Annotated in this window: 43 protein-coding genes and 3 pseudogenes (1 of these 46 running past the window's edge); 28 read left to right on the top strand and 18 right to left on the bottom strand. The window is 72.9% G+C overall.

All coding sequences use genetic code 11. The annotated features are described in order from the left end of the window. Positions 1–143: 143 nt before the first annotated feature. Positions 144–1,172 (top strand): WxL protein peptidoglycan domain-containing protein, encoded by a 1,029-nt coding sequence (locus tag ACZ597_RS23545; RefSeq protein WP_471333328.1) that lies wholly within the window; start codon positions 144–146, stop codon positions 1,170–1,172. 66 nt (positions 1,173–1,238) lie between these two features. Next, complete coding sequence (locus tag ACZ597_RS23540; protein WP_471333325.1) at positions 1,239–2,429, top strand: hypothetical protein; 1,191 nt, start codon at positions 1,239–1,241, stop codon at positions 2,427–2,429. A 107-nt stretch (positions 2,430–2,536) separates the two neighbouring features. On the opposite strand, the gene ACZ597_RS23535 is transcribed toward ACZ597_RS23540, so the two are convergent. Genes ACZ597_RS23535 through iolC form a run of 4 tightly spaced genes read right to left on the bottom strand, consistent with a single transcriptional unit; the run spans position 2,537 to position 7,837 of the window. Further along, complete coding sequence (locus ACZ597_RS23535) at positions 2,537–4,036, bottom strand: CoA-acylating methylmalonate-semialdehyde dehydrogenase (RefSeq protein ID WP_471333322.1); 1,500 nt, start codon at positions 4,034–4,036, stop codon at positions 2,537–2,539. Positions 4,037–4,048: 12 nt separating this feature from the next. Further along, positions 4,049–5,935: a 3D-(3,5/4)-trihydroxycyclohexane-1,2-dione acylhydrolase (decyclizing) gene (gene iolD, locus ACZ597_RS23530; protein WP_471333319.1), complete on the bottom strand. Its 1,887-nt coding sequence runs from the start codon at positions 5,933–5,935 to the stop codon at positions 4,049–4,051. After that, a complete protein-coding gene (gene iolB / locus ACZ597_RS23525; RefSeq protein WP_471333439.1) occupies positions 5,932–6,906 on the bottom strand; it encodes a 5-deoxy-glucuronate isomerase in 975 nt (324 codons plus the stop codon). The genes iolD and iolB overlap by 4 nt, the downstream gene beginning before the upstream one ends. Before the next feature lie 7 nt (positions 6,907–6,913). Beyond that, on the bottom strand, positions 6,914–7,837 hold the full coding sequence (iolC, locus tag ACZ597_RS23520; RefSeq protein WP_471333436.1) for a 5-dehydro-2-deoxygluconokinase: 924 nt from the start codon (positions 7,835–7,837) through the stop codon (positions 6,914–6,916). Between the two features lie 129 nt (positions 7,838–7,966). Here iolC and ACZ597_RS23515 point away from each other — a divergent pair, with 129 nt between their 5' ends. The 5 genes from ACZ597_RS23515 to ACZ597_RS23495 all read left to right on the top strand — a co-directional run bounded on the left by ACZ597_RS23515 (position 7,967) and on the right by ACZ597_RS23495 (position 13,261). Continuing rightward, complete coding sequence (locus ACZ597_RS23515; RefSeq protein WP_471333316.1) at positions 7,967–8,881, top strand: sugar phosphate isomerase/epimerase family protein; 915 nt, start codon at positions 7,967–7,969, stop codon at positions 8,879–8,881. 25 nt (positions 8,882–8,906) lie between these two features. Continuing rightward, on the top strand, positions 8,907–9,920 hold the full coding sequence (locus ACZ597_RS23510; RefSeq protein WP_471333313.1) for a Gfo/Idh/MocA family protein: 1,014 nt from the start codon (positions 8,907–8,909) through the stop codon (positions 9,918–9,920). Between the two features lie 238 nt (positions 9,921–10,158). Next, positions 10,159–10,359, top strand: coding sequence for a helix-turn-helix transcriptional regulator (locus tag ACZ597_RS23505; protein WP_042800909.1), 201 nt, complete (start codon positions 10,159–10,161; stop codon positions 10,357–10,359). Between the two features lie 291 nt (positions 10,360–10,650). Beyond that, the gene (locus ACZ597_RS23500) at positions 10,651–10,875 is read left to right on the top strand and encodes a heavy-metal-associated domain-containing protein (protein ID WP_470977867.1); all 225 of its coding nucleotides are present in this window, start codon (positions 10,651–10,653) and stop codon (positions 10,873–10,875) included. 94 nt (positions 10,876–10,969) lie between these two features. Continuing rightward, on the top strand, positions 10,970–13,261 hold the full coding sequence (locus ACZ597_RS23495; protein WP_471333309.1) for a heavy metal translocating P-type ATPase: 2,292 nt from the start codon (positions 10,970–10,972) through the stop codon (positions 13,259–13,261). Between the two features lie 356 nt (positions 13,262–13,617). On the opposite strand, the gene ACZ597_RS23490 is transcribed toward ACZ597_RS23495, so the two are convergent. Together ACZ597_RS23490 and recD2 are read right to left on the bottom strand one after the other, a co-directional pair. Beyond that, positions 13,618–14,907, bottom strand: a complete 1,290-nt coding sequence (locus ACZ597_RS23490; protein WP_136216460.1) for a citrate synthase — start codon at positions 14,905–14,907, stop codon at positions 13,618–13,620. A 183-nt stretch (positions 14,908–15,090) separates the two neighbouring features. Then, positions 15,091–17,337, bottom strand: a complete 2,247-nt coding sequence (gene recD2, locus ACZ597_RS23485; protein ID WP_471333306.1) for an SF1B family DNA helicase RecD2 — start codon at positions 17,335–17,337, stop codon at positions 15,091–15,093. Positions 17,338–17,645: 308 nt separating this feature from the next. Between recD2 and ACZ597_RS23480 the strand changes: the two genes are divergently transcribed. Beyond that, the gene (locus ACZ597_RS23480; RefSeq protein WP_471333304.1) at positions 17,646–18,158 is read left to right on the top strand and encodes a DUF937 domain-containing protein; all 513 of its coding nucleotides are present in this window, start codon (positions 17,646–17,648) and stop codon (positions 18,156–18,158) included. Positions 18,159–18,218: 60 nt separating this feature from the next. Beyond that, positions 18,219–18,716, top strand: a pseudogene (locus ACZ597_RS23475) (GNAT family N-acetyltransferase); the annotation flags it as partial. Here the strand turns inward: ACZ597_RS23475 and ACZ597_RS23470 are convergent. After that, positions 18,667–19,593 carry an EamA family transporter gene (locus tag ACZ597_RS23470; RefSeq protein ID WP_471333302.1) on the bottom strand — a complete coding sequence of 309 codons (927 nt, stop codon included), beginning with the start codon at positions 19,591–19,593 and terminating at the stop codon, positions 18,667–18,669. The pseudogene ACZ597_RS23475 and the gene ACZ597_RS23470 sit on opposite strands and share 50 nt — an antisense overlap. A gap of 82 nt (positions 19,594–19,675) precedes the next feature. On the opposite strand from ACZ597_RS23470, the gene ACZ597_RS23465 reads away from it, so the two are divergent. Together ACZ597_RS23465 and ACZ597_RS23460 are read left to right on the top strand one after the other, a co-directional pair. After that, positions 19,676–20,587, top strand: coding sequence for a LysR family transcriptional regulator (locus ACZ597_RS23465; RefSeq protein ID WP_471333300.1), 912 nt, complete (start codon positions 19,676–19,678; stop codon positions 20,585–20,587). A 66-nt stretch (positions 20,588–20,653) separates the two neighbouring features. Next, positions 20,654–22,474, top strand: a complete 1,821-nt coding sequence (locus tag ACZ597_RS23460; RefSeq protein ID WP_471333297.1) for a glycoside hydrolase family 3 protein — start codon at positions 20,654–20,656, stop codon at positions 22,472–22,474. Between the two features lie 38 nt (positions 22,475–22,512). Here the strand turns inward: ACZ597_RS23460 and ACZ597_RS23455 are convergent, their stop codons facing one another. Both ACZ597_RS23455 and ACZ597_RS23450 read right to left on the bottom strand, forming a co-directional pair. After that, entirely contained in the window at positions 22,513–23,988 is a 1,476-nt protein-coding gene (locus tag ACZ597_RS23455) for an aminopeptidase (RefSeq protein ID WP_471333295.1), read from the bottom strand. 85 nt (positions 23,989–24,073) lie between these two features. Then, entirely contained in the window at positions 24,074–24,439 is a 366-nt protein-coding gene (locus ACZ597_RS23450; protein WP_471333293.1) for a hypothetical protein, read from the bottom strand. Positions 24,440–24,593: 154 nt separating this feature from the next. On the opposite strand from ACZ597_RS23450, the gene ACZ597_RS23445 reads away from it, so the two are divergent. Beyond that, on the top strand, positions 24,594–25,148 hold the full coding sequence (locus tag ACZ597_RS23445) for an EF-hand domain-containing protein (RefSeq protein ID WP_362461690.1): 555 nt from the start codon (positions 24,594–24,596) through the stop codon (positions 25,146–25,148). Positions 25,149–25,190: 42 nt separating this feature from the next. Here ACZ597_RS23445 and ACZ597_RS23440 read toward each other — a convergent pair whose 3' ends face one another. Beyond that, the gene (locus ACZ597_RS23440) at positions 25,191–28,961 is read right to left on the bottom strand and encodes an ABC transporter ATP-binding protein (RefSeq protein WP_471333291.1); all 3,771 of its coding nucleotides are present in this window, start codon (positions 28,959–28,961) and stop codon (positions 25,191–25,193) included. 250 nt (positions 28,962–29,211) lie between these two features. On the opposite strand from ACZ597_RS23440, the gene ACZ597_RS23435 reads away from it, so the two are divergent. Beyond that, positions 29,212–30,312: an alpha/beta hydrolase gene (locus ACZ597_RS23435; protein ID WP_471333289.1), complete on the top strand. Its 1,101-nt coding sequence runs from the start codon at positions 29,212–29,214 to the stop codon at positions 30,310–30,312. 57 nt (positions 30,313–30,369) lie between these two features. On the opposite strand, the pseudogene ACZ597_RS23430 reads toward ACZ597_RS23435, so the two are convergent. The 3 genes and pseudogenes from ACZ597_RS23430 to speB all read right to left on the bottom strand — a co-directional run. Continuing rightward, positions 30,370–30,573 (bottom strand): annotated as a pseudogene (locus tag ACZ597_RS23430) (PIN domain-containing protein); the annotation flags it as partial. Between the two features lie 25 nt (positions 30,574–30,598). Further along, entirely contained in the window at positions 30,599–32,284 is a 1,686-nt protein-coding gene (locus ACZ597_RS23425) for a thiamine pyrophosphate-binding protein (protein WP_471333287.1), read from the bottom strand. A gap of 67 nt (positions 32,285–32,351) precedes the next feature. Next, positions 32,352–33,314: an agmatinase gene (gene speB / locus ACZ597_RS23420; protein ID WP_007264163.1), complete on the bottom strand. Its 963-nt coding sequence runs from the start codon at positions 33,312–33,314 to the stop codon at positions 32,352–32,354. A 116-nt stretch (positions 33,315–33,430) separates the two neighbouring features. On the opposite strand from speB, the gene ACZ597_RS23415 reads away from it, so the two are divergent. Next, positions 33,431–34,951: a PucR family transcriptional regulator gene (locus tag ACZ597_RS23415; protein WP_471333284.1), complete on the top strand. Its 1,521-nt coding sequence runs from the start codon at positions 33,431–33,433 to the stop codon at positions 34,949–34,951. A gap of 30 nt (positions 34,952–34,981) precedes the next feature. On the opposite strand, the pseudogene ACZ597_RS23410 reads toward ACZ597_RS23415, so the two are convergent. After that, positions 34,982–35,209: pseudogene (locus ACZ597_RS23410) on the bottom strand (serine hydrolase); the annotation flags it as partial. Positions 35,210–35,324: 115 nt separating this feature from the next. Here ACZ597_RS23410 and ACZ597_RS23405 point away from each other — a divergent pair. From ACZ597_RS23405 to ACZ597_RS23390, 4 genes are read left to right on the top strand one after another with little or no spacing between them, the layout of a single operon-like run. Next, positions 35,325–36,482 (top strand): acyl-CoA dehydrogenase family protein, encoded by a 1,158-nt coding sequence (locus ACZ597_RS23405; protein WP_471333434.1) that lies wholly within the window; start codon positions 35,325–35,327, stop codon positions 36,480–36,482. Between the two features lie 5 nt (positions 36,483–36,487). Continuing rightward, on the top strand, positions 36,488–37,378 hold the full coding sequence (gene tesB, locus ACZ597_RS23400) for an acyl-CoA thioesterase II (protein ID WP_471333281.1): 891 nt from the start codon (positions 36,488–36,490) through the stop codon (positions 37,376–37,378). A gap of 19 nt (positions 37,379–37,397) precedes the next feature. Continuing rightward, positions 37,398–38,399, top strand: coding sequence for a cation diffusion facilitator family transporter (locus ACZ597_RS23395; RefSeq protein WP_471333278.1), 1,002 nt, complete (start codon positions 37,398–37,400; stop codon positions 38,397–38,399). Between the two features lie 4 nt (positions 38,400–38,403). Then, complete coding sequence (locus ACZ597_RS23390) at positions 38,404–38,811, top strand: helix-turn-helix transcriptional regulator (RefSeq protein WP_471333274.1); 408 nt, start codon at positions 38,404–38,406, stop codon at positions 38,809–38,811. A 7-nt stretch (positions 38,812–38,818) separates the two neighbouring features. Here ACZ597_RS23390 and ACZ597_RS23385 read toward each other — a convergent pair whose 3' ends face one another. The 3 genes from ACZ597_RS23385 to ACZ597_RS23375 form a co-directional block, all read right to left on the bottom strand. Further along, positions 38,819–39,637 (bottom strand): DUF4253 domain-containing protein, encoded by an 819-nt coding sequence (locus ACZ597_RS23385; protein ID WP_471333271.1) that lies wholly within the window; start codon positions 39,635–39,637, stop codon positions 38,819–38,821. A gap of 82 nt (positions 39,638–39,719) precedes the next feature. Beyond that, the gene (locus ACZ597_RS23380) at positions 39,720–40,526 is read right to left on the bottom strand and encodes a phosphatase (protein WP_471333431.1); all 807 of its coding nucleotides are present in this window, start codon (positions 40,524–40,526) and stop codon (positions 39,720–39,722) included. Between the two features lie 56 nt (positions 40,527–40,582). Further along, positions 40,583–41,161: an SACE_7040 family transcriptional regulator gene (locus ACZ597_RS23375; RefSeq protein WP_471333268.1), complete on the bottom strand. Its 579-nt coding sequence runs from the start codon at positions 41,159–41,161 to the stop codon at positions 40,583–40,585. Between the two features lie 100 nt (positions 41,162–41,261). Between ACZ597_RS23375 and ACZ597_RS23370 the strand changes: the two genes are divergently transcribed. From ACZ597_RS23370 to ACZ597_RS23325, 10 genes are all read left to right on the top strand, one after another. After that, positions 41,262–42,878, top strand: a complete 1,617-nt coding sequence (locus ACZ597_RS23370; RefSeq protein ID WP_471333266.1) for a carboxyl transferase domain-containing protein — start codon at positions 41,262–41,264, stop codon at positions 42,876–42,878. Between the two features lie 30 nt (positions 42,879–42,908). Then, entirely contained in the window at positions 42,909–44,975 is a 2,067-nt protein-coding gene (locus ACZ597_RS23365; protein ID WP_471333263.1) for an acetyl/propionyl/methylcrotonyl-CoA carboxylase subunit alpha, read from the top strand. Positions 44,976–44,986: 11 nt separating this feature from the next. Beyond that, complete coding sequence (locus tag ACZ597_RS23360; protein ID WP_471333429.1) at positions 44,987–45,907, top strand: hydroxymethylglutaryl-CoA lyase; 921 nt, start codon at positions 44,987–44,989, stop codon at positions 45,905–45,907. Between the two features lie 7 nt (positions 45,908–45,914). Next, positions 45,915–47,075, top strand: coding sequence for an acyl-CoA dehydrogenase family protein (locus ACZ597_RS23355; protein ID WP_471333259.1), 1,161 nt, complete (start codon positions 45,915–45,917; stop codon positions 47,073–47,075). 148 nt (positions 47,076–47,223) lie between these two features. Next, positions 47,224–48,270 (top strand): ABC transporter substrate-binding protein, encoded by a 1,047-nt coding sequence (locus tag ACZ597_RS23350; protein ID WP_471333257.1) that lies wholly within the window; start codon positions 47,224–47,226, stop codon positions 48,268–48,270. Positions 48,271–48,393: 123 nt separating this feature from the next. Then, positions 48,394–49,302 (top strand): siderophore-interacting protein, encoded by a 909-nt coding sequence (locus ACZ597_RS23345; protein WP_471333254.1) that lies wholly within the window; start codon positions 48,394–48,396, stop codon positions 49,300–49,302. 180 nt (positions 49,303–49,482) lie between these two features. Then, entirely contained in the window at positions 49,483–50,973 is a 1,491-nt protein-coding gene (locus ACZ597_RS23340; RefSeq protein WP_471333252.1) for a pyridoxal phosphate-dependent decarboxylase family protein, read from the top strand. Next, the gene (locus tag ACZ597_RS23335; RefSeq protein ID WP_471333250.1) at positions 50,957–52,258 is read left to right on the top strand and encodes a lysine N(6)-hydroxylase/L-ornithine N(5)-oxygenase family protein; all 1,302 of its coding nucleotides are present in this window, start codon (positions 50,957–50,959) and stop codon (positions 52,256–52,258) included. Before ACZ597_RS23340 ends, ACZ597_RS23335 begins: the two co-directional genes overlap by 17 nt. Continuing rightward, a complete protein-coding gene (locus ACZ597_RS23330) occupies positions 52,255–52,845 on the top strand; it encodes a GNAT family N-acetyltransferase (protein WP_471333247.1) in 591 nt (196 codons plus the stop codon). Before ACZ597_RS23335 ends, ACZ597_RS23330 begins: the two co-directional genes overlap by 4 nt. After that, positions 52,842–54,623 carry an IucA/IucC family protein gene (locus ACZ597_RS23325; protein ID WP_471333245.1) on the top strand — a complete coding sequence of 594 codons (1,782 nt, stop codon included), beginning with the start codon at positions 52,842–52,844 and terminating at the stop codon, positions 54,621–54,623. The genes ACZ597_RS23330 and ACZ597_RS23325 overlap by 4 nt, the downstream gene beginning before the upstream one ends. A 66-nt stretch (positions 54,624–54,689) precedes the next feature. On the opposite strand, the gene ACZ597_RS23320 is transcribed toward ACZ597_RS23325, so the two are convergent. Then, a protein-coding gene (locus ACZ597_RS23320; protein ID WP_471333242.1) for a beta-N-acetylhexosaminidase crosses the window boundary here: on the bottom strand, positions 54,690–55,945 show its 3' portion. The gene runs 325 nt beyond the window's last position; the window shows 1,256 of its 1,581 coding nt (coding positions 326–1,581); the start codon falls outside the window, past its right edge — the gene reads right to left on this strand; the stop codon is at positions 54,690–54,692.

The following is a 55,945-nucleotide window of genomic DNA, read 5'->3' as shown; positions in this document are numbered from 1 at the left end:
GTTGGGTGGTAACTTTCTCCCCTCCTTGATGGTTTTCCGGACGGACGCCCCGACCAAACGGGGGGGGGTGCCTTTCCGCCCCCCCACCACCCTCCCGCGTTCCACCGCCGCATTCCCCGCCGCGACACTGGAGACCGACGCCCATGCGCAGCATCCGCACCGTTGTCCGCTCCCTCCTCCCGGCCCTGTGCGGCGCGCTGGTGCTGCTCCCCGCCGCCCCCGCGGCGGCCGCGGACAACGGCACATGGGGGGTCTTCCCGACGCCGCCGGCCGGCGCGTCGGTGACCGACCGGGCGTACTTCTTCCACCAGGGCGCCGCCGGTACCACCATCAGCGACAGCGCGACGGTCCTGAACTCCTCCGACAAGGAGCTGACCTTCCGGGTCTTCGCCACCGATGCGGTCAACACCCCGTCGGGCGGCGCCTTCGCGCTGCTGCCCGCGCAGACGAAGCCGAAGGACGTCGGCTCCTGGGTGGCCCTGGCACCCGGGGCGGCGGCCACCGTCACCGTCCCGCCCCGGGGCCGCAAGGACATCCCCTTCACCGTCAAGGTCCCCCAGGACGCCGTGCCCGGGGACCACGTCGGCGGGATCGTCGCACTGAACACCGAGGTCGAGGGGGTGCAGAAGGAGGGCAAGGTGCAGGTCGGGGTCCAGCGCCAGGTGGGCGCCCGGCTCTACTTCCGGGTGCCCGGCCCGCTGACCCCGGGACTGAGCGTGGAGGACGTGCGCGTCGACCGGGGCGCCCCGCTGCTGCCGTGGGTCAAGGACGCCCGCGCGACCGTCACGTACGCGCTGGTCAACCGGGGCAACGTGGTCGTCGAGCCGAGGGTGGCGGTGTCCGCGGAGGGGCTGTTCGGGCGGCGGGTGCTGAACCGGCCGGCCCGGGACCTGAAGCTCGTACTGCTGCCCGGCCAGCGCATCGAGCTGACCGAACCGTGGCCGGACGCGCCGCAGTTGGACCGGGTGTCCGTCAAGGTCCGGGCGGGTGCGGCCGCTTACCCGGACCTCACCCCGGAGGCCGGTACGGACTTCGTCGCCGTCCCGTGGCCGGCGGCGGGCGCGGCCCTGGTCCTGGCGGGGGCCGGCGCCACCCTCCTGGTGCTGCGCCGGCGGCGCCGCGGAACTCCGGAAGAAGCGCTGAGCGAACCGGACTTGGCGCGGGCACTCTGACGGGCGAGGGTGTCCCCCGGGGGGTGACGGCATTCGGCCATCACCTGTGACGGGGAGGCAAGACGGATGGAACGACAGCACAGCGGGTCCGGGTCCGCCGCGCCCGCAGCCCGGCCGGTCAGGGGCGTGGGCCTGCTGACCCGCATCGAGCGGGCGCTGGGCACCGGGACCGCCGCCTACCTGCCCGGGGACGGCTGGATCCGGCTCACCCTCCCGATCGACGACGGCGGCCCGGCACCCGTCACGGTGGACGTCGTCGCGGACACCGTGCGGGCCCCGCGCGGGATCGCGTACCTGCTGCCCGGCGGTGGCCTGAACTTCGCGGCGGACTTCTTCACCCCGGGCGGGGACAACCTGGCCCACCACCTGCGCCGCCAGGGCCTGCTGGTGGTCGGGGTGACCCCGCGCGAGGACGCCGCCCGCCCCGAGGAGGTCACCGCGGACTTCGGACTCGCCGCGCACCGCCGGGACCTCGCTGCGGTGGTGGCCGCGCTGGACTCCGTACTGGGCCTGCCGTACGAGTACGCGGGCCACTCGGCCGGCGCCGCCCTGGCCCTGGACGCGGCCTCGCACGACCCCTCGGAGCGGCTGCGCCGGGTGCTGGTCCTGGACACGGCCGGACCGTACTCGGGGGCGCTGGCGGAGCGGGCCGCCGAAACCCGGGAGGTGTACGAGGAGCAGCTCGCGCGGGGTGTCCACGCGGCGGATCCGGGCCTGGCGGCGCTGGTCGCCCGGGCGGTGGCGGACCCGTCGGGCGACTCGGGGGTGCCGTGGCCCCCGGCCCCGGCTCAGCGCTTCACGAACGCCGGCCTGGCCCACTTCGCCCTGATCCGCACCGCCGCCCTGCCCGGCCCGGCCAACTGGATCCACCGCCAGGGCCACGGCGCGGGCGAGTACGTCTTCGGCGCCACCCCGGCCGAGGACCGCTTCGCACTGGCCCGGACCCCGCTGGCCACCTGGCACGCGGCCACGTCGGCGCTCGGCAGCGGGCTGGTGCCGACGGCGCTGATGCGGGACCTGGCGGCGGTGTGGGCGGGCGACGGGAAGGCGTACGGGATCGCGTGGGAGCGGATCCGCTGCGAGGTGGTGTGGGTCAACACCGAGCTGGGCCGGGGCGACGAGCCGCACGGCGCGGAGCTGATCCGGGCGGCGGGCAACGACCGGGTCCGCTTCGCCGTGGTCCCGGGCTACGGGCACGGCGACGCGGTCTGGTCGCGGACGGCGGCGGTGGACGTCTGGCCGCTGCTCCAGGGCTGAGTGACGGGGCTCAGGCGACAGGGCTGAGGCGACGGGGCTCAGGGAACGGCGCAGCCCCCGGCCGGTGAGGGTTGGCCGGGGGCTGCTGGTCTGCGGAGCGTCAGGGCTCAGTGGTTGCGGGGGAAGCCCAGGTCGACGCCGGCGGGGCCGTCGGCCGGGTCGGGCCAGCGGGTGGTGACGACCTTGCCGCGCGTGTAGAAGTGGATGCCGTCGTTGCCGTAGATGTGGTGGTCGCCGAAGAGCGAGTCCTTCCAGCCACCGAAGGAGTGGTAGCCCACCGGCACCGGGATCGGCACGTTGACGCCGACCATGCCCGCCTGGATCTCCAGCTGGAAGCGGCGGGCGGCGCCGCCGTCGCGGGTGAAGATCGCGGTGCCGTTGCCGAACGGCGAGGCGTTGATGAGGGCCACGCCCTCCTCGTAGGTCTCGGTGCGCAGCACGCACAGGACCGGGCCGAAGATCTCGTCGCGGTAGGCGTCGGAGTCGGTCTTGACGTTGTCGAGGAGCGAGAGGCCGATCCAGTGGCCGTTCTCGTTGCCCTCGACCGTGTAGCCGGTGCCGTCCAGGACGACGTCCGCGCCCTGGGCCGCCGCGCCCTTGACGTAGGAGGCGACCTTGTCGCGGTGGGCGGCGGTGATCAGCGGGCCCATCTCGGAGGTCGGGTCGTTGCCGGGGCCGATCTTGATCTTCTCGGCGCGCTCGCGGATCTTCTCGACCAGCTCGTCGGCGATGGAGCCGACGGCGACGACGGCGGAGATGGCCATGCAGCGCTCGCCGGCCGAGCCGTAGGCGGCGGAGACGGCCGCGTCCGCGGCGGCGTCCAGGTCGGCGTCCGGGAGCACCAGCATGTGGTTCTTGGCGCCGCCCAGCGCCTGGACGCGCTTGCCGTTGGCGGAGGCGGTGGTGTGGATGTGGCGGGCGATCGGGGTGGAGCCGACGAAGGAGACGGCGGAGATGCCGGGGTGGGCGAGGAGGGCGTCGACGGCGACCTTGTCACCGTGGACGACGTTGAGGACGCCCGCCGGCAGGCCTGCCTCGGTCATCAGCTCGGCGAGCTTGTTGGAGGCCGACGGATCCTTCTCGCTCGGCTTGAGGATGAAGGTGTTGCCGCAGGCGATGGCCAGCGGGAACATCCACATCGGGACCATCGCCGGGAAGTTGAACGGGGTGATGCCCGCGACCACGCCGAGCGGCTGGCGGATGGCGGAGACGTCCACCCGGTTGGAGACGGAGGTGGACAGCTCGCCCTTGAGCTGCGTGGTGATCCCGCAGGCCAGCTCGACGATCTCCAGGCCGCGCGCGACCTCGCCCAGCGCGTCGGAGTGCACCTTGCCGTGCTCGGCGACGATCAGCTCGGCGATCGCGTCGCGGTTGGCGTCCAGCAGGGCGCGGTAGGCGAAGAGCACCTTGGTACGGGCGGCCAGCGAGGACTGGCCCCAGGACAGGAAGGCCTCCTGGGCGACCTTGACGGCCGCGTCGACCTCCTCGGCGGAGGCGAGCGCGACCTGCGTGGTGACCTCGCCGGTGGCCGGGTCGGTGACCGGGCCGTAGTTGCCCGACGCGCCCTCGACGGTCTTGCCACCGATCCAGTGGTTGACGGTCTTCATTGTGCTGCTCCTTCACAGATGGCGACGTCGCTGCGCGGCTTGCCGGTCGTACTCTTCACGGGCCTGGGCCGCCGACGCGCGGGTCGCGGTCTCGGCCACAGGAACATCCCACCACGCCTGTGCCGGGGGCGGGCCCGACACAGTGTCGGGTGTTCGGGTCTGTGCGTAGACACATGTGGGCCGGTCCGACAGGCGGGCCTCGGCCAGGGCTTTTCGCAGGTCACCGATGGTGCGGGTGCGGATCACGGCCATCCCGAGGGAGGCCGCGTTGGCCGCGAGGTCCACCGGAAGGGGGTCCCCGGTGTACGCCCCGCCGGGCGCCCGGAAGCGGTAGGCCGTGCCGAAGCCCTCGCCGCCCACGGCCCCCGACAGGCCGCCGATGGAGGCGTAGCCGTGGTTGTCGAGGACCACCACCTTGACCGGGAGTCCCTCCTGGACGGCGGTGACGATCTCCGTGGGGTTCATCAGGTACGAGCCGTCGCCGACGAGCGCCCACACCGGCCGGTCCGGGGCGGCCAGGGCCACCCCGAGGGCGCCGGGGATCTCGTAGCCCATGCAGGAGTAGCCGTACTCCACGTGGTACTGGTACGCGGAGCGGGCCCGCCAGAGCCGGTGCAGGTCGCCGGGGAGCGAGCCGGCCGCGTTGACGATCACGTCGGTGTCGTCGACGACGGCGTCGAGGGCGCCGAGCACCTGGGCCTGGGTGGGGACGGCGCTGTCGTCGGGGGCGTGGAAGGCCTGGTCGACCAGGGCCTCCCAGTAGAGCTTCGCCTTGCGGTACGTCCGCTCGTACGCCGGGTCCACGCGGTGGCCCGCGAGCTCCGCGCGCAGCGCGTCCAGGCCCTCGCGGGCGTCCGCCACCAGCGGCAGCGCGGCCTGCTTGTGGGCGTCGTACGGGTCGAGGTTGAGGCCGAGGAAACGGACGCCGGGGTCCTGGAAGAGGGTCGAGGAGGCGGTGGTGAAGTCGGTCAGCCGGGTGCCTGCCGCGATGACCAGGTCGGCGGCGCGGGCCAGGTCGTCGGCGGTGGCGGTGCCGGTGTGGCCGACGGCGCCCACCTCGGCGGGGTGGTCGTGGCGCAGCGCGCCCTTGCCCGCCTGGGTGGCGGCGACGGGGATCCCGGTGGCCTCGGCGAAGGCCCTCAGGGCGTCCTCGGCGCCGCTGTGGCGGATGCCGCCGCCGACGATCAGCAGGGGGCGGCGGGCCTCCCGTACGGCCTCGGCGGCGGCCCGCAGCTCGTCCGCGTCGGGCCTGGGCCGGCGCACCCGCCACACCCGCTCGGCGAAGAACTCCTCGGGCCAGTCGTACGCCTGGGCCTGTACGTCCTGCGGCAGCGCGAGGGTGACGGCGCCGGTCTGCACGGGGTCGGTGAGGACCCGCATCGCCTGGAGGGCGGCCGGGACCAGGGCTTCGGGTCGGGTGATCCGGTCGAACCAGCGGGACACGGGCCGCAGGGTGTCGTTGACGGAGACGTCGCCGGCCCAGGGGACCTCCAGTTGCTGGAGCACCGGATCGGCGGGCCGGGTCGCGAAGGTGTCCCCGGGCAGCAGGAGCACCGGGATCCGGTTGATCGTGGCGAGGGCCGCGCCGGTGACGAGGTTGGTGGCGCCGGGCCCGATGGAGGTGGTCACGGCGTGCGCCGAGAGCCGCCCGCGCTGTCGGGCGTAGCCGACGGCGGCGTGCACCATGGCCTGCTCGTTGCGCCCCTGGAGGAAGGGCATGGCGTCCGGCCCGCTCTCCAGCAGGGCCTGCCCGATCCCGGCGACGTTCCCGTGCCCGAAGATCCCCCAGGTGGCGGCGATCAGCCGGTGCCGGCGCCCGTCGCGCTCGGCGTACTGGACGGCGAGGAAGCGCACGAGCGCCTGCGCGGTGGTGAGCCGGACGCTGCGCTGCGCGGTCACGGGGTCTCCTCGGGTCGGGGTCCGGCGGGTTCCCCACGGGGGCCGGGGCCGGGGGTCCGGGCGAACGGAAGGCGGGGGTCGACGTCCTGGTCGGGCCAGGTGCCGCGGATCCAGGCGTGGTCCGGGTGGTCCCGGACCAGCCACTCCCGGTCCGCGTCAGGGCCGGCCATCACGTTCAGGTAGTACATGTCGTGCCCGGGCGCCGCGATCGACGGGCCGTGCCAGCCGTCGGGGATCAGGACGACGTCACCCGACCGCACCTCGGCGAGCACGTCGGTCTTCCCGGCGGGCGAGGGCGTCACGCGCTGGTAGCCGACGCCGGGGGTGTCCCCGTGCGGGGCGATCTCGTAGAAGTAGATCTCCTCCAGGCGGGACTCCTGGCCCGGGTGGTGCTCGTCGTGCTTGTGGGGCGGGTACGAGGACCAGTTCCCGCCCGGGGTGAGCACTTCGACGGCGATGAGCCGGTCGCAGTCGAAGGCGTCGGCCGCGGCGAAGTTGTGCACCTGCCGCGAGCACTGCCCGGCGCCGCGCAACTCGACGGGCACGGCCTCGGCGGGCCCGTACCGCGCGGCCAGCCGCCGCTCGCACCGCGCCCCGACGAGCGCGAACCGGCCGCCTCCCGCGGAGCGGACCTCGGCGTACGCGTCCCGGGGGAGGTACGCGAAGTCGGTGGGCCCGGCGAACACGCCTGCGCGGCCGCGCAGTTCGAAGGTCCCCGCGGGGGCCTCCCCCGCCCCGCCCCTTCCCGAGGCCGTCGCTCCGCCCCCGGTGCGCTCAGACGCCGCGCGGGCTGGATCTTCCCGCCCCGCGGAGCCCGGGGCCGCGCCCGGCATCCGGTCCGGGGGAGCGTCCGCGCAGCGGACCTCACAGGCACCCGACAGCGGGAGCACGATCCACTCGGCGCCGCCGCAGGCGTGCCCGTACACCTCCCCCGGAGCCAGCTCCAGCACCACCAGCCGGGTGAGCTCCATCCCCGTCTCAGACAGCACCGGCACGGCCCAGCACCTCCTCCACCTCGTGCGGGAACGGCATCGCCGACGAGCAGGCCAGCCGCGAGGCCACGATCGCCCCGGCGGCGTTCGCGTACCGCAGCACCCGCTCCAGGTCCCAGCCGGCCAGCAGCCCGTGGCAGAGGGCGCCCCCGAAGGCGTCCCCGGCGCCGAGCCCGTTCACCACTTCCACCTCCACCGGCGGCACTTCCACCGCCGTCCCGTCCCGGTGGACCGCGAGGACGCCCCGCGGCCCCCGCTTGACCACCGCCAGCTCCACCCCGGCCGCGAGCAGCGCCTCCGCGGCCCCGTACGGCTCACGGCGCCCGGTGGCGACCTCGCACTCCTCGGTGTTGCCCACGGCCACCGTCGCCAGCCCGAGCGCCCGCCCGTACCAGGGCTCCGGCGGGCCGCCCCACAGCGTCGGCCTCCAGTCGAGGTCGAAGACGGTGATCCCGGACTTCGAGCGGGCCTCCAGCGCGGCCAGGGTCGCGGCGCGGCTCGGCTCGGCGCTCAGGCCCGTGCCGGTCATCCAGAAGACCCGCGCCGCCCGTACCGCCTCGCGGTCGATCCCGTCCGGCTCGATCTCCAGGTCGGGCGCCTTCGGGAGCCGGTAGAAGTAGAGCGGGAAGTGGTCGGGCGGGAAGACCTCGCAGAAGGTGACGGGCGTCGGGTAGGCCGCGACCTCCCCCACCCACCGGTCGTCGACGCCGAACCCCCGCAGCTCAGCGCGCAGGTACGCGCCGAAGGGGTCGGCCCCGGTCCGGCTGATCACGGCCGTGCGCCGCCCCAGCCGGGCGGCGGCGACGGCGACGTTCGCCGGCGAGCCGCCCAGGAACTTGCCGAAGGTGTCGGCCTCGGCGAGCGGTACACCGGTCTTGAGCGGGTAGAGATCCACCCCGATCCGCCCCATCGTGATGAGGTCGTGGACGGCTCCCCCGTCCGCCGGACCGGCCGTCGCCGACCCCTCCGCGCTGGTCACAGGCTCTCCTCCCACTCGTCCTCCCTCTTCCCTCGAACCCCGCACCCTAAGGTGGCCGTCATGACCTCCTCCCCACCCGCGTTGACCCGTATCCGTGTCGGTTCGGCTCCGGACTCCTGGGGTGTCTGGTTTCCGGAGGATCCGCTCCAGACCCCTTGGGAGCGGTTCCTCGACGAGGTCGCCGACGCCGGGTACGAGTGGATCGAGCTCGGCCCGTACGGCTACCTGCCCACCGATGCGGCCCGGCTCGCGGACGAGACCGCCAAGCGCGGTCTGCGGGTGTCCGCCGGCACCGTCTTCACCGGACTCCATCACGGCCCCGGCGTCTGGGAGCAGACCTGGGCGCACGTGTCGCGGATCGCCGCGCTGACCCGGGACACGGGGGCGGAGCACCTCGTCGTGATCCCCTCCTTCTGGCGCGACGACAAGACCGGCGGAATGCTGGAGGACCCGGTCCTGAGCCCCGCCCAGTGGCGTGAACTGACCTCGCAGACCGAGCGCCTGGGGCGGGAGGTCCGGGAGCGGTACGGGCTGCGGATCGTGGTGCACCCGCACGCGGACACGCACGTCGACACCCCGGAGAACGTGGCCCGCTTCCTGGACGCCACCGATCCGGCGCTGGTCTCCCTGTGCCTGGACACGGGGCATTACGCGTACTGCGGCGGGGACAGCGTCGAGGCGATCGAGGCCTTCGGCGAACGGATCGGCTACCTGCACCTGAAGCAGGTGGACCCGCGGGTCCTCGCCGAAGTGCGGGCGGAGGGGACGCCGTTCGGGCCGGCCGTGGCGCGCGGGGTGATGTGCGAGCCGCCGTCCGGGGTGCCCGCGCTGGAGCCCGTACTGGCGGCGGCCCAGCGGCTCGGGGTGGACCTGTTCGCGATCGTGGAGCAGGACATGTACCCGTGCCCGCCCGAGCGTCCGCTGCCGATCGCCCGGCGCACCCGCGCCTATCTGCGGTCCTGCGGCGCCCGTTGACGACCCCGAACCTCCGAGGAGAGACATGAGCACGCTGGGCATCGCCGTCATCGGCACCGGGAAGATGGGCGCCGACCACGTCCGCCGGATCGGCGACACGGTCGGCGGGGCGCGGGTGGTGGCCGTGGCCGACCCGGACGGGGACCGGGTCAAGGAGGTGGCGGCGGGCCTGGACGGGGCGGGGGCGTACACCGACCCGGCGGCGGCCATGGCGGCGCCCGGGGTGGACGCCGTACTGATCGCCTCGCCGGGACCGGCCCATGAGGAAGCGATTCTGCACGCCCTGGAGCGGGAGTTGCCGGTGCTCTGCGAGAAGCCGCTGACCCCGGATCCGGAGGGGGCCCTGCGGGTGCTGGAGGCGGAGCGCAGGCTCGGACGGCGGCTGGTGCAGGTGGGATTCATGCGGCGGTTCGACGCGGAGTACGAGCGGCTCAAGGAGCTGCTGGACGCGGGCGGGATCGGCCGGCCGCTCTTCCTGCACTGCCGCCACCGCAACGCCGCCTCGCCGTCCTTCTTCACCAGCGACATGCTGATCAGCGACTCGGTGGTGCACGAGGTGGACGCGGCCCGCTGGCTGCTGGGCCAGGAGGTGACCGCGGTGACCGTACTCTCCCCCACGCCGTCCTCGGCCGCGCCGGAGGGGCTGCGGGATCCGCGGCTGGTGCTGCTGGAGACCTCGGGCGGGGCGGTCGTCGACGTGGAGATCTTCGTCAACTGCGGTTTCGGCTACCAGGTGCAGTGCGAGGCGGTCGGCGAGTCGGGCAGCGCCCGGATCGGCGACGGGCACGCGATGGTGGTCCAGTCGGGCGGCCGCTGGGGCGGGGAGATCACCCAGGACTTCACCACGCGCTTCGCCGACGCCTACGACCGCCAGGTGCGGCGCTGGGTGGCGGCGGCGGCGCGGGGGCGGGTGGACGGCCCCGACGCCTGGGACGGGTACGCGGCCGCCGCCGTGTCGGAGGCCGGGCTGGCGGCCGCGCGCAGCGGCGTGCGGACCGAGGTGCGGCTGGCGGAACGGCCGGGGCTGTACGCCCGCTGAGGCCGCCTCCTGCTGCCGCCGCGGCCGGCTCGTGTGTCACGCCCGTCACGGGAGTCGCGGCCGTGTCACGTTTGTCCGTACTACGCGGGCTTTCCGTCACAGGGAGTCCACAAACACTCCCCCGCGCTCACCGAGCGTCGTTCTCCGGGCACAACCCGAGTGATCGTCAGTGTCCACGCGCCGGCTCCCCCGACGGCCTCCCGGCCGGCCCCGCGCCGTGGACCAGGAGGTGGCGTGGATGAGCGACCGACAGCTGTGGTCCTACAAGGAGATCGCCGCCCATATCCGGGTCCAGCCGGACACCGTGCGTTCCTACCGCAAGCACGGGCTGCTGCCCGCCCCCGACCACGTGGAGGGCGGCAAGCCCTACTGGTACGCCGACACCATCCGGACCTGGGTGTCGCGCCGCCCCGGCAACCGCGGCCGCCGCGAGGAGTGATCCGGCGGTACGGGGACGGGGCCGGTCACCAGGACCCCTCCCCGGCGCCCGGCCCGAGGGCGAGTGCGGCCGGCCCGGCCCGGACCGACCGGCGCAAGGCGAGCAGGGGCGCGAGCACCGCGACGGCCATGATGAGGGGTGAGCGTCACGGAATGGGCCGCGTGCGCCATTTGCGTACGGTTTGACGGCCCCGGCCACCGGAGCTCCGCTCAAGCTCCGCCCCATGAACGCTCAATACCCCCTAGGGGTATAGACTGAGACGAGAGACATTCCCCGACAGAGGAGAACGACATGACCGCCGTGACGGTAACCGTGTACAAGGTCACCGGGATGACCTGCGGGCACTGCGAGGGTGCCGTGACCGCCGAGCTCACCGCCCTCCCCGGCGTGACCTCGGTCAAGGCCGTCGCCGCCACCGGCGAGGTCACCGTCGAGTCCCAGGCCCCGCTCTCCGAGGCCGACGTGCGCGCCGCCGTGGACGAGGCCGGGTACGAGCTCGCCGGCGTGGCGGCCTGAGCCCCCGCGCCCCTCGCCGACGCGGCACCCGCCGGGCCGTACCCGCCAGCCCATACTGGACCGTACGGCCCGGCCATCCCCCTGGAGCGGGAACATGAGCAGCAGCACAGTGCACGACGGGCCCACGGCGGACGCCGCCGCCTCCGAGGTGGAGCTGACGATCGGCGGGATGACCTGCGCCTCCTGCGCGGCCCGCATCGAGAAGAAGCTCAACCGGATGGACGGCGTCAGCGCCACGGTGAACTACGCCACCGAGAAGGCCCGGGTCTCCTACGGCGGGGCGGTCCAGGTGGCCGACCTGATCGCGACGGTGGTCAGGACGGGCTACACCGCCGAGGAGCCCCCGCCGCCGAGGCCCGAACCGGAAGCGGAGCCCGGGGCCGGCGCCGCCGTACGCGACCCCGAGCTCGCCGCGCTCCGGCAGCGGCTGCTGGTGTCCGCCGCCCTGGCCCTGCCGGTGGTCCTGCTCTCGATGGTGCCCGCCCTCCAGTTCGACAACTGGCAGTGGCTCTGCCTCACCCTCGCCTCGCCCGTGGCGGTCTGGGGCGCCCTGCCCTTCCACCGGGCCGCCTGGACCAACCTCCGGCACGGCGCCGCGACCATGGACACCCTGGTCTCGGTCGGCACGCTCGCCGCCTACGCCTGGTCCCTGTGGGCGCTGTTCTTCGGCCACGCCGGAATGCCCGGCATGCGGCACGGCTTCGACCTCACCGCCGGGCGGACCGACGGCTCCTCCGCCCTCTACCTGGAGGTCGCGGCGGGCGTCGTGACCTTCATCCTGCTCGGCCGCTATCTGGAGGCCCGCTCCAAGCGGAAGGCCGGCGCGGCGCTGCGGGCGCTGATGGAGCTGGGCGCGAAGGACGTGGCCGTGCTGCGCGACGGCCGCGAGGTGCGGATCCCGGTCGGGGCACTCGCGGTCGGCGACCGCTTCGTGGTCCGCCCCGGGGAGAAGATCGCCACCGACGGCGCGGTCGTCGAGGGCTCGTCCGCCGTGGACGTCTCCATGCTGACCGGCGAGTCCGTCCCGGTCGACGTCACCGCCGGGGACGCCGTCACCGGCGCCACCGTCAACACCTCCGGCCGGCTGGTCGTGGAGGCCACCCGGATCGGGGCGGACACCCAGCTCGCCCGGATGGCCGGGCTGGTCGAGGAGGCCCAGAACGGCAAGGCCGAGGTACAGCGGCTCGCCGACCGGATCTCGGCCGTGTTCGTGCCCGTCGTCCTGCTGCTGGCGCTCGGCACCTGGGTCACCTGGCTGCTGATCACCGACGACCCCACCGCCGCGTTCACCGCCGCCGTGGCCGTCCTGATCATCGCCTGCCCCTGCGCCCTGGGCCTGGCCACGCCGACCGCCCTGATGGTCGGCACCGGCCGGGGCGCGCAGCTGGGCATCCTGATCAAGGGCCCGGAGGTGCTGGAGTCCACCCGGCGCGTGGACACCGTCGTGCTCGACAAGACCGGGACGGTCACCACCGGCCGGATGACCCTCGCCGGGGTGCACGCCGCCGAGGGCGTGGACGAGAAGGAACTGCTGCGGCTCGCGGGCTCGCTGGAGCACGCCTCCGAGCACCCCGTCGCCCGTGCCGTGGCCGCCGGCGCCGCCGAGGCGGCCGGGGAACCGCCGGCGACCGCCTCCTTCGAGGCCCCCTCGTCCTTCGAAAGCGTGGCCGGGCTGGGCGTGCGGGGCGTCGTCGAGGGGCGCGAGGTCCTGGTGGGGCGCGAGCGGCTGCTCGCGGACCGGGGCATCGTCCTGCCCGCCCCGCTCGCCGCCGCCAAGGCCGAAGCCGAGGCCACCGGCGCGACGGCGGTGCTGGTCGCCTGGGACGGCGCGGCCCGCGGGGTCCTGACCGTGGCCGACGCCGTCAAGGAGACCAGCGCCGAGGCCGTGGCCCGGCTGCGCGCGCTCGGTCTGACGCCGGTGCTGCTGACCGGCGACAACAAGGCCGTGGCCGAGACGGTGGCCCGCGAGGTCGGCATCGGCGAGGTGATCGCCGAGGTGCTGCCGCAGGACAAGGTGGACGTGGTCCGCCGGCTCCAGGCCGAGGGCCGTACGGTCGCCATGGTGGGCGACGGGGTCAACGACGCGGCCGCGCTCGCCCAGGCGGACCTGGGCCTGGCCATGGGCACCGGCACGGACGCGGCCATCGAGGCCGGCGACCTGACCCTCGTACGCGGGGACCTGCGGGTGGCGGCGGACGCGATCAGGCTCTCCCGGCGGACCCTGGCCACCATCAAGGGCAACCTGTTCTGGGCCTTCGGCTACAACGTGGCGGCGCTTCCGCTGGCCGCCGCGGGACTGCTCAACCCGATGATCGCGGGGGCCGCGATGGCCTTCTCGTCGGTCTTCGTGGTGACCAACAGCCTACGGCTGCGCTCGTTCCGCTAGTGGATCTCCTCCTCGCCTCCTCCACAGATCCTTCACTGGAGACGCAGATCACAGTGATGGCAACGTAACCATCCGGGGTCGGCACAGGTCTAATGGGGCGATGCCGAAAACGTCTTGGGGGACGTTTCACGGAGGCCCTTGGGGGGGCGTCCGGGCATCCGCCGGCCGGGACGCGTGCCCTCGGGAAGCTTTGAGCGGCCCTCCCGACCCGAACGGGTCCCGGCACACACCGACGCCCCGGCGCGGGTCCCGTGGGGGGAATCCGCTGCCGGGGAAAAGGGAAGCGCCCCGACCGTCGACCCGTGGGGGGATCGACGGCGGGGCGCTTTCCGTATGACCGGTGCGGCCCGGAAGGCCTAGCGGGCCTCGACCGGGACGAAGTCGCGCAGGACCTCGCCGGTGTAGATCTGGCGCGGGCGGCCGATGCGGGAGCCGGGCTCCTTGATCATCTCGTGCCACTGGGCGATCCAGCCGGGAAGGCGGCCGAGCGCGAAGAGCACGGTGAACATCTCGGTCGGGAAGCCCATGGCCCGGTAGATCAGACCGGTGTAGAAGTCCACGTTCGGGTAGAGGTTGCGGGCGACGAAGTACTCGTCGGCCAGCGCGTGCTCTTCCAGCTTCAGCGCGATGTCCAGCAGCTCGTCGCTCTTGCCGAGCGCCGAGAGGACGTCGTGCGCCGCAGCCTTGATGATCTTCGCCCGGGGGTCGAAGCTCTTGTAGACGCGGTGCCCGAAGCCCATCAGGCGGACGCCGTCCTCCTTGTTCTTCACCTTGCGGATGAAGGCGTCGACGTCGCCGCCGTCGTTCTTGATGCCTTCCAGCATCTCCAGGACGGACTGGTTGGCGCCACCGTGCAGCGGGCCCCACAGGGCCGAGATGCCGGCGGAGATCGAGGCGAACATGTTCGCCTGCGAGGAGCCGACCAGGCGCACGGTGGAGGTCGAGCAGTTCTGCTCGTGGTCCGCGTGCAGGATCAGCAGCTTGTCGAGCGCGGAGACCACGACCGGGTCCAGGTCGTACTCCTGGGCCGGCACGGAGAAGGTCATGCGCAGGAAGTTCTCGACGTAGCCGAGGTCGTTGCGCGGGTAGACCACCGGGTGGCCGACCGACTTCTTGTACGCGTACGCGGCGATCGTCGGGAGCTTGGCCAGCAGACGGATCGTCGAGAGGTGGCGCTGCTTCTCGTCGAACGGGTTGTGGCTGTCCTGGTAGAACGTCGACAGCGCGCTGACCACGGACGACAGCATGGCCATCGGGTGGGCGTCGCGCGGGAAGCCGTCGTAGAACCGCTTCACGTCCTCGTGCAGCAGCGTGTGCTGGGTGATCTCGTTGCGGAACGACGCGAGCTGGTCGACCGTCGGCAGCTCACCGTTGATCAGCAGGTAGGCGACCTCGATGAAGGTCGAGCGCTCCGCCAGCTGCTCGATCGGGTAGCCGCGGTAACGCAGGATGCCCTGCTCACCGTCGAGGTAGGTGATCGCCGACTTGTAGGCGGCGGTGTTGCCGTAGCCACTGTCCAGCGTGACGAGCCCGGTCTGGGCCCGGAGCTTCGAGATGTCGAAGCCCTGGTCACCGACGGTGCTTTCGACCACCGGGTAGGTGTATTCACCGTCCGCGTACCGGAGTACTACAGAGTTGTCGCTCACGTCATCCCTCACCGACGTAGTGCCTCTTCTTCGAGGTGCCCTGACTGCCTCTACCTTCCCCCATTTGGCGCAGGAGAGTGCACTCGGGGTCGGCCTTTGGTCTTTTTGACGGCACTGAGTGCCGTCAACCTGCTCATCCTGCCCCCTCCGCGCCGGTTGCCGGAACCCCAAATGATCGATCATCTAGGTGATGTTTCCCACCGAGACCCGGCCGGCGAGCCGTGCGGCGACCGCCGTGTACCTCCTGCCTGCGGAAACGGTACGCACCGCCTGCCCGAGGGCCTTGCGGGACCCGACCAGTACGACCAGTTTCTTCGCCCTGGTCACGGCCGTGTAGAGCAGATTCCGCTGGAGCATCATCCAAGCCCCGGTGGTGACGGGGATCACGACCGCCGGATATTCACTCCCCTGGGAACGGTGGATGGTGACGGCGTACGCGTGCGCCAGCTCGTCCAGCTCCGCGAACTCGTACCCCACTTCCTCGTCCTCCTCTGTACGGACCGTCAAGCGCTGCTCGTCCACGTCCAGAGCGGTGACCACGCCGACGGTGCCGTTGAAGACGCCGTTGGCGCCCTTCTCGTAGTTGTTGCGGATCTGCGTGACCTTGTCGCCCACCCGGAAGACCCGGCCGCCGAACCGCTTCTCGGGCAGGTCCGGCCGGGCCGGGGTGATCGCCTGCTGGAGCAGGCCGTTGAGGTTCCCGGCGCCGGCCGGGCCCCGGTGCATGGGGGCCAGCACCTGGACGTCCCGGCGCGGGTCGAGCCCGAACCTGGCCGGGATCCGGCGGGCGGCCACGTCCACGGCGAGGACCCCGGCCGCCTCCGTGTCCTCCTCCGGGAAGAGGAAGAAGTCCGGCAGGCCGTCGGTGATGGGCTGCACCCCGGTGTTGATGCGGTGCGCGTTGGTGACCACGCCCGACTGCTGGGCCTGGCGGAAGATCCGGGTCAGCCGGACGGCGGGAACCGGCCCGCCCTCCGCCAGCAGGTCCCGCAGCACCTCGCCGGCGCCGACCGAGGGGAGCTGGTCCACATCGCCGACCAGCAGCAGGTGCGCTCCCGGCGCCACCGCCTTGACCAGCTTGTTGGCGAGCAGCAGGTCCAGCATCGAGGCCTCGTCGACCACGACCAGGTCGGCGTCCAGCGGCCGGTCCCGGTCGTACGCCGCGTCCCCGCCGGGCTTGAGCTCCAGCAGCCGGTGCACGGTGGAGGCCTCGGCACCGGTCAGCTCGGACAGCCGCTTCGCCGCGCGGCCGGTGGGGGCGGCGAGCACCACCTTGGCCTTCTTGGCCCGGGCCAGCTCCACGATCGAGCGCACGGTGAAGGACTTCCCGCAGCCGGGCCCGCCGGTGAGCACCGCCACCCGGCGGGTGAGGGCCAGCTTGACGGCGTCCCGCTGCTCGGGGGCGAGGCTGGCGCCGGTGCGGCCGGCGAGCCAGCCGAGGGCCTTGTCCCAGTCCACGTCCCGGAAGCCGGGCATCCGGTCCTCCTCGGCGTTCAGCAGCCGCCGGACCTGGCCGACCAGCGACAGCTCCGCCCGGTGGAAGGGGACCAGGTACACCGCGGTGAGGGGGTCCGGGCCGCCCTGGGGGTCGGGCACGGGCTCCCGTACGACGCCCTCCGGATCGGCGGCGAGCTCGGCCAGGCACTCGATGACCAGCCCGGTGTCCACCTGGAGCAGCTTGACCCCGTCGGCGATGAGGCGCTCCTCGGGGAGGAAGCAGTGCCCCTGGTCGGTGGACTGGGACAGGGCGTACTGGAGGCCGGCCTTGACCCGCTCGGGGCTGTCGTGCGGGATGCCGACCGCCTGGGCGATGCGGTCGGCGGTGAGGAAGCCGATGCCCCAGACGTCGGCGGCGAGCCGGTACGGCCGGTTGTTCACCACCGAGATGGAGGCGTCCCCGTACTTCTTGTAGATGCGGACCGCGATGGAGGTGGAGACGCCGACGCCCTGGAGGAAGACCATGACCTCCTTGATGGCCTTCTGCTCCTCCCAGGCGGCGCCGATCAGCTTCGTCCGCTTGGGGCCGAGGCCGGGGACCTCGATCAGCCGCTTGGGCTCGCCCTCGATGACGTCGAGGGTGTCGAGGCCGAAGTGCTCGACGATGCGGTCGGCGATCCTCGGGCCGATGCCCTTGATGAGGCCGGAGCCGAGGTAGCGGCGGATGCCCTGGATGGTGGCGGGCAGGATCGTCGAGTAGTTCTCGACGCTGAACTGTCTGCCGTACTGCGGGTGCGAGCCCCAGCGGCCCTCCATGCGCAGGGATTCGCCGGGCTGCGCGCCGAGCAGCGAGCCGACGACGGTCAGCAGGTCTCCCGCGCCGCGGCCGGTGTCGACCCGGGCGACCGTGTAGCCGCTCTCCTCGTTGGCGTAGGTGATGCGCTCCAGCACCCCCTCGACCACCGCCAGTTGCACCGCCCCGTTGTTCCCCATGGCAAGAAGCTACAGCCCGCCGCCGACAGGGCGCCGGGGCCTGTGGACGACGGCCGCGGGACCGGCGGCCTCCGGGGGGAAACGAAAGGGGGTCCGGCCTCGCGGCCGGACCCCCTCACGGTTACCCCTCCCTCGTCGGACTTCCCGATCCCCCCGGATCCCCACCCGGAAGTCCCGACGCAACATACGACCCGCGTCCGGCCCGGAGGGTTGCATGCGGAATCACAGCTTTACCTTTCCGTTACATTCAGCCACCCCGGGAGCACTCCGAGGTGCCGTGAAATCGCCCCACAAGTAGCGTTTCCGGCATGAGCGACTCTTCCTTCGAGGACGACGTACTGGGCGAGCTCGGCGACGACAAGCTGAACGAGATCGCCTCCCTGCTCGGCACCGACGCCAACGGCGCCCGCGAGGCCGTCTCCGAAACCGTCGGGGCCATGACCGGCGGCCTCCAGGAGAAGGCCGACGCCGATGACGACGAGGTCCGCCAGGCCTTCGCGGAGGTGTCCCAGGCCCCCCTCCAGGGCGTGGCCACCCTCGGCGGCGGCCTCGGCGGCCTGCTCGGCAGCGGGATGATGGCCGGGGTGCTCGCCAAGGTGAGCAAGCCCGTGGCCGAGGCCGTCTCGAAGCGGACCGGCATTCCCGCCGCGACCGTCATGCGCGTCATCGAGCTGCTGATCCCGGTGCTGATGGCCGTCTTCGCCAAGCGCGCCGCCGGCAAGGGCGCGGGCGCCCCCACCGCCGGCGCCCCGGGGGCGGCACCGGCCGGCGGCGGCCTCGGAGACCTGCTGGGCCAGATCCTGGGCGGCGGCAAGAAGTAGCCCCGCCCGGCCGCCCGCCCCGCGCTATCCTCGGCAGCCATGGAGACTTCCGGCGCGGCGGTGCGGCTGCGGGATCCCGGGCCCGGCGAGCTGGGCTGGATCGTGCAGCGCCACGGCGCGCTCTACGCCGCCGAGTACGGCTGGAACCAGGAGTTCGAGGGCCTGGTGGCCCGGATCGTCGCGGAGTTCGCCGAGGACCACGACCCCCATCTGGAGCGGGTCTGGATCGCCGAGCACGCGGGCGCGCCGGTCGGCTCGGTGATGTGCGTCCGCGAGGACGGCTCGCCCGGCACCGCCCGGCTGCGGCTGCTGCTCGTCGAGCCCGCCGGGCGCGGACTCGGGGTGGGCACCCTGCTGGTCGGCACCGTCGTCGCCTTCGCCCGTTCGGCGGGCTACCGCGAGCTGGTGCTGTGGACCAACGACGTGCTGGCCTCGGCCCGTTCCCTGTACGAGCGGGCCGGCTTCACCCTGGTCGCGGAGCGCCCGCACCGCTCGTACGGGGTCTCCCTCACGGGGCAGGACTGGCGGCTGCCGCTGCGCGGGGACTCCCCGAGCTGACGGGGCCCGTACGCCCCTTCGCACGCGCGGGGGCCAGCGAGGTCAGGGCCACGCCGCCGACGAGCAGCACCGCCGCCGCCCAGCGCGGCCCGGAGATCCCCTCGCCGAGCACCAGTGCGGCCGAGGACATCCCGAACACCGGCACCAGCAGCGAGAACGGCGCAACGGCCGAGGCCGGGTAGCGGCGCAGCAGGTAGCCCCAGGCGCCGAAGCCGAACACGGTGGACACCCAGGCGACGTAGCCGATGACGGCCACCCCGGACCAGTCCAGGGCGCGCAGCGCGGCCAGGTCCCGTTCGGGCCCCTCCAGCAGCAGCGAGAGCGCGAACAGCGGGACCACCGGGACGGTGCACACCCAGACCATGAAGTTCAGCGCGTCGGGCGGGGCCGCCCTGCGGGTGAGCACGTTGGACACGCCCCAGCAGGCGGCGGCCGCGACGACGAGGACGAAGCCGGTGACGGGCCCGGACAGGCCCCGGTCCACGGCGGCCACCGCGATCCCGGCCAGCGCCACGGCCATGCCCAGCAGCCGCACCGGGCCGGGCCGCTCGCGCAGTACGACCGCGGCCAGGGCGGCGGTGAAGACGGCCTGGACCTGGAGCACGAGCGAGGACAGCCCGGCCGGCATCCCGGCGGCCATCCCCGTGAACAGCAGCCCGAACTTGGCGATGCCGAGGGCGGCCCCGACCCCGAGGATCCACTTCCAGGCGACCTTGGGGCGCCCCACGAAGAACACGGCGGGCAGCGCGGCGACGAGGAAGCGCAGCGCGGACAGGAGCAGCGGCGGGAAGTGGCCGAGTCCGATCTCGATGACGACGAAGTTGAACCCCCAGACGGCGGCGACGAGTACGGCGAGTGCGGTGTGTACGGGACGCATGCTCCGAGCATCGGCGCCCGGACCATGTAGCACCAGCGCGGATCCCTACCGGGATGGATGAAGCAGTGCTTACGATTGGTGGATGCTCGACCTCTCCCGGCTGCGCGCCCTGCACGCCGTCTCCGTCCACGGTTCGGTCGCGGGCGCGGCGGCCGCACTCGGCTACACCCCCTCCGCGGTCTCGCAGCAGATCGCCAAGCTGGAGCGGGAGACCCGCACGACGCTGCTGGAGCGGCGCGGGCGCGGGGTCGCGCTCACCGAGGAGGCCCGGCACCTGGCCGACACCGCCCATGAGCTGCTGGCGATCGTGGAGCGGGCCGAGACCACCCTTGAGGAGCGGCGCGGGCGGCCGAGCGGGCTGCTGACGGTGGCCGCCTTCGCCTCGGCGGCGCGCGGGCTGCTGCCGGGGGTGCTGGCCGACCTGGCGGGCCGCCATCCGGCGCTGGACGTACGCCTGACGGAGGTGGACCCCCACCTGTCGGTGGACCTGGTCGCCCGGGGCGTCACCGACCTGGCCGTGGCCCACGACTGGGACATCGCCCCGCTGCCCGCCCCCGAGGGCGTGGAGCAGGCGGTCATCGGCGACGACCCCTGCGACCTGGTGGTCCCGGCCGGACACCCCTTCACCACCCGGCGGGTGGTGCGCCGGACGGACCTCGGGGGCCAGCGGTGGGTGTGCCAGCCGCCCGGGCGGGTGTGCCACGACTGGCTGGTGCGGACCATGCGCACGGCCGGGTTCGAGCCCGACATCGTGCACACCGCCGAGGAGAACCACACGATCGTCGCGCTGGTCGCGGCCGGTCTCGGGGTCGCGGTCGTGCCCCGGCTGGGCACGGGCGCGCTGCCGCCGGGCGCGGTGGCCGTGGCGCTGGAGCCGGGTCCGGTACGCAGGCTGTACGCCCTGTGGCGGACGGGAGCGTCCCGCCGGCCCGCGATCACCGAGACCGTACGCACCCTCCAGGAGCACTGGGCGGCGGCCCGGGAGCGCCCTTAGGCCCTAACGGGCCATTCCCGAGTGTCCGTCAGGCATGGCGCGGGGTACGGCAGTAGGGTCCCACGGGTGCCGAACCACGCCTCCCGCCGGGCTCTGCTCGCCGCCGCCGCCATGGCCGCCGTCACGGCCGCCGGAGCCGCCGGGGCCGCCTCCACGGCCTCCACCGCCGCGCCCCGGACCCCGGACGACTCCCGCGCCCCCGCCGGGCCGCCGGGCCGCACGCCGGACCGGGAGCGGCTGCGGGCGCAGGTCTCCGGGCTCGGGCTGCCCGAGCTGGTGGGGCAGCTGTTCGTGTCCCGGGCCTACGGGCATTCGGCGACGGACCCCGATCCGGCGGACGCCGAGCTGAACCTGAAGCACTTCGGGGTGCGCACCGCCGCCGAGCTGGTGGCCCGCTACCACCTGGGCGGGGTCGTCTACTTCGCGTGGGCCCACAACACCCGTGCCCCGCACCAGATCGCCGCCCTGTCCAACGGGCTCCAGCGGGCCGCCGCGGACTCGGGGGCGGGGATCCCGCTGCTGCTGTCGGTGGACCAGGAGCACGGGGCCGTCGCCAGGATCGGCCGGCCCGCGACCCTGCTGCCCGGGGCGATGGCGCTCGGCGCGGCGGGTTCCGCCGAGGGGGCCCGCCGGGCCGCCCGCGTGGCGGGGACGGAGCTGGCGGCGCTGGGCATCCGGCAGGACTGGGCCCCGGTGGCCGACGTGAACGTCAATCCGGCCAACCCGGTGATCGGCGTGCGCTCCTTCGGCTCCGACCCGGCCGCCGTCGCCGCCCTGGCCGCGGCCCAGGTGCGCGGCTACCAGGGGGCGGGGGTGGCGGCCGCGGCGAAGCACTTCCCGGGCCACGGGGACACCGAGACGGACAGCCACGTCGGGCTGCCGGTGATGCGGCACACCCGCGCCCAGTGGGAGGAGCTGGACGCGCCGCCGTTCCGGGCGGCGGTGCGCGCGGGCGTGGACGTGATCATGACGGCGCACATCGTCTTCCCCGCGCTCGACCCCTCGGGGGACCCGGCCACCCTCTCGCGGCCCATCGTGACGGGCCTGCTGCGCGAACAGCTGGGCTTCCGCGGGGTGGTGGTCACCGACGCCCTCGACATGGCCGGGGTCCGGCAGAAGTACGGGGACGACCGGGTGCCGGTGCTGGCCCTGAAGGCGGGCTGCGACCTGCTGCTGAACGCGCCCGACCTGGGGCTGGCCCAGCGCAGCGTGCTGGCGGCGGTGGAGTCGGGCGAGCTGGCGCGCGGCCGGGTCGAGGAGTCGGTGCTGCGGATCCTGGAGCTGAAGGCCCGCCGGGGCCTGTTCGCGGACCCGTACACCTCGGACGCGGCGGTGGACGCGGCGGTGGGGACGGGCGGGCACCTGGCGGCCGCCGACGCCGTCGCGGCGGGTACGACGACCCTGCTGGCCAATCCGCGCGGGCTGCTGCCGCTGGACGCGTCGGCCGGGCCGCGGCTGCTGGTCACCGGGACCGACCCGGTCTCCCCCACGGGCACCACGGGCCCCCCGACGACGGTCCTGGCGCGGGAGCTGACCGCCCTGGGGTGCCGGGCGCAGGCGCTCCCGTCCGAGCGTGCGGCGGCGGCCGCCCCGGGGCACGCGGCGGTGCTGGTGTGCACGTACAACGTCCCGGAGGGGGAGAGTCCGCAGCGCACGCTGGTGGCGGAGCTGGTCGCGACGGGCGTTCCGGTGGTGCTGGTGGCGGTCCGCAACCCGTACGACCCGGCACGGCTGCCCACATGCGCGGCCGAGGTGGCCACGTACACGTGGACGGACGTGGAGATGCGGGCGGCGGCCCGGGTGCTGACGGGCGCGAGCCGGCCGTCGGGCCGGCTCCCGGTGCCCGTCCCGGGCCGCTACCCGCTGGGCCACGGGCTGTCGTACTGAGGCGCTCGCACCCCGGTACGGCAGCCCGTCGGGGACCCTTACCGGCGCAGCGAGTCGCGGCGCAGGTCGGTCTGGTCGAGCACCGGGTCCGGCGCGGCGAGCGGCGCCGCCGTCCGCGGGGCGGCCCCGTCCGTGCGGAACACGTCGGCGGCGGGGGCCACTCCGGCCCACTGGAGGATCCGCGCGGTCGCGAGGGCCTTCTCGCCGTCCTGGAGCTTGGCGACGTTGGCCCCGTGGTTGGCGCCCGGAGCGGTCATCACGTAGCTGTCGCGCACCCCGTACCCGAGGTGGAAGGGCTCGGCGCCCCACGGGTCGTTCTGCCCGTACACGAACAGCATCTGGTCGGCGTTGTTGCGGACCCAGGTGTCCACGTCCGCCATGGCCGCCGGCCGGAAGGTCATCGGGATGTCGCGCGGCACGAAGTTGCGCGGCGGCTGGTAGCCGTACCGGCTCAGGCCCTTGAGGTGCGGCTGCTTGATGTCGGGCGAACCGAGCTGCGTACCGGCCTGGTAGTAGTACGGCGTGTACGTCTCCAGGCCCTGGTCGGCGTAGGCCGAGAAGCCGGAGATCGTGTCGACCGTGTCCCAGATCTGCTGGTCGGTGGCGGTCTTGGCGTCCGGGATGGTGGCGCAGTCGGCGAGCAGGCTGTACTGCCAGAAGGCCCAGGTGTAGTCGAGGACCACGGCCTCGAAGGCCTTGTCGAGGCTGCCGACGGTGTTGAAGGTCCAGCCGTTCTCGGCGGCGGCGGCCTTGTACTTGGCCTCCAGCGGCTCGCGGCGGATCAGGGCCTCGCGCTGGACGTTGTTCAGCTTGTCGCGGCACTCCTTGGTGCCGACCTTGTTGAAGAACCGGTCGTAGGCCGAGTCCTCCTTGTTGACGACGTCGTTGGGCGCCACGTAGGCGACGACACCGTCCATGTCGCGCGGGTAGAAGCGCTCGAAGTACGTCGCCGTCATGCCGCCCTTGCTGGCGCCCGTGGAGAGCCAGTTCTTGGGGTAGAGCTTCTTCAGGGCGGTGAAGAGGCGGTGCTGGTCGCTGGCGGCCTGCCAGATGTCGAGCTTCGACCAGTCCGCCGGGTCGGGGCGGGACGGGTTGAAGAATCGATACTCCATGGACAGCTGGTTGCCGTCGATTATGGTCGTCGGCTCCGCGCGGCGCGGGTTGGTGTTGACGTTGTAGCCCGAGGTGAAGAACACCGTGGGCCGGGAGACGTCCTTGTGCAGCAGGGTGACGCGCTGCTTGAAGGTGCCCTTCCACGGCTGCCGGTGGTCGACCGGCTGCTCGTAGTTCAGTACGAAGAATCTGTAGCCGGGGTACGGCTTCTCCTCGATCAGGCTCATGCCCGGGATCGCGAGGATCTGGTCCTTGATGTCCGCTGCGGAGCCCTGTCCGGCGGTGGCCTGCGCTGCGGCGGCCGGCTCTGCGGCGGTGGCCGTCTGAGCCGTGAAACCGGCCGTGCCCATGGTGCCGATCAGCACCGCGACGGGCAGCACCCGGCCAAGCGTCTTGCGCATTCACCCTCCCCTTGAGTTCACTGTGGTCGCCCGTGAACCTAGCGGGGTCAACGCTCCCGTGAACAGTCCCAGTTGGGACGCTGCATCAGCACAGGATCCAGCCAGATTCGACGGATCCGGCCGCCACCTCACCCCTTACATACACACACCGGTTGATCGCGCCCACGGTGACGGGGCCCGCGTACCGGGCGAATTGCCCCGCATCGCCCACCGGGACCCCGCCGCGCGGCTGAACGCTCACCGCCATGTGGCGGCGCTCCCCCGGCCGCAGGGCGACGGTCATCGCGCAGACCTGGGTGCGGCCCTTGTACACCCGCACCTCGGCACCGGGCAGCGGCATGGACCTGACCAGCTGCCCTTCGCAGCCTCCGGTCGCCGCCGACGCGGCCGGCGCCGCGAGGACGCCCCCGACCGCGAGCCACAGCGCACCCCCGGACACTCCCAGGGACACGACCCGCCCCCGCCACTTGCGGCCCTGCCTCATCCTGACCCCCCGATCGGTCGTACGTAACACGCACTCACGTACGACGCTCAGTCGCCCCGGAAGGTTGCACTACCCTGGGCGATCGACCGAACGCACACCGTAGCCGTGAAAGGCAGCCGACATGACGACCGATCTGCTCGACCGCAAGCTGGAGCGCGCGTTCGCGCACCTGGACGCCGACGACAACGGGGTGATCGACGAGAAGGACATGATCGCGCTCGGGTCGCGGCTGCTGACGGCCCTGTCGGAGCCCGCCGACTCCCCCAAGGCGACCGAGGTGTTCCGCGGGCTCACCGACTTCTGGGTGGACCTCTTCAACGAGCTCGGCGTCGGCCAGGACCAGAAGCTGACCCCCGTGCAGTACCGGGACGGCATGACCCGCCTGTACAAGGACGGAGGCCCCGCCTACGAGAAGTCCTTCCGGCCGATGATGAAGGCGATCCTCACGGTCGTCGACACCAACGGCGACGGGCACATCAGCCCCGAGGAGTTCCACAAGGCGCAGCTGGCCTTCGACACCCGGCTGGAGCCCGCCGACGCGGACACCCTCTTCGCGAAGATCGACAAGAACCACGACGGCTACCTGTCGGTGGACGAGCTGCTCGACGCCGTGCGCGAGTACTACACCGGTGACGACGAGGACGCCCCCGGGAACCTGCTCTTCGGCGAGCTCTGATCCCGGGGGCGCCCCTGTGACGGCGGCCGCGCGGCGGGCCGGCTACGCCGCCGCGGCCGGCTTGTCCTCGCCGGCGAAGGTCCGCCACAGCACCGCGTACCGCCCGCCGCGGGCCAGCAGTTCCGCGTGGGTGCCGTCCTCGACGACCCGGCCCCGGTCCATGACCACCACCCGGTCGGCCCGGGCGGCGGTGGTCAGCCGGTGGGCCACCACGAGGGTGGTGCGCTTGCCCGCGAGGCGCTCGGTGGCCCGGTTGACCTGCGCCTCGGTGGCCAGGTCCAGGGCCGCGGTGGCCTCGTCGAGCAGCAGCACGTCCGGGTCGACCAGCTCGGCCCGGGCCAGCGCGATCAGCTGGCGCTGGCCGGCCGAGAGGTTGCGGCCGCGCTCGGCGACGGAGTGCAGGTAGCCGCCGTCCAGGGTGGCGATCATGTCGTGGGCGCCGACCGCGCGGGCGGCGGCCTCCACCTCGGCGTCGCTCGCCCCGGGCCGGCCGTAGGCGATGGCGTCGCGGACCGTCCCCGGGAAGAGGTACGGCTCCTGGGGGACGACCCCGAGCCGGTGGCGGTACGCCGTCAGGTCCAGCTCCCGCAGGTCGGTGCCGTCGGCGGTGACCCGGCCGGCGGTCGGGTCGTAGAACCGGGCCACCATCTTGACCAGGGTGGACTTGCCGGCGCCGGTCTCGCCGACGAAGGCGACGGTCTGCCCGGCGGGTATCCGCAGGCTGATCCCGGCCAGCGCCTCGCCCTTCGCGCCGCGCTCCTCGGCGGTGCCGTACCGGAAGCGCACGCCCTCGAAGGCGATCTCGCCGCGCAGCGCGGTGACCTCGCGGGGGTCGGCCGGGCGGGGTGTGGTGGTGGGCTCGCGCAGCAGGTCCTGGATCCGGCCGAGGGAGACGGTGGCCTGCTGGTACCCGTCGAACACCTGGGAGAGCTGCTGGACCGGGGCGAAGAACAGGTCGATGTAGAGCAGGTACGCCACCAGCGCGCCGGTGGTGAGGGTGGCCGCCTCGACCCGGCCCGCGCCGACGATCAGCACGGCCGCCGCCGCGCCCGAGGACAGCAGTTGCACGAACGGGAAGTAGACCGAGATCAGCCACTGGCCGCGCACCCGCGCCTCGCGGTACGAGTCGCTGCGCTCGGCGAACCGGGCCCGGCCCGCGTCCTGCCGGCGGAAGGCCTGCACCAGCCGGACCCCGGCCACGGACTCCTGGAGGTCGGCGTTGACCAGGCTGACCCGGTCGCGCGCCAGCTCGTACGCGGCCACCGACTTGCGGCGGAACACGATCGTGCCGATGACCAGCACGGGCAGGGTGGCGAAGACGATCAGGGCGAGCCCGACGTCGAGGACGAGCAGGGCGATCAGGATGCCGAAGAAGGTCAGGACGGAGACGACGGCGGTGACGAGCCCGGTCTGCAGGAAGCTCGACAGGGAGTCCACGTCGGTGGTCATCCGGGTCATGATCTTGCCGGTGAGTTCGCGCTCGTAGTAGTCCAGGCCGAGGCGCTGGAGCTGCGCGAAGATCTTGACGCGCAGGGAGTAGAGGACGCGCTCGCCGGTGCGCCCGGTCATCCGGGTCTCGGCGAACTGCGCGGCCCACTGCCCGAGGACCACCGCGAGGGCGAGCAGGGACGCCGCCCACACCGCGCCGAGGGCGGCCTGCTCCACGCCCTGGTCGATGCCGTGCCGGATCAGGACGGGCAGCAGCAGCCCGGAGCCCGCGTCGAGGGCGACCAGGCCGAGGCTGACGGCGAGCGGGGTCCAGAAGCCGGTCAGCAGCCTGCGCAGGCCGTAGCTCTCCTCGGCGGCCGCGGAGCGGGCCTCGTCCACGCCCGGCTCGTCGTCGGCGGGCGGCAGCGCGGCCACCTGCGCCAGCAGTTCGGGGGTGGCGCCCGGCGCCGGGTCGGCCTCGGCCCGGTCCTGGCGTCGCCACAGCTCGGGGGTGACCCCGTCGGCGACGCGCCGCTTGGCGCTCACCTGCTCGGAGTCGATCTCCGCTTCGAGCTCGATGTCCTTCTCCAGGTCCCGCTCGAACTCCGCCATGGACGGCGCGTCCGGGGTGCGCGGCGAGTGCGCGCCGAGGACCTCGGGGTCGGTGAGCAGCCGCCGGTACAGCGCCGAGCGGTGCTCCAGCTCCTCGTGCGTGCCGATGTCGGCGAGCCGCCCGTGCTCCAGTACGGCGATCCGGTCGGCGAGCGCGAGGGTGGAGCGGCGGTGGGCGATCAGCAGGGTGGTGCGGCCGGCCATGACGGCCCGCAGCGCCTCGTGGATCTCGTGCTCGACGCGGGCGTCGACGGCCGAGGTGGCGTCGTCCAGGAGGAGCAGGCGGGGGTCGGTGAGGATGGCGCGGGCGAGCGCGACGCGCTGGCGCTGGCCGCCGGAGAGGGTGAGGCCCTGCTCTCCGACCTTGGTGTCGTAGCCGTCGGGGAGGGCCTCGATGAAGCCTTCGGCCTGGGCGGCGCGGGAGGCGGCGCGGATCTCGTCCTCGGAGGCGCCGGGACGTCCGTAGGCGATGTTGGCGCGGAGGGTGTCGGAGAAGAGGAAGGAGTCCTCGGGCACCAGGCCGATGGAGCCGCGCAGGGAGTCGTAGGTCAGCTCGCGCACGTCGTGGCCGCCGACGCGGACGGTGCCGTGGTCGGCGTCGTAGAAGCGCGGCAGGAGCAGGGAGACGGTGGACTTGCCGCTGCCGGAGGCGCCGACGAGGGCGACGGTCTCGCCCTCGGCCAGGGCCAGCGAGAAGCCGTCGAGGACGGGGCGGCCGGGCTCGTACCCGAAGCGGACGTCCTCGAACTCGACGGTGGCGGGCGCGTCGGCGGGGAGCTCCACCGTCCCCTCGCGGATCTCGGGCTCGGTGTCGATGAGCTCGAAGACCCGCTCCGCGCCGGCGCGGGCCTGCTGGCCGACGGTGAGGACCATGGCGAGCATGCGGACGGGGCCGACGAGCTGGGCGAGGTAGGTGGAGAAGGCGACGAAGGTGCCGAGGGTGACCTGTCCCCGGGTGGCCATCCAGCCGCCGAGGGCCAGCATGGCGACCTGCGCGAGGGCGGGGACGGCCTGGAGGGCGGGGGTGTAGCGGGAGTTCAGGCGGATGGCGCGCATCCGCCCGCCGAAGAGCCTGCGGCCGGCCTCGCGGAGCTTGCCGGTCTCCTGCTCCTCCTGCCCGAAGCCCTTGACGACGCGGACGCCGGTCACCGCCCCGTCGACGACGGTGGCGACGGCCGCGGCCTGCTGCTGGGCGTACCAGGTGGCGGGGAAGAGCTTCTTGCGGCTGCGCTTGGCGATGAACCAGAGGGCGGGGGCCATCAGCAGCGCGACGAGGGTCAGCAGCGGGGACAGCCACAGCATGACGCCGAGGGATATCCCGAAGAGGAGGAAGTTCCCGATGGTCATGGGCAGCATGAACAGCAGGCCCTGGATCAGCTGGAGGTCGCTCGTCGCCCGGCCGACGACCTGTCCGGTGGACAGCTCGTCCTGCCGGCGCCCGTCGAGGCGGGCGATGGTGTCGTACATGTCGGTGCGCAGGTCGTGCTGTACGTCGAGGGCGAGGCGCCCGCCGTAGTACCTGCGTATGTAGGTCAGTACGTAGACCAGCAGGGCGGCGCCTATGAGCATGCCGGCCCAGGGCCCCATGGGCCTGCTCTCGTCGCCGATGACGTCGTCGATGATGACCCGGGTGACGAGGGGGACGACCGCCATGACGGCCATGCCCGCCAGCGAGGACCCGAGCGCGAGGAGCACGTTGGCCTTGTACCGCCAGGTGTAGGCGGCCAGCCGCCTGCCCCAGCCCTGTTTCTCCCCAGCCTGCGCCGCCGTCACGTGATTGCCTCCCCGTCGGTCCTGTCCTGCCGCCTCCCCCAACGCCCCCACCGGCGGATTTCATCCCACCGCAACAATCGCACCGGTGTCCGGGGAGCGCCCGGGGGCCTGGCCCGATCAGGGGACCGCCGCCCGCTCGACCGCCGCTGGAACGGGGCCGGGCCGGGGAACCTCCGTGCCCCGGAGGCGCTCTAGCCGGGTGCGCACCGGTTGGCGGTGCTCCGGGTGTATTGGAAGGGTTCGCGCGTTCATGGGTCTGACGAGTGGCACGCTCCTGGCGGGTGCCGTGCTGTGCACGGCACTGGCGTTCGCGGCGACGGTGTGGCGGTGGCCGCGGCTGGCGGGAGGTGGCCGGGGGCCGGCCCTGGGGCGCGTCGGGCTGCTGCTCCTGGTCCAGGTGTTCCTGTTCGCCTCGGTCGCGCTCGCCGCGAACCGCAGCTTCCTGATCTACGGCTCGTGGGAGGACCTGACCGCCGGAGCGCCGCGCCAGGAGGTCGTGCCGGGCGGGGCGGCCGTGCAGGTGCTGGGGCGGCAGGCACCGGACGTCCCGGGCGGGCGCGACCCCCGTTCGGGCGGGGTGATCGAGAAGGTGACCCTGCACGGCGAGCGGTCGGGGGTGGCGGCCCAGGCGTACGTGTACCTGCCGCCGGAGTACTTCCAGAAGGGCGCCGAGCAGCGCAGGTTCCCGGCGGCGGTGGTCCTGACGGGCTACCCGGGCACGGCGGAGAACCTGCTGAAGGGGCTGCGGTACCCGAAGACGGCCTGGGCGCAGGCGAAGCAGAAGAAGACGCAGCCGATGGTCCTGGTGATGATGCGGCCCGTGGTCGGCCCGACCAACAGCCAGTGCGTCGACGTCCCGGGTGGCGGCCCGCGGAGCGAGACCTTCTTCGGCACGGACGTCCCCAGGACCCTCGCGAGCCACTACCGGGTGGGCACCGCCGCCCGGAACTGGGCGATCATCGGCGATTCGACGGGCGGCTACTGCGCCCTGAAGATGACCCTCCAGCATCCGGAGACGTACGCGGCCGGGGTCGGCCTCTCGGCGGACTACAAACCGGAGGTCGACGCGGACTCCGGCGACCTCTTCCACGGCGACAAGGACGAGGAGAAGCGTTCCGACCTGCTGTGGCACCTGGCCAACCGGCCCCAGCCGAAGGCGTCGTTCCTGGTGACCACCTCGCTCCAGGGCGAGAGCAACCTCCGGGCGACCCAGCAGTTCGTCAAGGCCGTGAAGGACCCGGCCCGCGTCTCGTCGATCACCCTCGACCGGGGCGGCCACAACTTCAACACCTGGAACCGCGAGATCCCCCCGGCCCTGGAATGGACCAGCGCCCGCCTCAGCGCGGAGTGACGGACCCGGGCCGGGCCCGAGGGAGTGCCGGCCTGGGCGGCCCGGGCCGACCGCCCAGCGGGTGGGCTGGCCCGTTGCCCGCGCGATCGTGTCGAAGTCCTTGTCGCAGTGCAGCAGCGTGAGGCCGGTGAGTTCGGCGGTCGCCGCGACGAGCAGGTCGACCGGGCCGGCACTGCGGTGCTCACCCCTGTCGGTGAGCAGCCGCTGGACCGCGCGGGCACGGATGTGGACGCCGTCGGGCGTGGGCGTCCGGTTGAAGAGCTCGCCCAGCAGCGCTTCAACGGGTTCAGACGTGCGTCGGCGCGAACATCTTGAGGGTGGCGGGGAGGACCAGGACCGAGGGGCCCGGGGTCTTGAGGGCGCGGGCGAGGTCCTCGCGGAGGGTGTCGGGCGTGGTGGTCGACGCCGGCACGCCGAAGGAGGCCGCCAGGGCGGTGAAGTCCGGGCGGGTCAGCTCCGTGGCCGTCGTACGGCCGTCGAAGGAGGCCGTCATGTACTCGCGGAGGATGCCGTAGCCCCCGTCGTCCACGATCAGCCAGGTGACGTCCAGGTCGTGTTCCTTCGCGGTGGCGAGCTCCGAGAGGGAGTACATGGCCCCGCCGTCGCCGGAGACGGCGAGGACCGGGGTGCCGGGCTCGGCGACCGCCGCGCCCAGGGCCGCCGGGAAGGCGTATCCGAGGCCGCCCGCGCCCTGCGCCGAGTGCATGGTGTTCGGGTGCTTCGCGTCGAAGGCGGACCAGGCCCAGTAGGACAGGATCGTCATGTCCCAGAAGGACGGGGAGCGGGGCGGGAGGGCCTGCCTGATGGAGGCCAGGAGCTCGCGTTCGAGGGTGACGTCCTGCGGGGCGAGGCGGTCCTCGATCGCGGCGAGCAGCGCGCGGACCCGCTCGGGGGCCTCTTCGTCCTCGCGGGGTTCGACCGTCTCCAGGAGTGCCTGGAGGGCGAGGCGGGCGTCGGCGTGGATGCCGAGGGCGGGGTGGTTGGACTCCAGCTTGCCGAGGTCCGCCTCGATCTGCACGACCCGGCCCGTGGGGAAGAACGTGTGGTAGTTCGAGGACAGCTCGCCGAGCCCGGAGCCGACCACCAGGAGGACGTCCGCGTCCTCCAGGAAGTCCGTCGTGTGGCGGTCCTCCAGCCAGGACCGCAGCGACAGCGGGTGCGTCCAGGGGAAGGCGCCCTTGCCGCCGAAGGTGGTGACCACGGGGGCGTTCAGGCGCTCCGCGAGCTGCCTGAGCTTGCCGGCGGCGTCGGCGCGGACCACCCCGCCGCCCGCGATGATCACGGGGCGGGAGGCCTTGGAGAGCCAGTGCGCGGCCAGCGCGGTGAGCTCCGGCCGCGGGGCGAGCTCGTGCGGGGTCGCGTCCATGCCGGTGACCTGCGGGATCAGCGTCTCGGCGCGGAGCACGTCCTCGGGGATCTCCACCCAGACCGGGCCGTGCGGGGCGGTGAGCGCCGACTCCCAGGCCTCGGCGACCACGGAGGGGACCTGGGAGGGGGTGCGGGCGGTGTGGACGGACTTCACCACGTCGCGGAAGGAGGCCGACTGGTCCCGCAGCTCGTGCAGGTGGCCCCGACGGCCCCCGCCCAGGCCCGCCGTGGGGACCTGGGAGGAGATCGCGACGACGGGCGCGGACGCGGCCGCCGCCTCCGCGAGGGCGGGCAGGGACATCAGCGCCCCGGGCCCGGTGGAGAGCAGCAGCGGCACCGCCTCGCCCGTGAGGCGGCCGTAGGCGTCGGCGGCGAAGCCCGCGTTGTTCTCCGTGCGCAGGGTGACCAGGCGCAGGTCGGAGCGGCCGACGGCGTCGAAGAGGCCCAGTGCGTGCTGGCCGGGCAGGCCGAAGACGGTGGTCGCGCCGAGGCCGCGCAGCGTCTCCACGACCAGGTCCCCGCCCGTGCGGCCCGGCGGCGGCGCCAGGGCGGCCGCCGTCTGGGCCTCGGTGGGACGGAGTACCAGGTCGTGGTCGTGCGTCACGGGTGTGTGGTGCCCTTCGTGCTCGGCTGCTGCTCGCTGTGCCCCGTCTTCGCCACCGTGCCGGGGGTCAGCCCTGGCGGGAGGCCGCGATCTGACGGCTCATGATCGTGGTCAGCTCGTACGCGGTGTGCGAGGCCGCGACCGAGGTGATCTCCGCGTGATCGTACGCCGGGGCGACCTCGACGACGTCGGCCGAAACCAGGTTGCAGGAGGACAGGCCGCGGATGATCTCCAGCAGCTCGCGGGAGGTCATGCCGCCCGCCTCCGGCGTGCCGGTGCCGGGCGCGTGGGCCGGGTCGAGCACGTCGATGTCGATGGAGATGTACAGCGGGCGGTCGCCGATGCGCTGGCGCAGCTGGTCGGCGACCTCGTCGGCGCCGCGGCGGTAGACGTCCGCGGAGGTGACGATGCCGAAGCCCATCTTGGCGTCGTCGTCGAGGTCCTGCTTGCCGTACAGCGGGCCGCGGGTGCCGACGTGCGAGAGCGCCTCGGTGTCGAGGATGCCCTCTTCGACGGCGCGGCGGAACGGGGTGCCGTGGGTGTACTCGGCGCCGAAGTAGGTGTCCCAGGTGTCGAGGTGGGCGTCGAAGTGGAGCAGGGCCACCGGGCCGTGCTTCTTCGCGACCGAGCGCAGCAGGGGCAGGGCGATGGTGTGGTCGCCGCCGAGGGTCATCAGGCGGGAGCCGTTGCCGAGGAGCTCGTCGGCGGCGGCCTCGACCGTCTCGACGGCCTCGTTGATGTTGAAGGGGTTCACCGCGATGTCACCGGCGTCCGCGACCTGCGCGAGGGCGAAGGGGGAGGCGTCCTGGGCCGGGTTGTACGGGCGCAGCAGGCGGGAGGCCTCGCGGATGGCGTTGCCGCCGAAGCGGGCGCCGGGGCGGTAGGAGACGCCGGAGTCGAAGGGCACGCCGACGACGGCGACGTCGGCGGAGCCGACCTCGTCGAGGCGCGGCAGGCGGGCGAAGGTCGCCGGGCCCGCGTAGCGCGGGATGCGGGAGGAGTCGACGGGGCCGCGCGGCTGCGTGCTCATGGGGGGTGCCCTTCTGGTGGTCCTGCTGGTGCGGTCCTTCGAGCGTAAGGGTGCCGCGAGAGGGTGGGGAGAGTACGTTTCATCCATCTGACAGCATCGCGATGTACGGAGTATCCATGCCCGACGCCCCGGTCCCCCCGAACCCCGGCAGCGCGCCGGCGGCGGCGCCCGCCGGGGAGCCGCTGACGCCGCCCGTGGGGCTCGCGGAGCTGCTCGGTGAGCGGGGGCTGGGGCTGCGGCACCTCGCGGGGCCGGCGGCGGCGGAGGTGCACGGGGTGCACGCCTCCGAGATGGCGGACCCGTCCCCGTACCTGCTGGGCGGCGAGCTGCTGCTGACGGCCGGGGCCGCGCTGACGGAGGACGGGGCCGAGGCGTACGTCGGCGGGCTCGCCCGAGCCGGAGCCGCCGCGCTGGGTTTCGGCGTGACCCCGGTGCACGAGGTGGTGCCGCCCGGTCTGGCCGAGGCGTGCGAACGGTACGGCCTCCCGCTCGTCGAGGTCCCGCCCGGGACCCCGTTCACGGCGGTCGCCCGCAGCGTCGGGCGGCTGATGGCGGAGGCGCGCACGCGGGAGCTGCGCCGGGTCGCGGAGGCGCAGCAGGCCCTGGCGGCGGCCGCGGCCCGCCCGGACCCGGTCCCGGCGGTGCTGTCCCGGCTGGCGGCGAGCCTGGGCGGCTGGGCCGCGCTGCTCGACCCGGGCAGCGCCGGCGCGGGGACCGGGGGCCCGCCCCGGGTCGCGGAGACGGCCGGGGCCGGTCCCGGCGCGGACGTGGTCGACGCCGTGGCGGCGCTGGCCCGCCGGGTGGCTCCGGGGGCCGCCGCCACCGGCACCGACGCGCTCGGCGCCGCGAGCCTGGCCGCGTACGCCGTGGGCGGCGGGCGGGTGCTGGCCCTGGCCACCCCGGGACGGACCCCGGGCGACCACACCATCGCCTCCATCGCCGCCGTACTGCTGGCCCTGGTCACCGCGGAGCGCCCCGCCGGAACGGAGGCGGCGGCCCTGACCCGGCTGCTGCTGGACGGGGATCCGGCCGGGGCGCTGGCCCCCGGACCCTGGTACGCGGTCCACGCCCGGGGCGGCGGCGACCCTGGGGCCCTCGCCGCCGCGCTGGGCACCGTACTGCTGGACCCGCGGGGGGACGGCGTACGGCTGCTCACCGACCGCGAGCCCGGCCCGCAGCCCGGCTGGCGGCTCGGGGTCAGCGCCCCGGCCGCACCCGGCGCCCTGGCCACCGCCGCGGCGCAGGCCCGCCGCGCCCTCGCCCGCGCGGAGGCGGCGCGGACCCCGCTGTCCCGGCACACGGACCCCGGCTTCGCGGGGCTGGTCGGCGAGGCCGAGGCGCGGGCCCACGCCGAGGCCCTGCTGGAGCCCCTCTCCGCCGCCCTGCGGGACACCCTGCGCGGCTGGCTGGCCCACCACGGCAGCTGGGACCGCAGCGCGGCGGCCCTCGGCGTGCACCGCAACACGGTCCGCCAGCGCGTCGCCCGCTGCGCGGCGCTGCTGGACCGGGACCTCGACGACCCGGACACCCGGATGGAGCTGTGGTTCGCGCTGCGCCTGTCCGGAGGGGACGGCGAGGGGGTGCCAGGCCGTGGCTTTCGGACCGGGCCGGGCCCGCGCCGCCGGTTCAGCGGTTGAACGCGGCCGGGCCGAAACGCCGGACGGTCTTCATGCCGTCGCCGTCATGTTCCATGCGGTGACGTCCACCTGCTTGCCGCCCATCAGCTGGTACCCGCGGTCGTGCGGGCCGTGGACGCGCGGGTCGGCGCCCCTGGGGAAGGGGCTGCCGGTCATGCCGACCGGGCGGAAGATCCGGACCTCGGCCTGGTGGGCGTACGAGTCGCCGGCGACCTTCTCGACCAGCATGCCGAGGATCGTGCAGTTGGTGTTGTCGTACCGTCGGCCGGTGTGACCGACCCGCTATGGACAGGATCCACAACCCGCCGGTAACTTAGCTATGAGCAAGCGCTTAGACATGGGCGGCGGACTGCCGCGACGAAGGGAGCCGGCCGTGCGCCGTACGGTGTTCAACGAGGACCACGAGGCGTTCCGCGAGACCCTCCGCGCCTTCATCGAGGCCGAGGTCGTCCCCGTCTACGACGAGTGGTTCCAGGCCGGCCAGGCGCCGCGCGACTTCTACTACAAGCTCGGCGAGCTGGGCATCTTCGGCATCAACGTGCCCGAGGAGTTCGGCGGCGCGGGCCTGGACACCCACAAGTTCGAGGCCGTCCTCTACGAAGAGACCTCCCGCGCGGGCGTCAACTTCGGCGGCTCCGGCGTGCACGTGCTGCTCGCCCTGCCCTACATCAAGATGCTCTCCACGGACGAGCAGAAGAAGCGCTTCCTCCCGAAGTTCGTCTCCGGTGAGGAGATGTGGGCGCTGGCGATGACCGAGCCGGGCACCGGTTCCGACGTCGCGGGCATGAAGACCACCGCCAAGCTCTCCGAGGACGGCAGCCACTACGTCCTCAACGGCTCCAAGACCTTCATCACCGGCGGCGTCCACGCCGACCGCGTGATCGTCTGCGCCCGCACCTCCGCCCCGTCGGCCGAGGACCGCCGATTCGGCATCTCCCTCTTCGCCGTGGACACCAAGTCCGAGGGCTACTCGATAGGCCGCAAGCTCGACAAGCTGGGCCTGAAGACCTCCGACACCGCCGAGCTGGCGTTCGTCGACGTCAAGGTCCCGGTCGAGGACCTGCTCGGCGAGGAGGGCAAGGGCTTCTACTACCTCGGCCACAACCTGGCCTCCGAGCGCTGGGGCATCGCCTTCGGCGCCTACGCCCAGGCCGCCGCGGCCGTCCGGTTCGCCCAGCAGTACGTCACGGACCGCACCGTCTTCGGCAAGCCGGTCGCGCACTTCCAGAACACCAAGTTCGAGCTGGCCGCCTGCCAGGCCGAGGTGGACGCCGCCCAGGCCGTCGCCGACCGCGCGCTGGAGGCCCTGGACGCCGGCGAGCTGACCCCGGCCGAGGCCGCCTCCGCGAAGCTCTTCTGCACCGAGGTCGCGCACCGCGTCATCGACCGCTGCCTCCAGCTGCACGGCGGCTACGGCTACATGAACGAGTACCCGATCGCCCGCCTGTACGCCGACAACCGCGTCAACCGCATCTACGGCGGCACCAGCGAGATCATGAAGTCGATCATCGCCAAGTCGATGGGTCTGTAACCCACTTGGCTGAGTTCGAAAGAGACGCGGCCCTGGCCGACCTCCTCGATCTGCTCGACCTGGAGCAGATCGAGGAGAACATCTTCCGCGGCACGAGCCGCACCTCCCTGGTGCCGCGCGTGTTCGGCGGCCAGGTCGCGGCCCAGGCCCTGGTCGCGGCCGGCCGGACGGTGCCCGCGGACCGGCTGCCGCACTCGCTCCACTCGTACTTCCTGCGGACCGGCGACTCCGGTGCGCCGATCGTGTACTCCGTGGACCGGATCCGCGACGGGCGGTCCTTCACCACCCGCCGCGTGGTCGCCGTCCAGCACGGACAGCCGATCTTCCACCTCTCCGCGTCCTTCCAGACGTACGAGGAGGGCATGGAGCACCAGGCCGCCATGCCGGCCGCGCCGGACCCCGAGACCCTGCCGACGGCCGCCGAGGCACTGCCGGCGTACCGGGAGATCTTCCGCGACCCCGGCACCGTCGAACGGCTGCTGGAGGCGCGCGGCGCCGTGGACCTGCGGTACGCGACCACCCCGCCCTGGGGCACGGTCGGCGAGCCGCTGGAGCCCCGCTCCCAGGTCTGGTTCCGGACCCGGGGCAAGCTCGCGGACGACCCGCTGCTGCACATCTGCCTGGCCACCTACGTGTCCGACATGACCCTGCTCGACTCGGTGCTGCTCGCTCACGGCCGGGGCGGCTGGGCCGTCGGCGACGTGGTCGGCGCCTCGCTGGACCACGCCATGTGGTTCCACCGGCCCTTCCGCGCCGACGAATGGCTCCTGTACGACCAGGAGTCCCCCTCGGCCTCCGCCGGCCGGGGCCTGGGCCAGGCCCGCATCTGGACCCAGGACGGCCGCCTGGCGGTCACCGTGATCCAGGAGGGTGTCGTGCGCGTCCCGCGCGGCTGAGCGGACGTACCGTCGCCCCATGCCGGTCGAAGCCGATGCCGAAGCCTCGGACGCGGGGGCGGGATCCGAGAGCGTCGCCACGGTGGTCGTCGCCGTGGTCACCAACCTGGCCATCGCCGCCGCGAAGGCCTTCGCCGGGATCGTCAGCGGGTCCAGCGCGATGCTGGCCGAGGCCGCGCACTCGGTGGCCGACACGGTCACCGAGGTGCTGCTGCTCGCCTCCTTGAAGCGCAGCGCCCGGCCCGCCGACGAGGCGCACCCGCTGGGGTACGGGCCCGAGCGCTACATCTGGGCGCTGCTCGCCTCCATCGCCACGTTCGCGGGCGGCGCCGTCTTCGCCTTCTACGACGGGATCCACACCCTGGTGCACGGGGAGGAGCCCGGCGACCCGGTGTTCTCGTACGCCGTCCTCGCGGTCGCGTTCGTCCTGGAGGGGTACTCGCTGCTGGTGGCCTGGCGGCAGGTGACGGGCGAGGCGGCCCGGACGCGGGCGCCGCTGGGCCTGTACGTGAAGCACACCCCGGACACGGCGGTGAAGGCGGTGCTGCTGGAGAACGCCGCCGCGCTGATCGGCCTCGCGCTGGCGGCGGGCGGGCTGTCGGGGGCCCGGCTGACGGGCTCGGGCGTCTACGACGGGGTGGCCTCGCTGCTGATCGGGCTGCTGCTGGTGGCGGTGGCGTGGGAGCTGGGGCGCTCGAACGCGCAGTACCTGATCGGGCGGCCGCTGCCCGCGCCGATGCGGGCGGAGGTGCGCGAGGAGCTGCTGTCGGTCCTGCACATCGAGGGGGTGCTGGAGCTGACCACCCTGGTGCAGGGGCCGGACGAGGTGCTGATCGCGGCGAAGGTGGACTTCCACGACCTGGCGTCGGCCCGGCAGGTGGAGGCGGCCTGCGAGGACGCGGAGGACCAGCTGCGGGAGCGGTGGCCGGCGATCCGCCGGGTCTACCTGGACCCGACGCCCACCCCGCCGCCCGCATCCCCCGCGGAACCTTCGGTACCGCCCGGGGCTGTGCAAGGCTGAACGGGTGAACCTGGAGGACCTCGCCCGGCTGCGCCGGGCCCGCGACCTGATGGACCGCGACTACGCGGAGCCGCTCGACGTCGCCGCGCTGGCGCAGGTCGCCCTGATGTCGGCGGGGCACTTCTCGCGCAGCTTCCGCGCCGCGTACGGGGAGACCCCGTACAGCTACCTGATGACGCGCCGGATCGAGCGGGCCAAGGCCCTGCTGCGGCGGGGCGACCAGTCGGTGACGGAGGTCTGCTTCGCGGTGGGCTGCACCTCGCTGGGCTCCTTCAGCGCGCGGTTCACGGAGCTGGTGGGCGAGAGCCCGAGCGCGTACCGGGCCCGCGACCACGAGGCGGACGCGGCCCTGCCGGCCTGCCTGTCGAAGATCCACACGCGGCCGGTCAGGAACGGCCCCCACGCGACGTAGACCCGCCTCAGTCCCACCAGAACGACCAGTGGGCCTGGCCCACCAGCGCCTCCTCGGCGTACGCGCGGACGGTGCCGGAGCCCTGCCAGACGTTGTCGGGGCAGAACGCGAAGTGCTCGGCGGCGACCGGGAGGGCCTCGGCGAGCGTCCGGGGCGGGGCCGCCACCGACAGGTCGAGCGTGGCGAAGCCGAGCGCGAGGACGCGGGCGCCGAAGCGGTCCTCCCAGGAGCGCAGGACCGCGCTGATGCGGGCGGTGTCGTTCTCGTGGTTGAGCGGGCCGCTCCAGCCGAGCGCGGCCGGTACGTCGGCCCCGCGCCCGGCGGGGACCAGGGCCAGCCGGGGGCAGCCGAGCAGACCCTGCCCGAGGAGTTCGCCGGCGAGCGCGGCGGCAGCCGCTCCGGGCTCGGCGGCCGGGGTGCCGGGCCAGGCGGTGCCCGGCCAGGACCGGGCGAAGGGGGCGATGAGCTCCTCGCCCTCGGCGCCCTCCTCGCGGTCGGGGACGACCGCGTCCCAGTACTCCCGCAGCACGGTCTGGACGTCGTGGTCGTCCGGGTCGGAGCACCGGTCCGGCTCCGCGTTCTCCTCGTCCTCCCACCACCGCTCGGGCCCGTGCCGGTCGTGCAGCAGTACGCCCCGCAGCCCGGCGGGTGCGGGGTACGACGCGGCCGGGGCGTCCACCGGCCCGTCGGAGAGCCACAGCAGCGGCTCCCGGCGCGACCGCCGCAGCCGTCCGCGCACCGCGCGGGTGATCAGCCGGCCCGGCGGCAGCCCGGGAACGGCGGTGGCGGAGTCCAGCGCGGACAGGGGGTTCGCGGCGTCGGTCATACGGCCGACCGTAGGCGGGGCCACTGACAACACCCCCGCCCGCAGGCACCGTTCACGGCCGCCCGGGACCGGGCGGCCGGCGCTAGACCAGGCCCGCCGCCGAGAGCAGGTACGCCACCATCGGGTCGTAGTAGCGGGGGTCGCGGACGTGGTCGTCCAGCGGGACGGCCACCTGGAGGGTGCCCTCCGCCTCGCCCAGGAACAGCGCCGGGTCGTTGCAGTCCGCGTACCCCACCGCGTCGAGCCCGCGCTGCGCCGCGCAGCCCGCCCAGCCGTGGTCGGCGACGACCAGGTCCGGCTGCGGGCGGCCCTCCGCCGCGAGGCCGTCCAGGATCGCGGCCATCGGGGCCGGGGAGTGGGTGTGCCACAGGGTCGCGCCCCGCTCCAGCACGGCCACGTCGGCGAACTGCCACACCGAGCCCTCGTCGGCGATCAGGCCGGCCGGGATGCGGACGATCTCGCAGCCCGCGGCGCGCAGCGCGTCGGCGGTGGCGCGGTGGACGTCGAGCAGCCCGCCGGGGTGGCCGGTGGCCAGCAGCACGCTGTGGCGGTCGAGGGCCGCCTTGTGCAGCCGGGCCGCCATCCGGTCCAGGCCCGCGACGGTCAGTTCCGGGTCGATGGTGTCCTGGCCGGCGCGGTGGGCCGGGTCGTCGACGACGCCGACGCGCTCGGCCATCACGGCCAGTACGTCCTGCTCGTCGGCCCAGCGGTCGCCCAGCTCCAGGCCGAGCCAGTAGTGCCGGTCGCCGTTGGCGAGCTTGCGGTAGTGGGAGAGGTTGTTCTCGCGCGGGGTGGCCACCTGCCCCGCGATCCGCGTGCGGACCAGGTGGTCGATGAGTTCGGCGCGGCTGGGTACGGGCGTCTCTATCGGCTTCGGCATGCGGCCCATTCTGCCGCCGCCCACCCGGAGGCGTCCGTTCCGCCAAGTACCGCTCAAGCCGCGCCTCACCCCGACAACGCCCCGAAGGCCCCGTTCGCCAGCCTGCGCAGCAGCGACTCGGTGGCCTCGCGGCCCGGCGCGCCCAGGTGGGGGGTGGAGTTCAGCAGGCCGAAGACGGCGTGCACGGCCACCCGTACCTCCGCCTCGCCGACCTCGGGGTGCAGCTCCCGCACGACCTGGACCCACAGCTCGACGTACTGCCGCTGGAGCTGGCGCACGAGCTTGCGGTCGGCCTCGCGCAGCCGGTCGAGCTCGCGGTCGTGCAGGGTGATCAGCGCCCGGTCGTCGAGGGCGAAGTCGATGTGGCCCTCGACGAGGGAGGCGAGGATCGCCTCCGGGTCCCCGGCCGCCTCCTCGACGCGCCGCCGGCCGCCGGTCAGCAGCCGCTCGCTGATCCCGACGAGCAGCTCGGCGAGCATGGCGTCCTTGCCGGCGAAGTGCCGGTACAGACCGGGGCCGCTGATGCCGACCGCCGCCCCTATCTCGTCCACGCCGACGCCGTGGAAGCCGCGCTCCGCGAAAAGACGAGCGGCCTCACTGAGGATCTGCTCGCGACGGGTCGGGGTGGCCGCTCTGGTGCTCATGGAAATCCATTCTAGACAGGGCGGTTAGCGCTCGTTAACCTGAGACCCGAACGCGTTAACGGTCATTAACAAAGCGTGCACGAGCAAGGGAGCTCGACCGATGCAGCAGGCACCAGTGCTGACGAGCGCCGCGGACCCGGCGTCCGAGGCCTGGCGGACCAATGAGGCCGCCCACCGCGAACTCGCCGAAGGCCTGCGCGCCCGGCTCGACGCGGCCCGCCTCGGCGGCGGCGAGAAGGCCCGCGCCCGCCACACCGCGCGCGGGAAGCTGCTCCCCCGCGAGCGCGTGGACACCCTCCTCGACCCCGGTTCCCCCTTCCTGGAGCTGGCCCCGCTGGCCGCCGAGGGGATGTACGGGGGCGCCGCCCCCGCCGCCGGGGTGATCGCGGGCATCGGCCGGGTCAGCGGGCGCGAGTGCGTGATCGTCGCGAACGACGCCACCGTCAAGGGCGGCACGTACTACCCGATGACCGTGAAGAAGCACCTGCGCGCCCAGGAAGTGGCCCTGGAGAACCGTCTCCCCTGCCTCTACCTGGTCGACTCCGGCGGCGCCTTCCTCCCCATGCAGGACGAGGTCTTCCCCGACCGGGAGCACTTCGGCCGGATCTTCTACAACCAGGCCCGCATGTCCGGGGCCGGCATCCCGCAGATCGCCGCCGTCCTCGGCTCCTGCACGGCCGGCGGGGCCTACGTCCCGGCGATGAGCGACGAGGCCGTCATCGTCCGCAACCAGGGCACGATCTTCCTCGGCGGCCCGCCGCTGGTGAAGGCCGCCACCGGTGAGGTCGTCACGGCCGAGGAGCTCGGCGGCGGCGAGGTCCACTCCCGCGTCTCCGGCGTGACCGACCACCTCGCGGAGGACGACGCGCACGCGCTGCGGATCGTACGGAACATCGTGGCGACACTGCCCGAGCGCGGGGCCCTGCCCTGGTCGGTCGAGGCTCCCGAGGAGCCCAAGGTGGACCCGTACGGGCTGTACGGGGCGGTCCCCGTCGACTCCCGCACCCCCTACGACGCCCGCGAGATCATCGCCCGGATCACCGACGGCTCCCGCTTCCAGGAGTTCAAGTCCGAGTTCGGGCAGACCCTGGTCACCGGCTTCGCCCGGATCCACGGCCACCCGGTCGGCATCATCGCGAACAACGGCATCCTGTTCGCCGAGTCCGCCCAGAAGGGCGCCCACTTCATCGAGCTGTGCGACCAGCGCGGCATCCCGCTCCTCTTCCTCCAGAACATCTCCGGCTTCATGGTCGGCCGCGACTACGAGGCCGGCGGCATCGCCAAGCACGGCGCGAAGATGGTCACGGCCGTGGCCTGCGCCCGGGTCCCGAAGCTGACCGTGGTCGTCGGCGGCAGCTACGGCGCGGGCAACTACTCGATGTGCGGCCGGGCGTACTCGCCGCGTTTCCTGTGGATGTGGCCCAACGCCAAGATCTCGGTGATGGGCGGCGAGCAGGCCGCCTCGGTGCTGGCGACCGTCAAGCGGGACCAGATCGAGGGTGCGGGCCAGGAGTGGCCGGCCGAGGACGAGGAGGCCTTCAAGGCCCCGGTCCGCGCGCAGTACGAGGAGCAGGGCAACGCCTACTACGCCACCGCGCGGCTGTGGGACGACGGGGTCATCGACCCGATGGAGACCCGGCAGGTGCTGGGGCTGGCCCTGACCGCGTGCGCGAACGCCCCGCTGGGCGACCGCGGCTACGGCATCTTCCGCATGTGATCCGTGACTTGTGACGTGAGGACCTCACTGATGTTCAGCACTGTTCTGGTGGCGAACCGGGGCGAGATCGCCGTACGGGTCATCCGCACCCTGCGGGAGCTCGGCATCCGCTCCGTCGCCGTCTTCAGCGACGCGGACGCCGACGCCCGCCACGTGCGCGAGGCCGACACGGCCGTCCGGATCGGCCCGGCGGCCGCCGCCGAGAGCTACCTGTCGGTGGAGCGGCTCCTCGACGCCGCGAAGCGCACCGGCGCCGAGGCCGTCCACCCCGGCTACGGCTTCCTCGCCGAGAACGCCGCGTTCGCGGCGGCCTGCACGGCGGCCGGGCTGGCCTTCATCGGGCCGCCCGCCTCCGCCATCTCCCTGATGGGCGACAAGATCACGGCCAAGGAGACCGTCCGGGCGGCCGGCGTCCCGGTGGTCCCGGGCTCGTCCGGCAGCGGCCTGACGGACGCCGAACTGGCCGCGGCCGCCTCGGAGATCGGCATGCCGGTGCTGCTCAAGCCCTCGGCGGGCGGCGGCGGCAAGGGCATGCGGCTGGTGCGGGACGAGGCGGTGCTGGCCGAGGAGATCGCGGCCGCCCGCCGCGAGGCGAAGTCCTCCTTCGGCGACGACACCCTGCTCGTGGAGCGGTGGATCGACCGGCCCCGGCACATCGAGATCCAGGTGCTGGCCGACGCCCACGGGAACGTGGTGCACCTGGGCGAGCGCGAGTGCTCCCTCCAGCGGCGCCACCAGAAGGTCATCGAGGAGGCCCCCTCTGTCCTGCTGGACGAGAAGACCCGTGCGGCGATGGGCGCGGCGGCCGTGGAGGCGGCGCGCTCCTGCGGGTACGTCGGCGCGGGCACGGTGGAGTTCATCGTGCCGGGCGGGGACCCGTCCTCGTACTACTTCATGGAGATGAACACCCGCCTCCAGGTGGAGCACCCGGTGACCGAGCTGGTCACGGGCCTGGACCTGGTGGAGCAGCAGCTGCGGGTCGCCTCCGGCGAGGCCCTGCCCGTCACCCAGGACGAGATCCGGCTGACCGGGCACGCGATCGAGGCCCGCGTCTGCGCGGAGGACCCGGCGCGCGGGTTCCTGCCGTCCGGCGGCACGGTGCTGGCGCTGTCGGAGCCGGACGGCGGCGCGGTGCGCACCGACTCCGGGCTGACGGCGGGCGTTCCGGTGGGCTCGACGTACGACCCGATGCTGTCGAAGGTCATCGCGTACGGGCCCGACCGGGCCAGTGCCCTGCGGGTGCTGCGGGGTGCTCTGGCCGACACCGTGATCCTGGGTGTCCAGACCAACGCCGGCTTCCTGCGGCGTCTGCTCGCGCACCCCGATGTGGTGTCGGGGGAGATGGACACCGGTCTGGTCGAGCGGGACCTCCCGTCCCTCCTGCCCGACGGCGTCCCGCCGGAGGTGTACGCGGCGGCTGCGCTGCTGGCGCGTCCCGCGGGGGCGGAGCGGGCCGGCTGGGTCGACCCGTTCGGCTCGGCCAACGGCTGGCGCCTGGGCGGCACCCCCGCCTGGACGGTGCACCACCTCCGCCTCCCCGGGCAGGACCCCGTGGAGGTCCGCACCCGGCAGCGGGGAACGGAGCAGGAGCTCCTGCTGCCCGCACCCGACGACGGCGCCGCGCCAGATCAGGCCTCGCCGGCGATTGAGGCGCGGGGTCTGGGGCAGAGCCCCAGCGCACCGGCGCGCGCCCGGATCGTCACCCTCACCGCCGACACCGTCACCGTCGAACTGGACGGCGTCACGCACCGGTTCAGCCACGCCACCTCCCCGGACGGGGTCTGGCTCGGCCGCGACGGCGACAGCTGGCACGTCCAGCACCACGACCCGGTCACCGCGAAGGGCGCGGCCGGCGCGGGGGCGGACACCCTCGCAGCCCCGATGCCCGGCACCGTCACCGTCGTCAAGGTCGCCGTAGGCGACAAGGTGACGGCCGGTCAGAGCCTGCTGGTGGTCGAGGCGATGAAGATGGAGCACGTCATCTCCGCCCCGCACGCCGGCACCGTCACCGAACTCGACGTCACCCCGGGCACCACCGTGGCCATGGACCAGGTCCTGGCCGTGGTGACCCCCGACGAAGAGGAGGAGGCCTCGTGAACGGGCTGCCCATGACCGTCCCGGCCCCCGCCGGGCTCCCGCCGCGCGTGCGCATCCACGAGGTCGGCGCGCGGGACGGGCTGCAGAACGAGAAGACGGCCGTACCGACGGAGGTGAAGGCCGAGTTCGTCCACCGGCTCGCCGCGGCCGGCCTCACCACCATCGAGGCCACCAGCTTCGTCCACCCCAAGTGGGTCCCCCAACTGGCGGACGCCGAGCAGCTCTTCCCCCTGCTCTCCGACGTCGGGGCACAGCTCCCGGTCCTGGTCCCCAACGAACGGGGCCTGGACCGGGCACTCGCCCTGGGCGCCACCCGCATCGCGGTGTTCGGCTCGGCCACCGAGACCTTCGCCGCCCGCAACCTGAACCGCACCGTCGCCGAGTCCCTCGCCATGTTCGAGCCCGTCGTGGCCCGCGCCAAGGCGCAGGACGCGCACGTCCGGGGCTATCTCTCCATGTGCTTCGGCGACCCCTGGGAGGGGCCGGTCCCGGTCCGCCAGGTGGTCTCCGTCGCCAAGGCCCTGCTCGACCTCGGCTGTGACGAGCTGAGCCTCGGCGACACCATCGGCGTCGCCACGCCCGGCCACGTGCAGGTCCTGCTGTCCGCGCTGAACGAGGAGGGCGTGGCGACCGGCCGGATCGGCGTGCACTTCCACGACACCTACGGCCAGGCGCTGTCCAACACCCTCGCCGCGCTCCAGCACGGCGTGACCACGGTCGACGCCTCCGCCGGAGGCCTCGGCGGCTGCCCGTACGCGAAGAGCGCCACCGGCAACCTCGCCACCGAGGACCTGGTGTGGATGCTCGACGGCCTCGGCATCGAGACCGGGGTCGACCTCGCCGCCCTCACCGCCACGAGCGTGTGGATGGCCGAACAGCTGGGACGCCCCAGCCCCTCCCGTACCGTCCGCGCCCTCTCCCACAAGGAGTAGTCACACCATGTCCCTCGACCACCGGCTCACCCCCGAGCACGAGGAACTCCGCCGCACCGTCGAGGCGTTCGCGCACGACGTGGTCGCGCCGAAGATCGGCGACCTGTACGAGCGGCACGAGTTCCCGTACGAGATCGTCCGCGAGATGGGCCGCATGGGCCTGTTCGGCCTGCCCTTCCCGGAGGAGTACGGCGGCATGGGCGGCGACTACCTCGCCCTCGGCATCGCCCTGGAGGAGCTGGCCCGCGTCGACTCCTCGGTCGCGATCACCCTGGAGGCGGGCGTCTCCCTGGGCGCCATGCCCCTGTACCTGTTCGGCTCCGAGGAGCAGAAGCGGCAGTGGCTGCCGAAGCTGTGCTCCGGCGAGGTGCTCGGCGCGTTCGGCCTCACCGAGCCCGGCGCGGGCAGTGACGCGGGCGGGACCCGCACCACCGCCGTGCGCGACGGCGACGAGTGGGTGATCAACGGCTCGAAGTGCTTCATCACCAACTCCGGTACGGACATCACGGGCCTGGTCACCGTCACGGCCGTCACCGGCCGCAAGGCGGACGGCCGCCCGGAGATCTCCTCGATCATCGTCCCGTCCGGCACCCCGGGCTTCACGGTGGCCGCTCCGTACTCCAAGGTCGGCTGGAACTCCTCCGACACCCGCGAGCTGTCCTTCGACGACGTACGGGTTCCGCTCGCCAACCTGGTCGGCCAGGAGGGCCGCGGCTACGCCCAGTTCCTGCGCATCCTGGACGAGGGCCGCATCGCCATCGCGGCCCTGGCCACGGGTCTCGCGCAGGGCTGCGTGGACGAGTCGGTGAAGTACGCCAAGGAGAGGCAGGCCTTCGGCAAGCCGATCGGCGACAACCAGGCCATCCAGTTCAAGCTGGCCGACATGGAGACGCGCGCCCACATGGCCCGCATCGGCTGGCGCGACGCGGCCTCCCGGCTGGTGCACGGGGAGCCGTTCAAGAAGGAGGCGGCGATCGCGAAGCTGTACTCCTCGACGGTCGCCGTCGACAACGCCCGGGACGCCACGCAGATCCACGGCGGCTACGGCTTCATGAACGAGTACCCGGTGGCCCGCATGTGGCGGGACTCCAAGATCCTGGAGATCGGCGAGGGTACGAGCGAGGTCCAGCGCATGCTGATCGCCCGCGAACTGGGCTTCGCCGGCTGACGGAAGCACCCGCGCCGAGCGGGGAACGACGAGGGGACCCGAAAAATTAGGGTCCCCTTATCGCTTTCGGCCAAGGTTAGGCTAACCTTCCCACCGAACGGCCTCGGGTCCCCCGGCCGCCCCTGCACGTACGAAAGCGGACTTAGCCATGCCCAAGCCCAGCTCCACGTTCCTCTCCCGCCGCGGTCTCGTCGCCGCCGGCGGCGCCCTCGGCCTCGTCGCGGCACTCACCGCGTGCGGCGGCAACGACAAGGCGAAGGACGCTGAGGGCGACAAGGGCAGCACGGCCGCCGCCTCGGGCGCCTGGAGCTTCAAGGACGACCTCGACAAGACCGCGAGCGCCAAGTCCACGCCGAAGAACATCGTGGCCTACACCGGCACCGCGGCCGCGCTGTACGACTACGGCGTGCAGGTCAAGGGCGTCTTCGGCCCGACCAAGCTGGCCGACGGCAAGCCCGACCCGATGGCCGGCTCGATGGACATCTCCAAGGTCGAGATCCTCGGCAACGTCTACGACGAGTTCAACGTCGAGAAGTACGCGGCCCTGAAGCCGGAGCTCCTCGCCACCAACACCTGGGACGGCACGTACTGGTACGTCCCCGAGGCCTCCAAGGACAAGATCCTGAAGCTGGCCCCGGCCGCCGCGATCGGCGTGGGCGACAAGGCCTCCATGGACAAGGCCCTGGAGCGCACCGCGGACCTCGCCAAGTCCCTCGGCGCCGACCTGAACTCCAAGAAGTCCGCCGACGCCAAGGCCCGCTTCGACGCCGCCTCCGCCAAGGTCCGCGAGGCCGTCAAGACCAACCCGGGCATCAAGGTGCTCGTCGGCTCCGGCGCCGACCAGCTCTTCTACGTCTCCACCCCGAAGACCTCGGCCGACCTGAAGTACTTCGAGTCCCTGGGCGTCGAGTTCGTCGCCCCGGAGCAGGACAAGCTGGACCCGCAGGGCTTCTACGAGAGCCTCAGCTGGGAGAACGCCGGCAAGTACAAGGCCGACGTCGTCCTGCTCGACAACCGCACCCAGGCCCTGCAGCCCGAGGCCCTGAAGGCCAAGCCGACCTGGAACGAGCTGCCCGCCGTCAAGGCCGGCCAGGTCGCCCCGCGCGTGACCGAGCCGATCTACTCGTACGAGAAGTGCGCGCAGCTCCTCGAGGACCTCGCCAAGACCATCCAGAACGCCAAGAAGGTCTCCTGACCCTCTTCCGCCGGCTCTGAAGGCCGGGCCGCGGGCCACCGCCCGCGGCCCCGCCTCCGGCACCGACCGCCCGGCACCACACCCGCCGCCGGCTCCCATTCGAATCCCAGGGGGGACTCGCGCATGACCGCCACCGCGTCCGAGACCGAACAGGCCGTGGCGCACTTCCGCTTCTTCACGATGGAAGTGCTGCGCACGCGCCGCCTCGGCCACTCGTTCCTGCGCGTCACCTTCGGCGGCGAGTCCCTGGCGGACTTCAGATCGGGCGGGTACGACCAGAGCCTCTCGCTCTTCCTGCCGCCGGCGCACGCCGAGCACACCGAACTGCCCTCCACCGACGAGGACACCTGGTTCGGGGCCTGGCGCGCGATGCCGGACGAGGACCGCCCGGTGATGCGCTCGTACACGGTGCGCGAGCAGCGGCGTACGGACGATGGCGTGGACGAGGTCGACATCGATTTCGTCCTCCACGGCGACGCGTCCCCCGCCTCCGGCTGGGCGGGCCGGGCCGTCACCGGCCGCCGGATCATGGCGATCGGGCCGGCCGTCGCGGAGAACAAGTCCGTGCGCTTCCAGCCCGCGGCCGCCACCGACGCCTTCCTGATGTACGCGGACGAGACGGCGCTGCCCGCCGCCGCCGCGATCCTGGACCGGCTCCCGGCCGGGACGAAGGTCAGGGCCTGGTTCGAGGTCCCGCACGCGGACGACCGGCTCGACCTGCGCACCGCCGCCGACGCGGACATCACCTGGATCGTGCGCGAGAAGGGCGCGTCCGGCCCCGACCGGGCGGGCCGCGTGGTGGAGGCGATGCGGGCGGCGGAACTGCCCGCCGCCGAAGCCCCGTACGCCTGGCTCGCGGGCGAGGCGGGCACGATCCGCGCGGTGCGCCGCCACTTGGTGCAGGAACGTTCCATCGACCGGCGCGCGGTGCGCTTCACCGGCTACTGGCGGCTCGGGGCGAGCGAGGAGCAGCTGCTCGCCGAGGCGTACGCGGGCAAGGCCCCGAGCGAGGACCCCGCGTCCGCCCTCTAGCCAACGCCCGTGCCGTGCAAGGAGTTTCACACGGGAGGCCCCGGCATTCGCCGGGGCCTCCCGCATTTGTGATCGAATTTAGGTTAGGCTAACCTAACCCATGCATCGCCAGTCACACCCCGCCCCCGCTTCTCCCCCAGCCACCGCTGGGAGGTATCCCCACTGCCCGGAGGAAAGTTGATGCGCTCGCATCTGCTGAACGAGACGACCGCGGACCTCTACCGGCGCTCCGTCACCGAGGGCGTCGACCGCGTCGCCGCCAAACTCGCCACGACCGAGCGGCCCCACACCGGCATATCCGTCGACGAACTCGCCCCGGTCATCAACGGGATCGACCTCGACAAGCCGCTCGGTGACGCCACCGCCGCCCTCGACGAGCTGGAGGACGTCTACCTCCGCGACGCCGTCTACTTCCACCATCCGCGCTACCTGGGCCACCTCAACTGCCCGGTGGTCATCCCCGCGGTGGTCGGCGAAGCGGTCCTGTCGGCCGTCAACTCCTCCCTCGACACCTGGGACCAGTCCATCGGCGGCACGCTCATCGAGCGCCGCCTGATCGAGTGGACCGCCCGCCGCATCGGCCTCGGCGAAGGCGCGGACGGCATCTTCACCTCCGGCGGCAGCCAGTCGAACTTCCACGCCCTGCTCCTCGCCCGCGACGAGGCCTGCCGGATCGTGATGAAGCGCGCCCTCGACGAGGGCACCGAGCTCACCAAGGCCGAACTGCTTCCGAAGCTGCGCATCTTCACCTCCGAGGCCAGCCACTTCAGCGTCCAGAAGTCCGCCGCCATGCTCGGCCTCGGCTACGAAGCCGTCATCTCGGTGCCGGTCGACCGCAACCGCCGCATGGACACCGCGGTACTCGCCCTGGAGCTGGAGAGCTGCGCCGCCGAGGGCCTCTTCCCCATGGCCGTCGTCGCCACCGCCGGCACCACCGACTTCGGGTCCATCGACCCGCTCCCCGAGATCGCCCGCCTGGCCGGCGAGCACTCCGCGTGGATGCACGTGGACGCCGCCTACGGCTGCGGACTGCTGGTCTCCCCCACCCGCCGGCACCTCCTCGACGGCATCGAGAACGCCGACTCGGTCACCGTCGACTACCACAAGTCGTTCTTCCAGCCCGTGAGCTCCAGCGCGATGCTGGTCCGCGACCGCGACACCCTCAAGCACGCCACGTACCACGCGGACTACCTCAACCCGCGCCGGATGGCCGAGGAGCGGATCCCGAACCAGGTCGACAAGTCCATCCAGACCACGCGCCGCTTCGACGCCCTCAAGCTCTGGATGACCCTCCGCATCATGGGCGCCGACGGCGTCGGCTCGCTCTTCGACCAGGTCGTCGACCTCGCCGCCGCAGGCTACGAGGTCATCGCGGCCGACCCGCGCTTCGAGGTCGTCGTCGAGCCGCAGATCTCCACCCTCGTCTTCCGCTACCTGCCCGTCGGCGAGACGCGCCCGGACCTCGTCGACGAGGCCCAGCTGCACGCCCGCAAGGCCCTGTTCGCCTCCGGTGAGGCCGTCGTCGCCGGCACCAAGGTGGACGGGAAGCAGTACCTGAAGTTCACCCTCCTCAACCCGCAGACCACGACGTCCGACATCGCGGCCGTCCTCGACCTCCTCGCCGCACACGCCGAGCAGTTCCTGGGAGAATCCCTTGCCGTCCACCGCTAAGCCCCACGACTTCATCGGCATCGGCCTGGGTCCCTTCAACCTGGGACTCGCCTGCCTGACCGCGCCGATCGACGAGCTCGACGGGCTGTTCATCGAGTCGAAGCCGCACTTCGAGTGGCACGCCGGAATGTTCCTGGACGGCGCGCACCTGCAGACGCCGTTCATGTCGGACCTGGTCACCCTCGCCGACCCGACCTCGCCCTTCTCCTTCCTGAACTACCTGAAGGACAAGGACCGGCTGTACTCCTTCTACATCCGGGAGAACTTCTACCCGCTGCGTGCCGAGTACAACGACTACTGCCGCTGGGCCGCCGACCGGCTCGACAACGTCCTGTACTCCACCTCCGTCACCGAGGTGACGTACGACGAGGCCGCCGGCGTGTACGAGGTCCGCACGGACCGCGGCGAGACCCACCGGGCCCGCCGCCTGGTCCTGGGCACCGGCACCCCGCCGCACGTCCCGGCGTCCTGCGAGAACCTCGGCGGGGACTTCCTGCACAACTCCTCGTACATGCAGCACAAGGAGTCCCTCCAGAAGAAGAAGTCGATCACCCTGGTCGGCTCGGGCCAGAGCGCGGCCGAGATCTACTACGACCTCCTCGCCGAGATCGACGTACACGGCTACCAGCTCAACTGGGTGACCCGCTCCCCGCGCTTCTTCCCGCTGGAGTACACGAAGCTCACGCTGGAGATGACCTCGCCGGAGTACGTGGACTACTTCCACGCCCTCCCCGAGGAGACCCGCTACCGGCTGGAGACCCAGCAGAAGAACCTCTTCAAGGGCATCGACGGCGACCTCATCAACGCCATCTTCGACCTGCTCTACCAGAAGAAGATCACCATGCCGGGCGCGGTCCCCACGACCCTCCTGACCAACACCTCCCTGAACAGCACGGCGTACGACACCACCACGGGCACGTACACCCTCGGGCTGCGCCAGGAGGAGCAGGAGCGGGACTTCTCCCTCTCCACGGAGGGCCTGGTCCTGGCCACCGGCTACAAGTACCGGATCCCGGAGTTCCTGGCCCCGGTCCACGACCGGCTGAACTTCGACGGCCACGGCCGCCTCGACGCGGGCCGCAACTACGCGGTCGACGTCACCGGCCACGGGGTGTACCTCCAGAACGGCACCACCCACAACCACTCCCTCACCTCTCCCGACCTGGGCATGGCCGCGTACCGCAACGCGTACATCGTCGGTGAGCTGCTCGGCCGCGAGTACTACAAGGTCGAGAAGTCCATCGCGTTCCAGCAGTTCACCGCCCCGGAAGGCATGCACGCATGAGCACCACCCCCGAACTCCTCTTCGCCCGCACCGACGCGGCCCTCGGGCACTTCTCGATCCGCCCGCTGGACCCCTTCGCGGACGCGGAGCTCCTGCACGGCTGGGTGACGCACCCGAAGGCCGCGTTCTGGATGATGCAGGACGCCTCCCTCACCGAGGTCGAGCGCGAGTACGTGCGCATCACCGCGCACGAGGACCACCACGCCTTCATCGGCCTCCACGAGGGCCGCCCGGCGTTCCTCATGGAGAGCTACGACCCCTCGAAGCTGGAGCTGGTCGGCCTGTACGACGCCCAGCCCGGCGACGTCGGCATGCACTTCCTGGTGGCCCCGTCGGACACCCCGATATCCGGATTCACCCGCGCGGTGATCACCACGGTCATGGCCTCCCTCTTCGCCGACCCGGCGACGGCGCGGGTCGTCGTCGAGCCGGACGTCCGCAACAAGGCGGTCCACGCCCTGAACGAGGCCGTCGGCTTCGTCCCCGAGCGCGAGGTCCAGAAGCCCGAGAAGGTCGCCCTGCTCAGCTTCTGCACCCGCGAGCAGTTCGAGGCGGCCACCGCCCTCACGACGGGAGTTCCGGCATGAGCCTCGCCGACGCCGTATCCCACCTCTCCCCCGAGCTGTGGGCCCGCGCCAACCGCGCCCTGGTCCGCAAGGCCCTCGCGGAGTTCTCGCACGAGCGCCTGCTGACCCCCGAGCCGCTGGGCGGGGACCTCTACTCGGTCCGCAGCGACGACGGCACGGTGGAGTACCGCTTCCGCTCGGCCCTGCACGCCCTGGACCACTGGGCGGTGGACGAGGAGTCCATCACCCGCCACGGCAACGGCACCGAGCTCCCGCTCGACGCCCTGGACTTCCACATCGAACTCCAGCAGACCCTGGGCCTGAGCGCGGAGGTCCTGCCGGTCTACCTGGAGGAGATCTCCTCCACCCTGGCCGGCGCGGGCTTCAAATACACCAAGCCCCAGCTCTCCTCCGCCACCCTCGCGAAGTCCACCTTCCAGGACATCGAGACGGGCATGACGGAGGGCCACCCCTGCTTCGTCGCCAACAACGGCCGGCTGGGCTTCGGCGTGCACGAGTACCTCTCGTACGCCCCGGAGACGGCGAGCCCGGTCCACCTGGTGTGGGTCGCCGCCCGCAAGGACGTGTCCACCTTCACGGCGGGCGCCGGCCTGGACCACGACGCCTTCATGCGCGAGGAGCTGGGCGAGGACGCCCTCACCCTCTTCGCGGCGAAGATGACCTCCCTGGGCCTGGACCTGGCGGACTACCACCTCCTGCCCATCCACCCCTGGCAGTGGTGGAACAAGACCACGGTCACCTTCGCGGCCGAGATCGCGAACCGCCGCCTGGTCCTGCTGGGCGAAGGCTCCGACGCCTACCTCGCGCAGCAGTCGATCCGCACCTTCTTCAACACCACCACCCCGACGAAGCACTACGTCAAGACGGCCATCTCCGTCCTCAACATGGGCTTCATGCGCGGCCTGTCCGCCGCCTACATGGAGGCCACCCCGGCCATCAACGACTGGCTGCACCAGCTGATCGAGTCGGACGAGGTCCTGCGGTCGGTCGACTTCTCGATCATCCGCGAGCGAGCGGCGATCGGCTACCACCACCGCCAGTACGAGCGCGCGACGGACCGCTACTCGCCGTACCGCAAGATGCTGGCCGCCCTGTGGCGCGAGTCCCCGGTGAACTCCCTGCGCGACGGCGAGCGCCTGGCCACGATGGCCTCGCTCCTCCACGTCGACGCGGACGGCAAGTCCTTCGTGGGCGCCCTGATCGCCGAATCGGGCCTCACCCCGGCGGAATGGCTGAAGCCCTACCTCCGCGCCTACCTGCTCCCCCTCCTGCACTGCTTCTACCAGTACGACCTCGCGTACATGCCGCACGGCGAGAACACGATCCTGGTCATCAAGGACGGCGTCGTCCAGCGGGCGATCTTCAAGGACATCGCCGAGGAGATCGTGGTCATGGACCCGGACGCGGTCCTCCCGCCGGCGGTGGAGCGCGTCCGCGCGGACATCCCGGAGGACATGAAGCTCCTGTCGGTCTTCACGGACGTCTTCGACTGCTTCTTCCGCTTCCTCGGCTCGATCCTGGTCTCGGAAGGCATCTGTACGGAGGAGGTGTTCTGGAAGGCGGTGGCGGACTGCGCCCACGACTACCAGGACTCGGCGCCCGCCCTGGCGGACCGCTTCGCGCAGTACGACCTGTTCGCGGAGGAGTTCCAGCTGTCCTGCCTGAACCGCCTCCAGCTGCGCAACAACAAGCAGATGGTCGACCTCGCCGACCCGGCGGCGGCCCTCCAGCTGATCGGCACCCTCAAGAACCCCGTCGCGCCCTTCGCCCGGCGCTGACGGCCCGGGGCGGGCGCGGCTTCGAATACGGTCCCTCGAACCCGCGCCCGCCCCGCCCCTCGGCGACTACTCCCAGGGCACCTCCGGCGACCGGTAGTACGCCGTGTCCTGCGCGGTCAGGCGGGGGCCCTGGGCGGCCAGGCGGGGGCGGTACGCGGGCCAGTCCAGGGACGCGGCCGGGGACCAGCCGAGTTCCGCGAGGCCGAGGAGGCGGGGGAACGCCATCAGCTCCCAGTCCGCGCGGGTCGCGATGGTCTCCGTCCACAGGGGGGCTTCCACGCCGAGGACGGCGGATTCCGGGACGTCCGGGAGATAGGTGCCCGGGTTCCAGGAGTAGGAGCGCTGCACCGGGACGTAGCCGGCCCAGGCCAGGCCGGGCTTCGTCGCCTTGTCGTACTTCATGTCCAGGTAGGCGCGGTCCGCCGGGGAGAGGATCAGGGCGTGGCCCTGCCGGGCGGCTGCCGCCACCGCCGACTTCTCCGCCGCCGCCGTCTTGTCGTGCCCCCAGTACTGGAGGACCGCGCCCGGCGCCGGGCGGGCGTTCGCGAGCTGGTGCCAGGCCACCACCGTCTTGCCGTGCCGGCCCACCACCGCCTGGGCGCGGTCCATGAAGGCCGCGTAGTCCGCCGCCGGGGTGGAGTGGGCCTCGTCGCCGCCGATGTGGAGGTAGCGGCCGGGGGTGAGGGCGGCCAGTTCGCCGAGGACGTCGTCGATGAACTCGTACGTGCGCTCCTTGCCCACGCACAGCGAGCTGAAGCCGACCTTGATCCCGGTGTAGCGCTCGGGGGCCTTACCGTCGCAGTTCAGCTCCGCGTAGGAGGCCAGGGCGGCGTTGACGTGGCCCGGCATGTCGATCTCCGGGACCACGTCGACGTAGCGGCGCGCCGCGTAGGCGACCAGTTCCCGGTATTCCGCCTTGGTCCAGTGGCCGCCGGGGCCGCCGCCGACCTCGCTGCCGCCGCCGTACGTCGCCAGGCGCGGCCAGGAGTCGACGGCGATGCGCCAGCCCTGGTCGTCGGTGAGGTGCACGTGCAGGGTGTTGATCTTGTACTGGGCGAGCTGGTCGACGTACCGCTTGACCTGTTCGAGGGGGAAGTGGTGGCGGGCGATGTCCACCATCGCGCCGCGGTACGCGAAGCGCGGGGTGTCCGTGACCTCGCCGCCCGGGACCTCGCCCGGGCCCCGCACCGGCAGCAGCTGCCGCAGCGTCTGCCCGCCGCGGAAGAGGCCCGCCGGGGCGTGAGCGGTCAGGGTGACCCCGGAGGGGGTGGTCCGCAGCCGGTAGCCCTCCGCGCCCAGCTCCCGCGCCCGGCCGTCCAGCA

Source organism: Streptomyces sp. NPDC040718, from assembly GCF_055593565.1.
The sequence above is the reverse complement of the archived record's forward strand: the minus strand, read 5'-3'. Positions and strand labels throughout refer to the sequence as shown.

Excerpts from the sequence above, each read along its gene's own strand:
- ACZ597_RS23510 (WP_471333313.1), top strand. The coding sequence starts at position 8,907 with ATGAGCACGCTGGGCATCGCCGTCATCGGCACCGGGAAGATGGGCGCC.
- ACZ597_RS23355 (WP_471333259.1), top strand. The coding sequence starts at position 45,915 with ATGTCCCTCGACCACCGGCTCACCCCCGAGCACGAGGAACTCCGCCGC.
- iolB (WP_471333439.1), bottom strand. The coding sequence starts at position 6,906 with ATGGAGCTCACCCGGCTGGTGGTGCTGGAGCTGGCTCCGGGGGAGGTG.
- ACZ597_RS23535 (WP_471333322.1), bottom strand. The coding sequence starts at position 4,036 with ATGAAGACCGTCAACCACTGGATCGGTGGCAAGACCGTCGAGGGCGCG.
- ACZ597_RS23445 (WP_362461690.1), top strand. The coding sequence starts at position 24,594 with ATGACGACCGATCTGCTCGACCGCAAGCTGGAGCGCGCGTTCGCGCAC.
- ACZ597_RS23545 (WP_471333328.1), top strand. The coding sequence starts at position 144 with ATGCGCAGCATCCGCACCGTTGTCCGCTCCCTCCTCCCGGCCCTGTGC.
- ACZ597_RS23470 (WP_471333302.1), bottom strand. The coding sequence starts at position 19,593 with ATGCGTCCCGTACACACCGCACTCGCCGTACTCGTCGCCGCCGTCTGG.
- ACZ597_RS23415 (WP_471333284.1), top strand. The coding sequence starts at position 33,431 with ATGCCCGACGCCCCGGTCCCCCCGAACCCCGGCAGCGCGCCGGCGGCG.
- ACZ597_RS23395 (WP_471333278.1), top strand. The coding sequence starts at position 37,398 with ATGCCGGTCGAAGCCGATGCCGAAGCCTCGGACGCGGGGGCGGGATCC.
- ACZ597_RS23540 (WP_471333325.1), top strand. The coding sequence starts at position 1,239 with ATGGAACGACAGCACAGCGGGTCCGGGTCCGCCGCGCCCGCAGCCCGG.
- ACZ597_RS23325 (WP_471333245.1), top strand. The coding sequence starts at position 52,842 with ATGAGCCTCGCCGACGCCGTATCCCACCTCTCCCCCGAGCTGTGGGCC.
- ACZ597_RS23495 (WP_471333309.1), top strand. The coding sequence starts at position 10,970 with ATGAGCAGCAGCACAGTGCACGACGGGCCCACGGCGGACGCCGCCGCC.
- ACZ597_RS23480 (WP_471333304.1), top strand. The coding sequence starts at position 17,646 with ATGAGCGACTCTTCCTTCGAGGACGACGTACTGGGCGAGCTCGGCGAC.
- speB (WP_007264163.1), bottom strand. The coding sequence starts at position 33,314 with ATGAGCACGCAGCCGCGCGGCCCCGTCGACTCCTCCCGCATCCCGCGC.
- ACZ597_RS23380 (WP_471333431.1), bottom strand. The coding sequence starts at position 40,526 with ATGGGCCGCATGCCGAAGCCGATAGAGACGCCCGTACCCAGCCGCGCC.
- ACZ597_RS23505 (WP_042800909.1), top strand. The coding sequence starts at position 10,159 with ATGAGCGACCGACAGCTGTGGTCCTACAAGGAGATCGCCGCCCATATC.
- iolC (WP_471333436.1), bottom strand. The coding sequence starts at position 7,837 with ATGGGGCGGATCGGGGTGGATCTCTACCCGCTCAAGACCGGTGTACCG.
- ACZ597_RS23455 (WP_471333295.1), bottom strand. The coding sequence starts at position 23,988 with ATGCGCAAGACGCTTGGCCGGGTGCTGCCCGTCGCGGTGCTGATCGGC.
- ACZ597_RS23370 (WP_471333266.1), top strand. The coding sequence starts at position 41,262 with ATGCAGCAGGCACCAGTGCTGACGAGCGCCGCGGACCCGGCGTCCGAG.
- ACZ597_RS23500 (WP_470977867.1), top strand. The coding sequence starts at position 10,651 with ATGACCGCCGTGACGGTAACCGTGTACAAGGTCACCGGGATGACCTGC.
- recD2 (WP_471333306.1), bottom strand. The coding sequence starts at position 17,337 with ATGGGGAACAACGGGGCGGTGCAACTGGCGGTGGTCGAGGGGGTGCTG.
- ACZ597_RS23365 (WP_471333263.1), top strand. The coding sequence starts at position 42,909 with ATGTTCAGCACTGTTCTGGTGGCGAACCGGGGCGAGATCGCCGTACGG.
- ACZ597_RS23350 (WP_471333257.1), top strand. The coding sequence starts at position 47,224 with ATGCCCAAGCCCAGCTCCACGTTCCTCTCCCGCCGCGGTCTCGTCGCC.
- ACZ597_RS23340 (WP_471333252.1), top strand. The coding sequence starts at position 49,483 with ATGCGCTCGCATCTGCTGAACGAGACGACCGCGGACCTCTACCGGCGC.
- ACZ597_RS23385 (WP_471333271.1), bottom strand. The coding sequence starts at position 39,637 with ATGACCGACGCCGCGAACCCCCTGTCCGCGCTGGACTCCGCCACCGCC.
- ACZ597_RS23465 (WP_471333300.1), top strand. The coding sequence starts at position 19,676 with ATGCTCGACCTCTCCCGGCTGCGCGCCCTGCACGCCGTCTCCGTCCAC.
- ACZ597_RS23435 (WP_471333289.1), top strand. The coding sequence starts at position 29,212 with ATGGGTCTGACGAGTGGCACGCTCCTGGCGGGTGCCGTGCTGTGCACG.
- ACZ597_RS23345 (WP_471333254.1), top strand. The coding sequence starts at position 48,394 with ATGACCGCCACCGCGTCCGAGACCGAACAGGCCGTGGCGCACTTCCGC.
- ACZ597_RS23375 (WP_471333268.1), bottom strand. The coding sequence starts at position 41,161 with ATGAGCACCAGAGCGGCCACCCCGACCCGTCGCGAGCAGATCCTCAGT.
- ACZ597_RS23515 (WP_471333316.1), top strand. The coding sequence starts at position 7,967 with ATGACCTCCTCCCCACCCGCGTTGACCCGTATCCGTGTCGGTTCGGCT.
- ACZ597_RS23330 (WP_471333247.1), top strand. The coding sequence starts at position 52,255 with ATGAGCACCACCCCCGAACTCCTCTTCGCCCGCACCGACGCGGCCCTC.
- ACZ597_RS23360 (WP_471333429.1), top strand. The coding sequence starts at position 44,987 with ATGACCGTCCCGGCCCCCGCCGGGCTCCCGCCGCGCGTGCGCATCCAC.